This window comes from Xanthomarina sp. F2636L, assembly GCF_026410195.1.
Classification (GTDB): Bacteria; Bacteroidota; Bacteroidia; order Flavobacteriales; family Flavobacteriaceae; genus Xanthomarina.
On record NZ_JAPMLM010000069.1, the window covers coordinates 57,672 to 115,342 of the forward strand.

Genomic DNA, 57,671 nt, shown 5'->3' on the forward strand with positions numbered 1-57,671 from the left:
GATGGATAAGTAGGAGAAATAAATAAAAGGATGTGTTTTTTATCTTTACTCAATAAAAAGCCATTTTGCATTGTAAACTCATTGCCAAAACTTAGAAGTTGTAATTTTTTTAAGGCTAAAAAAGAAAGACTTAACGGATCTCTTAAAATGGTTTCTTTAGCTACCATTCCAGACGGCGAAATCAAGGTTTTGTAATTGGCAGTGGTAATGGCATCAATACTATCTTTTTGGAGTTTGTTTTCAATAATTTTATAATCTGAAGGGTCTAGAAAATGGGGTAAGTTGTTATAGACAAAATCTAAAGTATTAAGAATTTCTTCATCTTCAACTTTTCCTTGAATTTTAGTAAAATAGGTACTGGAAGTAGTATTGATACTATCGATAAACTGTGTGGCGTATTGTGTTAAATCGTTAATAGAGCCAGAAGATTCCTTTTTGATGTTTACAATAATCTTATCGGCAAAATTAACCGATTTTAAAACTTTCTGAAGATTGGAATTTTCTTCGTTAATAGGGATAAGCTTGGTAATATCTTCTTCAAACGTAATTTTTGAAGCTAGAAAACCTAGGCTTAAAACAAGAAGCCCTAAAGCAAAAAAGCCTAGAATTTTTCTTGAGGCTAAAAAGGTGTGTATGTTATAAAAAAGGTTAATCATTTTTTAATGCCATATTCTTCTTATCAAAAAAGCTAAAGAAAATATATCCAATTAGTCCAAAAACAATCGCTCCAATAACTGCTAAGGTAAAACTTCCAACAATATACGTTTTTAGATGTTCAATTGCTTCAAAATTATCCATCATTTCTTCAATGGAATAAGAGATTTTTTCACCTAAAACCCATTGACCTAATTCCAAACTCGCATAAATAATAAACGGAATAAAAGGAGGTAAACTCACATTGGAAAAGGCAAAAGATATGGCTTTATTTAATTTTAGAAAAATGGCGAGTGATAGAACTAAAAAGGTATGAAATCCCCAAAGAGGCGAAAAACCTATAAAGGTTCCTAGAGCAATAGATAGCGCCTTCTTTTTTGGTGAGTCGTTATGACCTAATAAATCTTCTACAAAAAATCGTTTAAGTCCTTTTTTTTTAATATTTCTAAAAAGTCGTCTAGGGAAGTAATAGATAGAAGTCAAAAATACAAGCCATGTATTTAAGATGCTAATTCTGGTGAAATCTTTAAAAGGTCTGAAATGTGATACACGTTCAGATTCGTCATATAACACTTGAATGGGCATGTTTATAACGTCCACATCTTTCCATGCCGTTTTTACTATAACTTCAATTTCAAACTCGAATTTATTGGTGTAAAATTTCAGGTCTTTGATTACATTTAACGGATACAATCTAAATCCAGATTGGGTGTCTTTAAGTTTAATACCAGTTTCTATCCAAAACCAAAAGTTTGAAAATTTATTTCCAAAACTACTTTTTCCAGGAACACCTTCTTGTTCCATATTTCTAGAACCAATAACCAATAGGTCTTTGCCCAAATTATTCTCTAGCTCCGCAATGAAATCTGGAATATCGCTAGGAAAATGCTGTCCATCAGAATCTATAGTAATAGCATGTTTATAACCTAAAGAAATGGCATGTTTAAAACCTTCTCTTAACGCTAAACCTTTTCCCTTGTTTTCTGAAAAATGAATTTGCTGAAGCTGCTGGTAATCCTTTAAAATAGTTGAAGTAGTATCTGTAGAACCATCGTTAACAACTATAATATTACTAGTTAGTTCTAGAACTCCATCTAAAACTCGATTTAGAGTACGATGGTTGTTGTATGTTGGAATGATGACACATACGTTTAAATTGGTAATTTTTTGTCTAATAAGCTCGTTATTCAATTCTATGAAGCATTGTTTTGTTATTGATCCGAAATTACTGATTTTTCTTCATCCGTAAAGACTTTAGATTGTAAAATATAGTCTTTTATATGTCCTTTTAAATTCTCTGAAGAAATGTGCTCAAATTGTTTCAATAGAAAGAGTTTATCCTCGTCAATATGGTCTTTATACTTTAAAATTTTTGGGGTATTTTCTTGAATACCTAATCTAATAAAGCGAGGCTCAATGGCATTTGGCTCTTTTTCTATGGCAAATTCTATGTATGAAACGCCTTCAATAAAACCATCTTTTTTATCTTTTAGAGTTTCAGAATATTTCGCTTTTAAAGCAATGGCAGCTCCTTTGTAGGCAACCAAAGACACATTATTTTCTTTGTTGACATCTTTAAGCATGTTGTAAAAAACCAACATGTTTTCCTTGTCCTGAGTCGCTTCTTTATAAGCCATACGAACTTCACTCAGATTTTGAGAAAGCGTAAAAAAACTTATAATGGATAAAAAAAGGGTTAGAAACTTCACAATAAAAATATTTTAGATGACTTTATAATTATTAGTCAATTTTAATGCCACAGTCTCGTCAAAAGTGGTACTGTTTTTTACTTTGTAGCCTGTATCTGTTTCACTAATGTCTAATTCTAATACTAAGTTTGGTGTTTTTTCAGGATTGATAATGGCCATAAACTTCACATTGCTAGACGATTCCATAAAAAGTTTTTTATCGACAATTTGCTCTGTGAGTTCTTTAATTATCTGCATCATACAAACGCCAGGAGTTATAGGATTACCAGGAAAATGACCTTTAAAAATGTCGTGATTTTTGTTGATGGTGATTTTGGCAGTAGTTATATTATCGACTACATTAAGCGCATTTATTTTATAAAAATCTTTTAGCAACATGACTAATCTTTTTTACTAGTGTTAAATTTATAAGCGAGACCAATTTGAAAAACAGAATTAAACTGGCTCCTATCTTGATATAATTCTGAGTCAAAATTATGAAAAGAGCCGGAATATACATCTATTAATCCTTGTTTATATCGTGCTTCTATAGCTAAACCATTTTTAAATTCGAAACCAAACCCAAAAGACATGCTAAAATCTATAAAAGTAGCTTGATTACCACTTCCTTCGCCTCTGTTTATTAGCCCGATTAATGTGTCGTCTATATCGAGATCTAAACCTGGTCTTGCCAACAGGTATAAGCCCAAACCTGGAGATAAAAAGAATTTATTTGTTACCCCAATAGTAATATATTCTACATAAATCAAACCTTCATTCTTTGTTTTTCCACCTTGATTAGAATAGCCTAATTCGGGTTGTAGTGCATAGAAATCTGAGATTCTTGTCTGATAAAATATTCCAAAATAGGCATTAGTTTTATGTTCTAAGCTGGCATTTGTTATTTTAGAAATATTGATACCTCCACGGAAACCAATCCCTTTTTTGGATTGAGAGAGGGAAATGCTTACAACAAAAATAAAACAGATAGATAGCAGTAAGTTTTTCATGTTTTTAAGAATAATCACAAATGTTCTTCAAAGACGAATTACATGCCAAATTTATAATAGATATTAAACTGAAACACAGAATTTAATTTGTTGTTTTCATAGTAATATTCGTCATTAAAATTGTAAAAGCTATCGCGAACATCAATGATTCCTTGTTTAAATCTAGCTTCAATTCCAAGTCCCATAGGGAATTCGTAACCAATACCTCCAAATAAAGATAGATCAACTGGTGTGACGTCGTAGTAAGAGTTGTTTGAAACATTAATCTCTAAAGTTGGGCCAACAATTAGATGTAGACCAAGGTTTGGCACAAAATAAAATTTATTTGCAATGGCTAAGCCCAAATAATGCGTATTCACATCCTGTTCTGAAGAAGAAAAATAAGGGTCATAAGGATCAACTACTCCAGAAAAACGTTCGGCTTTATATCCTTGATTGGAGTATGTTAATTCTGGTTGTAATTCGTAAAAACTAGCAAAATGGATGTTCACAAACATGGCTCCATTAAGTCCAAGGACTCTTTCGGAATTATGATGATTTGTTACTGTCGAAGCATTTAAACCCATACGTAATCCCGGACGCACTTTAACTTGAGAGTATGTTGATATGCTAACAGCAATAAATGCTATTGATAAAAGTAGGTTTTTCATTGGGTGATAGATTTTAATTTAATTTTTAGTTTAATATTTTGATGTTTTATTTCAATTTGGTTGGCAAGATGATTATTTATTTCTGAAAATAAAAACTGAACTTTTTCTTTTCCGTTTTTAGTTTTAATCACTTGATTTAACTGGTTGTTTTCAGTGAAATAATAATGTTTTTTATTGTAAATCAAGGTTTCAAAAACCTGATTATTTTCTTTAGAATAGCTATTAGAAATTAACGGGTTTTCTAAAATTAAGACTTTAAAATCCTTTTTTAATATGTTGATGAGCATCTTTTTGTTGAGTTCATCTAAAATGAAATTCACCTGAAAATTGTCTTCAGTAAAGGAGAAATCGAACATTTTGTTGCCCATCTCCGTAGTAAAAGCCACCCGATGTTCTTTGTCTGTAAGTTTTTTGATGATTAAAAGTCCACTAAAATTTCTGTCGTAAACATCAATAGATGCTTTATAGACATAGTCTATGCTAGGATCTGAAAAGTAAAGGTTTTCAATTTCTTGTGAAGTCGAATTTTCTGTTAGGAAGTTTTGCTTTTCAGGGTAACTTCCACAAGAAACCACAAAAAAACAAAGACTAATTAGTAAAAATCGCATCAGCAAGAGGTTTGTTTAATTCTTTGTTTGTGAAAACAATTTTAGTGAAATCTCCTGATGGTTCTATCATTTTTACTTCTAGAACATCGCCTTTTTCGTTGAATGTTATATGAAAAGCAGAAATAAATTTTGAAGATTTTTTATCCTTCGGAATAAAGTGTACTCGACTGTATTTATCCTTTTTAAAGTAACTAATTTCGAAGGCCTCGTCATCAAACATATCACCTTTAATACTGTTTATTATCAAACCGTTTAATTCTTTAAACAGCTTGTTAGAACCCATGTTTACTTGATTTTTTTTGCCTTCATCATTTATAAATAGAGTTTCATTTTTAAAAATTACAGCATAAATAAAGGGCTCAGTATATTCCCACTTTACAAGGTCAGGGGTTTTAAATGCAAGTTTTCCTTTACTAACAATGTCGTTGGATAAAAAGTCTAAATGTTTGTATTGGGTAAAATTACTAGAAATGGTTTTAGTAGTTAATGCTTGTTGTTTAACAAGGGTTTTTAAAGCCTCGGCTTCTGGAGCAGACATTTTTGTTTGTGCATGAACTGAAACGGATATAAACAGTAAAAGAATTAAAACACTACGCATAAGGCTCTATATTAAAAAGTTTATCGATTGTTACAGCTTGTAAATCTTTCTTCTGTAAAATTAACAATAACTGTTCCAAAACCCATAAAGATTTTTCACTTGAATCGTGTAATAAGATAACATCGCCTTTTTTTAAATTTTTTGAAGCACGTTTTAAAACATGTTCCTTGTTTAAACTGGTTGTGTCTAGAGAGCGTTTGTTCCATCCTATAGCCTGAAGTTTGGTAATTTCAAGAGCTTTTTTAATTCTTGGATTAGTTACTCCAAAAGCTGGTCTGTATAACTTGAGTTTTAAACCGGTTTTTTCCAGAACAAGGTCGTTGGTTTGTTTTAATTCATCTATTACTTGCTGGGTACTAAAAAACCCAAACATATTGTGGTGTGAATAGGTGTGGTTTCCAATAGTATGCCCTTCATTTATAATATTATTGATGAGCTTTGGATAGTTTTCTGTGTTTAGTCCAATACAAAAAAAGGTTGCTTTAGCTTGGTAAGATTTTAAGAGTTCTAAAACTCTAGGTGTAAATTCTGGATTAGGGCCATCGTCGAAAGTAATAGCAACTTGATTTTCTGAAATTAAAGAGTTGGAGTTAAGTGCTTTTAAATGGTAATTCCACCCAATCAACCCAGAACCTAAAGCCGTAATAGTAAACCATAAAAACCCTAATAAAACAAACCACCAAAGAGAAATACCAAGAAAAATGTAAGCGACTATTAAACTTATTAATAAAATAATTGCTAAGCTGTTTACATTTTTAAAGTTTAGCATGATTTAAGTAAGATGAAACTATGATTTTCTCCACGATACATATTATAAAGGAGTATATATTTAAAAGAAGAAGTTGCTAAATCGTTCTTTTTTAAAGCTCCGGGAACCGTTTGATTTTTTAATATTTTGGAGGCAACCCACAGTCCAAAAGGAGAGGCTGTATTAAATTCTCCAATAAGATGTTTGTAGCAGACTTGTTGAGTGTTCTTAAAAATACCTGAAGTTAATTGGTAGTAATGGCTATCAAATTCTACATCTCCATTATTTCCTAAAACAACAGTGTCTATATCTTCCACACTGAGATGGTTATCATTTAAAAAACTCAAAGCTATTTCGTTAAGTTCGGTATGATCTAAGGTGTTAAACAATTTTACTGAAAGAATCTCTGCGTAAGAAAAGGCTTGTTTTTTATTAGATAAGACGAAAAAATTGGCACCTTCACCAAAAACAGTTCCCTTTGTTTTAGAGTTTAAAATCTCCATAGAAGAGATTTTTTCATCTTTAATATGATGTATAATTTTGTTTAATTTGGTTGTATGATCTCCTAATTCGTCGACACCACCAACCAAAATGTTTTGAGCTTCATCTAATTCCAATTGCATTTTGGCATCCAATAATCCAGATTCAAAAGAATTACTTCCATGGACATAAGTAAAATTATAGCCTTTACATTGCAGCTCTAAGGCAACTTGTCCTCCAACAGTATTATGTGTAGATTGAATAAAAGATGTTGGTGTTAAAAACTGCTCGTTGTTATCTATTATGGCACTTAAAAACTTTTCAGAATCGCGTAAACAACCCATTCCAGTTCCTGTAATTATAGCATCTACTTGTTCCAAATTAGCCTCTTGTAAAGCCATTTTAGAAGCTACAACTCCCATTTTGATTCCTTTTGCCATACGTCTGGCAGCTGCTGGAGGAATATAATCTTTATAATTAGGTTCTACAGCAAAAACAACTTGATTTTCATGTATAATAAGCTTGTCTAAAAACTCTGAATTATCAAAGGTTTTTTGAGCTGTGATACTTGAGATGCTATTGATGTAGACTTTTTTCATAGTTAATATCAATTATTGCTCTTTTGAAAAAATAACTGTGGAACAATTTCCTCCAAACCCGAAGGAATTAGACATGACTGTTTTCAAGGTTTTTTCTTTAAGTTTCAATTGTGGTGTGATATTAAATTCTTTCATCTGAGTTTTAAAATTCAAATTCGGAAAAATCACATTATTTTGCAATGCTAAAATAGAATATACAGCTTCAATAGCTCCAGCTGCTGCTAAAGTATGACCTGTATAAGCTTTTGTGGAACTAAATTCAGGGATGTTTTCTTCTCCAAAAACACGAATTATGGCTCGGCCTTCAGATAAATCGTTGTTTCCAGTAGCCGTTCCATGAGCGTTTATATAATCAATGTCTTTAGCGCTGAAATCGGCAATCTTTAGTGCTTTTTCCATAGCCAAAGTAGCTCCATCTCCATGATCTGAAGAAGCTGTTTGATGAAAGGCATCATTCGCATTACCATAACCTTTTACATAGCCTAAAACGGTTTTGTTTTCAGCTTTTATAACAGTATCAGATTCTAAAACCAAGAAAGCAGCAGCTTCTCCCAGATTGAGACCTTTTCTATTCTCGTCGAAAGGTGTGTTGTATGTGTCTGAAAGTATCATCAAGGTTTTAAAACCGTTGATAGTAAATTTAGACATACAATCTGAGCCTCCAACAATAACACGATCCAATTGTCCCGATTTAATAAGCCTGGCTCCTAGCATTATGGCATTGGCGCCCGAGGAACAAGCCGTACTTATTGTAGTTACTAAACCTTTATCTATGCCTAATTGCTCTGCTATTTTTTGAGTGGAATCTCCAGCATGGTGACTAGCAATATACCTTCGGTTTGTATCACTTTCAAGATACTCGTAGTAATGCTGCTCGGTCATATCCATACCTCCAACACTAGTTGCAGAAACGATACCTGTTAGGTATTTATTAATATCTTTAATTCCAGCATTTTTAATAGCTTCTTTAGCGGCGATGGCACCAATTAAGCCAGTTCTGGAATAATTATTTTCTGGAGTTAAACCTAAAAGCTCTTCTAATTCTAGATTGGAATAAGCAATTTCACCCACCATAATATCATCTTTATGGATGGTATCTATTTTGGAAATTCTTGAAATTCCTTTTCTAGCTTCCACAAGCGACTGAAAATTTTCTGCAACATTGTTTCCAATGGCAGATATAATTCCCATTCCGGTAATTGCAACTCCTTTACTCATATATTTCAGATTCCTGCTTGTGCAGCAATTGCTTATTTAGATCTATGTTCGGTAATATAAGCAGCCATGGTATTGATGGATTCAAAAATAGTACGCCCTTCTTTCGGATCTGTTAATTTGATACCATAGTTTTTATCTAGCATTACAATTAATTCTAAAGCGTCAATTGAATCTAAGGCTAAACCATCTCCAAACAGCATATCATCGTCAGCAATGTCCTCTACAGACATGTCTTCAAGGTTTAATTGCTCGATAATGTTCTCTTTTAATTCTTGTTTTAAAGCTTCCATATTATGTATTATAAAGTGTTATTATATTCTGTTTATTGTGTTTAATTGTGCCTTCATTTGAAACCAAATATAAAAAGGCTTCGTAATTTTCACCTTCTAACTCCACCCATCCACAAAGCACTGATTTTGCTTTATTTGTTTCTAACAAACTGTTTGAGTAGGTCATTAAATTTTCGGCATTAAAACGTTCAAAGATAAAAAAACTATTCTCAGTATAGAGCTTATATTTAATACTTATCTCTCCTAAACAAATATTTGGTAGGGTGTATACAAAAACAGCTGGACTTGGAAAATAATTATCTTTATCTTGAATGGCTTTTTGGTGGGTTAAATCTGTATCTAAACTGGATGCACTATTAGAAAACACCAAAGCGATGTCATTCTCTTTTTCTGAATCTATTTGTTCATTTTTAAGTAAAATATCTGCCGCTAAAAATGCCAACTTACTTAAATTATCCATTTTGAAAAACTTAGGATACTTTGTATTCAGAGCTTTATAAGCAGCTTTAATAAACTCTGAAAATTCTAAGGATTCTTCACTAAATATAACAGATCCATTTAAAGACACTTGTTGATTCTTTATATGGCAATAAGATGATATGTTATAATTAGTATTCATTAGTAATTACTTTTTTTTACAAACTAGAATGGTGTGATATTCTCCAACAGCAATATCTTCTTTTAGCTCTAATCCTGCTAGATCTATAAGCTTCATGAATACTTTGGCTGGATACATTTTAGAGTTTCCATTTGCCATAACCGTAAAATAAAGTGAGGTTGCTTCAAGAATAAACTTAGCATTATCAAAACGTTGACGATCTGTAAATGTCTCCATAATAAGGATTTCACCATCATCATTTACTGCAGCTGCACAGGCTTTTAAAATGGTTAGAATTTCATCTTCTGAAAAGCAGTCTAAAAACTGACTCATCCAAATGGTATCTGCTCCTTTTGGCAATTTCGGGTTTTCAGATAGCCAATCTATTTCATGATGAGTAACTCTATCTGCAAAACCAGCTTCGGCTACATTTTCAAGTGCAATTTTTAATTGCCCTGGTAAATCGACCATTTTTATGGAAACAGAATCGTTGTGTTTACTTCCACTAATGGTGAATTTCCCTGTGTTTGCACCAACGTCGTAAATAGTTTTAGGATTGTTTCTAAAAACAGTTTCTAGAGCTTCTTGAAATACATCATCTGAATAATGATGATCAAATTCAAACCAAGATTTTTGCACTTCAGGTGTTAATTTTGATAGACCTTCGTAAATGGTATTCCAATCTCCCAATTCCTTCAAGCCTGAAGGTTTTCCAGTTTTAATTGCTTCTTCTAAATGAAACAAGCCCTTATAGCAAACTTCTTGTGTAAAGTTGATGTTGACATCTACGGTTTTATGAGAATTTAAATAATAACCAATAGTTGTTACTTCGTAAAGATTGCTTTCGTCTTTAGATACTATATTAGAGCTTTCAGCAATTTCTAATAAAACACCTACACCATAAACGCTAAGAGATAATTCTTTTGCGATATCTTCTATTGAGATACCTCCTTTTTTTCTTCTTTCGAAAATAAGATCGAAAATTCCAAGTTTTCGTAATGAAACAACGGCCTGAAATACAAAAGGAGCAAAAGCAATTTTTTGTGCTTCTTGAATGGCATCTATAGCTTTAATAGGGTTTTTAGACATAACTTTAATGTGTTAATTTTTTAAATATGATGGCAGTATTACAACCTCCAAAACCTGAGGCTGTTTTTAAAAAAGTATTTAATTCTTTTGATGTAGTTTTTTTAATCACATTGATAGGTTTAGAAACTCCTAAGGTTTCAAAGCCTTTCGACGCATAAAGTGTGTTGTTATTTAATGAATGCATTCCGATTATAGTTTCCAATAATCCGGAAGCTCCTAAGGTATGTCCGAAATAACCTTTTAAACTATTTAATGGGGTATCTTGTAAATCTAATCTATTGATTGCTATAGCTTCCATCTCGTCGTTAAACAAGGTAGCAGTACCATGAGCAGAAATAAAATCGACATCTCTTGCTGATAATTTTGCTTGCTCTAAAGCCGATTTTATACTTCTATACAAACCTTCGCCAGTTCGTGATGGTCCAGAAATATGATTGGCGTCGTTACAAGAACCTTCACCAAGGATTTCGACTGCTTCTTTTGAAAGATTTTCAGAATTATTAGTGATTAAAGCACTTGCAGCTACTTCGCCAATATTGATTCCTGTTCTGTTTTTATCGTAAGGCTTACAAGGTTTATGGCTTAAGGCTTGAAATGAATTGAAACCAGAAAGTATAAATTCGGTTACCACATCGCCACTTACAATAAATACATGATCGTACGTGTTTTGTTGAAGATATCTTTTTGCAATGGCCACTGCTAAAATGCCAGAAACGCAGGCATTTGAAACAACAATAGCCTCATTTTTAAATCCAAAAAATTCTTTGATGCTTTTTCCTAATTCACTTAAATGAGCACGTTCTTTAGAAAATAGATTGTTTTTATCTAAAGCATCAACATTGCCTTTGGTGGTTGAAATAATTAAACCAACACGTTTGTTTAATGGAATGTTTGATTTTTGAATGACTTCATTTAAAGAAGAAATCATCATTTTTTCTAAACGAGTATATTCTTTGTTTGGTTGAAGTTTTTGAAACTTATTTTCTAGTTCTTTAGAATCAATTAAAGCCGAATAAAAAGGTTCTGGAAGTACTTGAGGATTATCAATTAATTTTAAACCTGAAACTTCGTTGCGAATGTTTTCTACAACGGTTTCACTAGAAAAACCAAGTGATGAAACAATATTATTATATGACACGTAAGCGTTACTCATCCAATAAACCTACGTTTTTCTTCCAATCCTTAAAGAACGATGGAAGAGTTAGCCATAAATCGCCTTCCCCAATTTTATCTACAAATACTTGAATAGTTTCGCCCGTGCAAACCAATTGGTCGTTTTGGTTATAAATTTCATAACGAAATACCATCTTAGCAGCCAGACTATCTACATAAATAGTTTTAATAGTTGCAATATCTCCATAACGTAAAGGCAGCTTGTGATCTGTACTCGATTTTACAATGGGAGTAGCAAAGCCAAATTCTTTTTGATCTAAATAAGAAATTCCATGATGTCTGCCAAAAGCTTCTCGACCATCTTCAAAATACTGAATGTAGTTGCCATGCCAAACAATCCCTAATGGATCTGTTTCCACAAAGCGTACACGTACCTGACTTGTATGGGTGATTTCTTTTGGGTTAAACGGTGTTTTTCTTTTCATTATAAACTATGGCAATTAATGTGGTTGCAATAAAAAACAGGAATAATAAGCTGATTTCTGGTAATATATCTAATAATGAACCATGACGCAAAAATACATCGTAAAAAGCATTTAAGCCCCAATTCATTGGCGAAATATTGGAGAGTGTTTGCATAAATTTAGGCATGATAAAAACAGGAACCCAAACCCCACCAAGAGCAGCTAAAATAACAACAAAGGTAGCGCCAAAAGGAGCCGATTGTTCTTGAGTTTTTGCAATAGTGCCTAATAATAAACCTAAACCAATGGCTGCTAAGCCAGCAAAAATTGCAACTATAAAAAGTAAAGGTAATCTGCCTGAAATATCTAAAGTTGGCAAACCAATAGCAGGAAATAAATATACACCTATCATTAACATTAGAACAAATTGAATGAGGCAAACCACTAAATAAATAAGGGTTTTTCCTCCTAAAACAGTGGCGTAAGACACGGGATTAGTTCGTAATCTAACAAACGTGCCTTGACTTTTTTCTTTAACAATATTGATTGAAAGTGGTACAATTATAAAAAAGATGGCAAACAAAGTCCAGGCTGGTACATTGTGTTGAACCGAATTAGGAATAAGTTCTTTATTGTTTTCTTTAGGAAGAATTTCTTTGAAAGTGATAAAATTTTCGGTTTCAAAAATGGCTTCTGTTGGATCATCGGTTATTTGCTCTTGGAAGGCTTTGTAAATAGATTGTGTTTCTATTTTTGAAACCATTTTATCAATGCCATTTTTAACCGAACTTTTAAAGGTTATTTGCGTAGCTGGATCAAAATATAATTTGACTTCTTTACTTTGTATAATAGTGTTAGAAGAAGAATCTGTTTCTTCCTCTAAGCCAAATTTAGCAATAATTCCATCGACGTTTTGAGATACTTTTTGTTCTAATCCAGAAGTTAGATTTTCAGGAATAATAATGGCTAATTGATATTCCCCTTTAAAGACAAGATCTTTGGCTATCTCTTCTGTGTCTTTTAGAATAATTTCAAATGTGTTAGAATCTTTTAACCCATTTAATATGGTTTCAGAGACATTTCCATGATCATTATTTACTATTAAGATAGGTATCTTAGCGTCGCTAATAGTTTTAAAGGTGCTATCTTGAATTAATGTAATAGTAACTATAAGCACCAGTGGCATGATAAAAAGTATGGCAATACCTCCAATATCGCGAATGAGCAATAAAAATTCTTTATATGCTGAAGCCATTAATTTATGCATGATCTCTTAAGGCTTTTCCGGTTAAACTTATAAATACATCTTCTAAATTGTGAGAACCTTCACTTTGGTCAATTAATTCTTGTGGTTTTCCTTTTATAATCAGTTTTCCGTGATCAATAATGGCAACTCTAGAGCAAAAAGTTTCGGCTTCGTTTAGGTGATGCGAGGTATAAATAATGGTGGTGCCATTTTTATTTAACTCCTGAAGGAATTCGATAATCACGTTTTTTGATTGTACATCTACCCCAACCGTTGGTTCGTCTAAAAATAAGACTTTTGGATTATGAAGGATACTTGCAATTAAATTAACACGACGCTTCATACCTCCGGAAAATGTGTCGATTTTTTTATGTGCGAAAGCTAAAAGTCCTAAATGTTCCAAATGCTTATGGATGTCGTTTTCTAAGGATTTTCCTTTTAAACCATACATGCTGCCGAAGTATTTTAAATTCTCAAAAGCTGTTAACGACGGGTATAAAGCATATTCCTGAGGAACTATTCCAATAAGCTGTTTAAGTTGGTTCTTGTTTTTTTGATACGTTAAGTTAGCTATAGAAAAAGAGCCAGACGTAGGTTTAATTAGAGAACATAAAATTGAAATAAGTGTGGTTTTTCCTGCACCATTTGGGCCTAATAAACCAAAAATTTCTTTTTCATGAATGAGCAGGTTTAAGTCAGACAAGGAATAATTATCTGCATTTTTATATTTTTTAGAAATGTGCTCAATGTTAATCATCTTATTTTATAGCTTTCTTTAATTTTTTAAAGAATACTTCTTCTTTATCTGCAATAACTTCTAATTGTGTGGCCACGTTATTATATGCATCTTCTTTGGCACTTCTGTTTTTATAAATTCTAGAAGCATCTACGGCAAAATCTCGCCATAAATCGCCAATAGCAGTCATTTCTTTAGAGAGTTCAGAAAGGGCAGGTTTATTTATAATTGTACTAGACTCTTGTAAGAAAGCAGCAAAAATATATCTAAAACCACCTCCGCCAGTTCCAATCTCTTCCTGCATTCTAACAATTTGTCCTAAATAATGATTGGCTTTTTTAATACCTTTCTTTTTGGGCCATTTTCTAATAAGTCTGGCTGTATGTCTAATTCCTTTTACACCTAAAACAGGAATTGGAGCCAACATATCTTTGCAGGTGTGTTTAATGCCTTTTACAATGGCTTTCTCTAAATCTAATTCTTTAGGAAAGTGAACGGGATAATATATATGTCCTTTTGGCGCAAAAGCTCCTTTTGCAAAACGTACTTTTTCTAATTGTTTATCGTTTAGCGTTGTTACAGTTTCCATAACAGGATCGCTAATTAAATAGGTGTCGTCTTCTTTTCCGTAAACCACTAAATTATGCGCATTAAAATGAAATCGATATTCATCTGGGAAATAAACTAAATTATAAACACCAACTTGAAGTCCAACGGGGTTACTATTCTTTAAGTTTTCGTCTAATCTTAGTTTTGCCTGTTGTGGATTTTTAAACTTTTCACGCTTAATTTTTATGCCAACACGTTTGGCAAAACGCTTAAAGATTATTCCAGGTAATGCTCTATACGTAAAAGCAGGAGCATGGTTGACCATTAAAAATGGAATGTAGCAAAATAGTAAACCAGAACCAATACCAAAAGCCAAGGGTTCGCTTATATTATAGCCATGATGCTTCATTAAATTAGAAATCACACCGTTTTCGCAATGTGCAGATTGATGATGTGTAAATTCAATTTTCATGAAGGGTGATATTTTTTAATTGTTCGAGACTTATGTCGAACGTATCCGCATATTTCTGTAAGATATTGTTGGATAATGTATTGAATACTCTTGGTTTGAAATGCCTTTTTACTCGCCATTTCCATAGTCCGACGTAACTAGCTAAAATTGCAAGATCCATTTTATGCAGCTCCATATAATATTCAATAGGACTTGTTTGATTACTTAGAACACGCTTTTTAGCATCTTCAACCCGTTCGTTAATATCTTCAATAGCTTTGTTTAGGGCAATGGTTTTTGGATCCCAACCAGAACTATTAACGGTTGTATATTCGCCATTTTCATCTACAGCATAGCACAATTCTTTAAAATTGGCAGTCTCTAAATTACTTTTATCTTGTGGGACTTCATCTTTTTTCATGTCGAATTTATTTCAGTTCCTGAATCACCAAATTTATTTCACAAGATAATAATTCTTTACCGTTTTCAGAGATAAAACAATCAATAGCACACATGGTAAATTGGTCTGTATTAAGACGTGATTTTATATAGGCTTTAGTTGTTATGGTCGCTCCAACTTCTGCACAAGAATTAATTGTTATTTTTTTAATAGCGCTAATAAAACCAATTAGTTTTGTAGATGTACCCTCTAAATCTCCTTCGTCGAAATAACTTTTTCCAACTATAGACGAACAGGTTTGTGCAGCATTTTCTATCATTCCAGCTTCGTTAAAAACACCTTGATCGTTAAAAATACATTCAGGTTTTATGGTGAAGGAAGTTGAAACATGTTCATCGTCAATAGTCAATACATGATCCACCATTAAAAAAGGAGGTCTATGAGGCAGAAATTTCTTTATGTCTAATTCGTGAAAATTCATTAGTTAGCAATAACAGTTTTCATTTCGCCAGAGGCTATTTCTTCATTAGATGCATTAAATACTTTTACAGCAACCATGGTAACGCCATTAAACTCATGTAAAATATCTACTTTGGTCGTAATGATATCGTTTAGTTTAGGTAGTTTTAAAATTTCAACCTTTTTTATAGAACCAATATAACCTGTCGGAGGGATTTCATTTTTAAGAAAAAAATCGTAACCTGTGTGTAAAGCCACAGTTTGTGCCATGTTTTCTATAAGCCCAGATTCTAATAAGGTATTGTTTTTTAAAAGCAGATTGTTTTCTGATACCTTAAATGAAGATACTACTTTGTTTTCAGAGAAATCTAATAAACAATCTACCATTACAAAAGGTGATTTTTGTGGAATGAGATGAGAAATATCTGTAATTGGCAACTGTTGTTGTATCATTTTAACAAACGGTTAAAAGCGAATATGAATATGCAAAACGCGCACTTTCAGGAACAGAAAGTAAGATTTTATCTCCTTTTTTTAGTTTTCCTGACTCTTTTAATTCTTCTAACATGATGTAGATAGAAGCTGCTCCAACATTTCCAACATTGGTTAAATTTATAAACCAGTTTTCCCAAGGAATTTCTACGCCTTGTTTTACCATTTCTTCATATAGTTTTTCTTTAAAGTAATATGAGGAAATATGAGGCAAATAATAGTTTATGTCTTCAGGTTTTACTCCGTGTTTTTCGATGGCCATTTTTAAGCTATCAACACCTTTTACAAGTATATTTTCGCCTAAAAGTTTAACATCTTGTTTCATGGCGAAAAGTGATTTTTTACTCCATTCTTCTGATGGGTATTCGCTCCATGGTTTTAAAAAGCCAGAGTCTAATTTGTCTGCTCCGGCGTACATACAAGCGTCTAATTCGTAAGCATAAGAGTAGCCTTCCATCCATTCAATCTTAAGAGGAAGATCTCCGTTAGGTTTGTTTTCTAGTAAGAAAGCTCCAGCCCCATCCGAAAGCATCCAACGTAAAAAGTCTTTATTAAAAGCTAATATTGGATTGTCTTCAAGAGTATTTAAGTGTTTTAACTCGTCTTCAAATGTATCCGATTTCATCCAGGAAGACGTACGTTCAGAACCTGTGCAAACAGCATTATTTGTTTGTCCAGATTTGACGGCTAAGAATCCGTATTTTAAAGCGTTCATTCCAGAACAACACGCTCCAGAAGGTGAATTTATTTCAGTATTTCCATTTTTTAAGAAACCATGAACCATGGCTGCATGAGATGGCAGGATTTGATCTGGACTTGATGTTCCACATGATAATAACTCAATATCATCTGGTTTTAAGTTGTCGTCGTATAGTTTTACAACGGCTTCTTTTGTTAATTGTGCATTGTTATGAGTAATGTTACCATCATCATCAATAGCATAATATCTAGTTTTTATTTGATTATTGCGTAAAACGATACGTCTTCCCTTTGAGGCTTTCCCATCGATTATTCCTAATTTATCCTCCATTTCGTCGTTACTAATAGGACGATTAGGTAAAAACTTTGATATTTTAGTAATATAAACTTCCTTCATTTTTTACACCTTCTATTTTAATGCCACAGATGAATAATATGCTTTTTGCTTTTTCAGTCTTCCGTACATGGGCAAATAAGTCAACAAAAATAAGATAAATACAATTGGAGCCATAACCCATATAGCAAATAAAAGATAATAATTAAACATATTAACGAATAACTGTCGTTTTGTGCTATTTTTTTCGCCTTTAGAACGAATTAGACTTGCCCATTTTGAGAATATAATATTAGCACGTTTATCTACCGTTATTAAAAACGGTTTTATTTTTAAGGCATTTGCTGCTAATAAATCTTGTTGTAAGGTAGTGTAATTATTTATTAAAAGATGCTTTTTTATGATTGGACCAAACCTTACGGAGGCATCAATATCTTTTTGGGCAATTCCTGGTTTAGGGAAGATACCTAAAAAACGTTCTTTTTTTCCAGAGAACATCCATTGGGCAATGGTTATTACGCTAATATGATTGATATGTCTATCTGCCAATACAATGTTTCCAACTAAATTAGCTTGGAGTTCCTGAAGTCTTTTCTTCATTTTTTCCTGAGCCATAATCCACATATTTCTGCAACCAATTACTGTTACTACAGGAGTGTTGGCAAACAGTTTTTTTGCATCAGGAGAATGTAAAAAAGAAGTGGTTGGCAAAGATGGGGTTAAGTACCATATTGAAAAACCAAATATTATTAAGTCGTATTTTTTATTGAGAGTGTTTTTAGGAACAGGTTTAGTTTTTTCTGGAATTTGAAGGAATGTTTCAGGAAATACGCCGTAAAACTGTTTTTTATTCCAAGGAAAAGGAAAGGGGGTTTCCATTTCAATATTAAGAAATGTCAGGTTTGTTTCGTCCGTTTTAAATGGCGAGACGATGTTATTTATAATGTCTGTTAATTGTCCAGATTGAGAGTAATGTATAACTAAAACTTCTTTCATTTGATGTTATTATTTTAGGGCATTCCAAAAATCGAAATAATTAAACCATTGTAAAGGGTGTTTCTTAAGCATCCAAGTAACACTCTCTGTATATTCTTTTAATAAACCTTGAGCATCTCGATGTTTTGCTTCAGATTTTCTAGCATATAAATGATAATGCTTATTAGTTTCTTTCATAACATAAACAAACAATACAGGTACATTAAGTCTGGAAGCTAGCATAAAAGGACCTGCTGGAAATTTGGCTTCCTTACCTAGAAGTTCTTCGGTTAAGAACTTGGAACCTTTAAAATAGCGATCTCCTGTTATACAAACAATTTCGTTTCTTGCTAAAGCGGCATTGACTTCAAAAATATGCGAAAGATCATCTTTTATAATTATTAAGTTGATATTAGATTTCTTTTTTACACTATCTAGATACGCTTTAATGTTGGTATGTTCTATGTCTGTGGTAAGAAGGCTGATGGATGCATTTTCTTCAAGTTCGCCAAAAAAATATTCAGAAATTTCAAAATTCCCAACATGAGCACTTATTAAAATGCCTCCTTTTTTTTGCTTTAGAGTGTCAGTTATTAAATGAACCCCATCTGACTCGTATGTGAATTTATGACTTAGGTTTGAAGAAATAGCAATTTTATCTAGAATGGTTTGTCCAAAAACATAATAGCTTTTAAAGATATTAATAAGACTTTTAGTTTTAGAATACTTTAAACGATGTCTTAAATAGTAATAAATGGATTTGTTACTATCTTTAGAAAACAAGCAGAAATAAGTAGCTACAAAATACAATATAAAATAGGCAGCATCCATTCCAACCTTCTTCATAAAAAACACGAAGATTTTATATCCTAGAACGGTTCCTTTGGATTTACCTTGCCATTCTGCAGCCATATATTGTAAGGTCTAGTATTTAGACCAATTTATTCTCAATAAGCGTATAGAAATCACTTAAGGATTTTACATTTACAAAATCTTCACCCACTAATTTAACCCCAAAATTAGATTCTACTGCAACCACAAGATCTACAAAATCTAAACTATCTAACTCTAGCGTTTCTTTTAAATTAGCTTCTGGCGATATATCTTCACTTTCAACTTCAAACTCGTCGATAAGAAAGTCGTTTATTTTTTCAATAATAACCTCTTTATTCATTACCACACTATTATTTTTTAATTATTAAGGCTGAATTTGTCCCTCCAAATCCAAATGAATTCGACAAAAATACATCAAATTTTTTATTTAACGTTTTGTTAACTAAATTTAATTTTGATGCTGCCTCATCTGGAGCTTCTAAATTAATATTTGGTGCAATAAAATTGTTTTGCATCATAAGAACGGAGTATAAAACTTCGCTTGCGCCAGCCATCCAACACTCATGTCCAGTCATGGATTTGGTAGAGCTTACATAAGGTCCGTTTTCTCCAAAAACCTCAAAAATAGCTTTGGCTTCATTGGCGTCTCCAACAGGTGTGGAAGTAGCATGAGCATTAACATATTCTATATCGGAAGCATTTAGTTCGGCTTGTTTAATTGCCATTTTCATAGCTCTTGCAGGACCATCTACATTAGGTGTTGAAATATGGTCTCCATTAGAAGAAAACCCATAACCCAAAACTTCTCCATAAATAGTTGCGCCTCTTGCCACAGCAGACTCATAAGTTTCAAGAATTAGAGTGGCTGCTCCGCCACTTGGTACCAAACCATCTCTATTTATATCGAAAGGGCGTGAAGCTTGATGCGGATTTTCAATATTTGTAGAAAATACACCTAAGCCATCAAAACTTCCCATGGCTAATTTGTTTATTTCTTGAGCTCCTCCACATATTACATAATCTTGTAATCCACTTTTAATTAACTGGTAAGCCATTCCAATAGAATGAGATCCACTAGCACAGGCAGCGCTTATAGTAAAATTGATGCCTTTTAATTTAAAAATGGTTGAAAGATTCATGGTAACTGAAGAATTCATGCCTCTAAAAATTGCTCCGGAACCAACCAAAGTAGTATCTTTTTTATCTCTAATAATATCGTTAGATTCTATGATAGATTTAGCTGTACTATCATTTCCATATAAGATTCCAAACTCGTGAGTGTCTAAAAATTCCTGAGAAATATTAGCATTCTTTAGAGCTTCTAATGTGGCGATGTAGGCATATTCACCTTCTTCTCCAAGACTAATACGTTGTCTTCTAGAAAGTAATTTTTTTAAATTAGGCGATTTAACAATACCTGTTAAAGGTGAACGGTAACCGTATTCTACACGCTCGGGATCTATAGCTATACCTGATTTGCCTTTGTATAAAGATTCTTTTACTTCTTCTAAATTTTCTCCAATACAAGAATAAATTCCCATTCCTGATATCACAACTCTCCTCATCCTCTAATGTAATTTACGAATAAATTCCTCCATTGATATTAATAACTTCGCCGGTAATATATGAAGCTTTTTTTGAAGCTAAAAACGACACAGCATAAGCTACTTCTTCTGGTTCCCCAAATCTGTTGATTGGGATTAAGTTTTTTAATTCGGCTTCATTTAGCTCGGCAGTCATATCCGATTTAATAAAACCTGGTGCTACGGCGTTAACCGTTATTTTACGTTTTGCAACCTCTTGAGCTAAAGCTTTTGTTGCAGCAACCAAAGCGCCTTTTGCAGCTGAATAATTTGTTTGACCTGCTGTCCCTTTTACACCAGAAACTGAAGCCACATTTATGATACGACCATATCTGTTACGTAACATCTTTTGAATAAGATGGTTGGTAACGTTGAAAAATCCATTTAATGATGTATTAATAACGTCCTGCCAATCGCTTTGAGGCATCCACATAAATAGACCATCCTTGGTAATTCCAGCATTATTTACAATTACTTCAATGGTGGCATCTTTGTTATTATCTTGCCAAGTATCAAGTACTGATTTAACTTGATCGGCATCTGAAACATTAAATTGAAGAATGTCTCCTGTGTTTCCTTCAGCTTTAACATCTTCTAATGTTTCAAGAGCTGCAGCTTTGTTATTGTTATAATTTATTAATATATGGTAGTCTGTATCTTTGGCTAGTTGTTTGCAAATAGCTTTCCCAATCCCTCTAGAACCACCTGTTATTAGGGCACATTTCATGCGTTTATTTTTTTATGTTAATCTAGATATTAATTAAATAATTCTAAATTATCGAACCACAAGTCTTTAAGAGCTTCGCCTTTGGTATTAATATAAGTCCAAGACTTCTTTTCTTTCACTCTTGCTAAACCATCTTTAAATCCTTTAAGATTATTTTTTTGAAAGATTGAAAATCCTCCAGCAGTTATGTCGTATTTTTCTTCGATAACCAATTGTCCTTCGGTATTTATGAAACCCCATGATTTTGAAGATTTTACAGGCGCTAACCCATCTTCGCTAAATATTTCAGCATCTTTATACTGAAACATTATTATAACGTCTCCTTTGGTATTAATATAACCCCATTTTTTATCTTTCATTACAGGAGCTAATCCATTAATAAAAGCCCGAGCTTTATCGTAAGTAGGTTCTATAATCCATTCTCCATTTTTATTGATATAGCCCATTTTGTCTCCTTTCTTGGCATAAGTATATTCAGAATTATTAGAAAAATCCCAAATCTTTTCTGCTCCAGAAACAATTTTAAACTCCTTGTTAATAATAAGGCCATGGCTATCACCAAGTTGTGCGACTATATTTCCATCGTAATAATTACTAACTCCGTCGTATTCTGTTTTTACTAAATAGTTTCCAGAAGGATCGATTAATCCCCATTTTTCATTCTCCAGAACTTTGGCATAACCATTTTCAAAGTTGAAAACTTTTTTAAATTTTGTTGGAACAACAACTTCACCTTTAGTATTAATAAAACCAACTTGATCTTCTTGTCTTATTATGGCAAAGCCATTCTTAAAATCGTATAATTTTTCCGTTGAAACATTTGTAAGAGTAGGCTCTCCTTTGGTATTAATATAAAACCACTCTTTGTCTTTTAAAACAACAGCAATACCAGAGTTAAATTCTTTGGTTTTATCGAAAGCAGGTTGAATGACCCATTCGCCTTTACGGTTTATAAAACCCCAGGTTTTTCCATCGTTAGAAGCTTCAGCTAAATCTTCCGAGAAATTTTTAGCTACTTTAAATTTGGGTTCTATTTGCCAGTCTCCTGTTTTAGTTATATATCCGTATTTACCACTTTGATTAGCAAGAGCTAATTCCTGAGCGTGAATATTTATGCTTAAAAAAAGCAGTCCGAATAATAGTAATTTAGTTTTCATAATTTATAATTTGATTTTATGTTTTATTGTTAATGATATAATCTTTAACAAGGTTAACATAAGGATACATAATAACGTCTTCTGTAAAGATAGGAACTAAATTTCTAATTTCATCGTACATTTTTTTAGTTTTTGAAGAGACTTTGTCTTGAACTTGAAGATACTCAATTGCTTGTACAATGGTGATTAGTTCAATAGCCAAAACTTCATAGGCATTTTCAATGACTTTTTTAGTAATCAGGGCAGCATTTGTTCCCATACTAACAATATCTTGATTGTCGTTATTGTTAGGAATACTGTGTATATACATTGGGTTGGAAAGTGTCTGATTTTCAGCAGTTGTAGAAGTAGCCGTAAATTGAACGCCTTGCATTCCAAAGTTTAAACCTAATTTCCCAAGGTTAACAAATGGTGGAAGCATATTGTTAAGGCTTGAATTAAGTAAGTAGTTAAGTTGTCTTTCAGAAAGCATACTTAATTTGGTAACAACTATTTTAAGTTTGTCCATTTCTAAAGAGACATAATCTCCATGAAAATTTCCTCCATGATAGACGTGTTTTTTTTCTACATTAACTATCGGGTTGTCGTTGGCAGAATTTACTTCTTCAATTAAAATATTCTCAACGTTGTTAAGGGTGTCTATTACAGGGCCTAAAATTTGTGGCACACAACGCAAAGAATAATATTCTTGAACTTTGTCTTCAAAAATAGAAACGTTATCGTTTTTAGAGTATAAATGATGCTCTCTTTTTCTGGTAAGTTGACTGTCTTTTAAATGTTCACGCATGGCTTCGGCAATGTTGCGTTGTCCAGCATGTCTTTTAGATTGATTTAATTCGTAGGAAAGATGGTCGTCGTATGCTTTTACAATTTCGTTTATGGCGGCCGATGCAGAAGTCATCCAACCCAATAATTGTCTTGAGTAAATAGCGTTTACTATTCCAATCCCTGTCATAACTGAAGTGCCATTCATTAAAGCTAAACCTTCACGTAATTCTACAGAAATAGGTTTTAAGTCTAAGGTTTTAAACACCTCTTGTGTAGCTTTTCTTTCACCTTTATAAAAAACTTCACCTTCACCAATTAATACTAGTGCCAAATGCGCTAATTGTACTAAATCTCCACTAGCACCTACACCACCATGTTCGTATATTAATGGGGTTATATCTTTATTTATTAGTTCTGTCATTAATTCGATAACAGAAACATGGACTCCAGAATTTCCTAAAGACAAGGTGTTTAACCTTGCAAGCATAGCTGCTTTCACATACATAGGAGCAATGGGTTGCCCGGTTCCAGAAGCGTGACTTCTAATTAAATTATATTGCAATTGAATACGTTCAGAATCTTTAATTTTATATTGTGCCATGGGTCCAAAACCTGTGTTAACACCATATATTACTTTATCTTCTGAGAATTTTTTTAGGAAATTAAAACTATTTTCTACAGTTTTATATACCTGATTATCAATTTGTATTTGGCTACCTTCAAAAATAACTTTATAAAAATCTTCTATTCCTAATGTCCCGTTAAATGTTAGCATCTATAATTTATTCAGTAATTTTATAATTAAAATTTTAATAACTTAAACTAAAGTAGTTATTTTGGATTGCAAATTTATAATAATTAATGAATTAATACTACAAAGACCATGAACGATATGCATGTTGATGTTTTAATCATAGGCGCAGGGCCATCTGGCTGTGTTGCAGCAGCTTACTTGAATAAACAAGGCTATAATATTAAGGTTGTTGAAAAAAGCGTGTTTCCTAGATTTGTAATAGGGGAAAGTTTATTACCCAGATGTATGGATCATTTTGATGAGGTTGACCTTTTGGACTGCTTAAAAGCTGCTAATTTTGAATTGAAACCAGGCGCTCGTTTTTTAAGAGGAGACATTGTTTGTAATTTCGATTTTGGTGATAAACATACGGAAGGTTGGGATTGGACATGGCAAGTGCCAAGAGCCGATTTTGATGATATTTTGGCCAAAGAAATAATTAAAAATGGTGTGGATGTGTCTTTCAACCATGAAGTAATTGATGTTGACATTGCTGCAGATGGTACTTCTAGAACAACGGTAAAAGATGAACATGGAAACTCTTATGCTATTCGTGCCAAGTATATTATAGATTCTAGTGGTTACGGACGTGTATTGCCAAGGTTATTAGATTTAGATAAACCTTCGGCTTTGCCAGACCATTCGTCACTTTTCACTCATGTAAAAGATGTGAACAGAGCAGAAGGTGAAGAAGGCACGCTAATTACTTTTGATGTTCTGGATAAAGATACTTGGTTTTGGGTTATTCCGTTTTCTAATGGAAATACCAGTTTGGGTTTTGTTAGTAAAACAAAATACATGGATACTTTTAAAGGTAGCACGACCGAAAGAATGCAAGAAATGTTAAAACTGTCTGATTATTATTATGATAGATTTAAAGATGTCGATTTTTTATTCGAACCAATTAATATAAAAAACTATTCAAAATCTGTAAAACATTTATATGGAAAAGGTTTTGCTTTAACAGGAAACAGTGCCGAGTTTTTAGACCCAGTATTTTCTTCGGGAGTTACTTTTGCTACAGAATCTGCTCTGCTATCTGCTAAATTGATTTCTAGGGAATTAAAAGGCGAAAAAGTGGATTGGGAAACAGATTATTCTGATTATATAAAATCTGGAGTGGCCGTTTTTGCGACCTATGTTAAGGAATGGTACACAGGAAATTTACAAACCTTGTTTTTTCACAGACCAGAAAACTTAGAAGTTAAAAGACAAATTTGTGCTGTTTTGGCTGGGTATGTTTGGGATCAAACTAATCCGTTTGTAAAAAAACACGACAGAATAGTTAAGACTTTAGCTCATTTAATAGAAATGGGAAATGAAAAAAGCGAGTCCAATTAGGCTCGCTTTTTTTAAATTTTAATGTGCTAATTACTTAGCTCTTTTGCTTATGTCTTTAGCTAGAGTTTTTGCTAATTTAGCATAAGCTTCTGAGATTCTGTAGCCAGAATCATAATCGTAACCCATGGCACCACTACCTTCAGCTTTTGTGTATTTTACCGAAAATATAACTGTGTCTGGATTGTCGTTTTTGTAAACTGAAATAACTGCATCTATTTTAGAATTTTGTCTTTTTATACCAACATTATATCCAGCATACATAAAAGTGGTATGAATTTTCATGGTGTATTCAGCGTCAGCTAAATCCTTATCCACTTTAACTTCGTCATCGTCAAAACGCTTATTAAAAGACTCAATAAACTTTGGTTCGTAACGGTCTGCTCTGTCTGCAAACCAAGATGCTTTAAACTGTTCTCCAGTTCCAGGCTCTTTTTCGTCACGTTTAGCCATTTTGTCTTTTAAAAATTCTTCTTCAGAATCGTATTTAGGAATTTCAAGGTTTGAGTAATCAAACTCTAAATTGTAAGCAGAAATGTCTTTTAAGTTTTTCCAATCTCCTTCTTCAACCTTAGATTTTTGAGAAAATACAATAGTACTGGAAAGTAAGAATGCAATAAATAATATTTTGTTCATGATTATAGTTTTAAATAATTATATGGCTAATGTAGTATAACTTAAGTTGTAATAACATACGTAGAATTACGTATTTGTATATTATTTTATTTTACACTTATTTTAACAAGAACATCCTCTTTTTTCTTTTTGTATACTTCAACGATAAATGCCGAATCGGATATTTTTATTACTCGATTTGTGGAAAATTGATGTGCATTAAAATCTTCAGTTAAATTTCGTGTGTCAAATACGCTACCTTTAGTTACTTCGCCACTAACATCATTTATTTTATAAGATGTAAAATAACCACCTTTTCCATCGCTGTGTTTATGTGGGAATTCATTTTTAGGTAATTCCATGTTTTTTACGTTGTCTAAAAACAAAAGATAATGATAGCTTGAAGTGCTTAAATAGGTATAAGACATGCCTCCTATACCTTTTTTTCCAATTTGTTTTTTAGGGATTTTATTCATCCAAGCCAAAGTCCCATCCGGATTAATTTTTGTTATTAAAATATTGTAGTAATGGTATGTATAATAAACAGATTTTTGTGTGCGATGCTCAACCATAAAATATTGTTCGCCTACCATTGTTAGACTTCCATCGTTATGGATAATTAAGTCTCTCAAGACCATGTTTTGTAATTCTGCTTCGCCTTCTTCCTCCTTGTCTTTGTTTTTTTCTTTAGCTCTATCGCTTATGTACATGTTTATTACTTCTAGAGGAATTTCTTGAGTATAGGTTTTTAAAACCTCACCTTCTTTGGATAGCTTAAAAATTACAATCCCATCAGCACTGCTTTTATTATGCTTTTTACTAATAAAATTTCCTTTTAATAATCCTTTATTATAATAGCTTGCACAAAATAATTGATTGTTTTTAGATTCAAAAAGACTTATTCCGTTTATAAAAATACCATCCAATTCTATTTTTGTTTTGGCTATGTCGCTCTGACCTTGTAATAATCTAAAAAGTTCAATATGATAGTTAGCTTGTTCGTCTCTTTTTTTCTTTTTATCTTCATTACTATCATCCTTAAAAACTTTAGAAAGTATATAACCTCTGCCCTCATTATCTACAGCAAAGTCTAATAAATCCATTCTTCTTTCTGTATAGGGCATTTTAAATTCTTTGTTCCAAATTGGAGTCATATCAGAATTATATACATTTACGCCAATAATATCATGACTTTTAGTGTCTCTTTTTACTTCAGGTTTTTTTCGGTATTGAATTAATATTTTAGTTGAATCTTCTGAAGTTAAAATATCAAATTTATCAACGGTTGCCATAGAAAAGGGGATTCCCATAACAGATACAAGCGTTAAAAAGGAACCAGCAAGTTTGCCTTCTACATCGGCAACTTGTACTGGTTCGCCAATAATTTTAGCCGTATTTACATCTATAGTTAAATAATATAAGCGTTCACGTTGCGTTTTTCTTCCTGACCAAGACGAATAAAAAAAGTAAATTTTATTCTGAAGTTGTTTCATCCCTTCTGGATGATAATTATCTGGAAGAATATCTTTCTCATCGTATTCTTTTCTAATCAATTCTTTGAGCGATTTTGTATCAAATTGTTGAATGTAGATAGATTTCTTTCTCATTTTTATGGAGACCATTTTGTCTTGATGTACAAAGTATTTTTTATAACCATCGATAACTTCGTAAGGCTCACTTACTTCATAAGAATAATCTTCTGAAGCTGTGATTTGAGAATAAGAATTAAAAGAAAAAGCTATTAAGAATAATAGAAATAAGTAATTTTTTTTCATGGGGATTTTGGTTTATTAGGGGATATGTTGGGTCTAAAAATATATAATTAGAATCATATAAATTTAAAATAAAGCACTTTTCTAAGATTGCTTATTAGGACTTGGTAAAGATGTTTAACAAAAAAAGCGAACTCAAATAAGCTCGCTAGTACGATTGTTGTTTTGTTTCTTTCTGGTTATAAGAAACTTATGTTAATTTCTTTTTTTGTGAACCACAAATATGTTCTAGTCTAAAAGCTACAATATTAAATTGCTTATAGATTAAAGGTCTAATTTTTTTGAAGTACCTTTTTTTCAAGATTGGTAAGCATTTCAGAAGTAATATCATCTAAAGAAAAGCTGTGTTCCCAATTCCAGTCCACACGAGCTTTAGAATCGTCTATGCTGTTTGGCCAAGTATCAGCAATTTTTTGTCTAAAATCTGGATTATAAGTTATTGTAAACTCTGGAAGGTGTTTTTGTATAGATTGAGTTATGTCTTTAGGAGTAAAACTTAATGCTGACAGGTTGTAGGATGATCTAATTTTTATGTTTTCAGGTTTGGCATCCATAATATCTATAGTTGCTTTAATGGCATCGTCCATAAACATCATTGGAAGCTCTGTGTCTTCAGATAAAAAACACTCGTATGTTTTTTCAGCTATGGCTTTATGGTAAATTTCAACAGCGTAATCTGTAGTGCCTCCACCAGGCATTGTTTTCCAACTTATTATTCCTGGGTAACGAATACTTCTTACGTCTACGCCGTACTGTTTATTATAATATTCGCACCAACGTTCTCCAACTTGTTTGGTCATTCCGTAGACTGTAGAAGGTTCCATAATGGTGTATTGTGGGGTCTGTTCTTTGGGTGTTGTGGGTCCAAAAACAGCAATACTTGAAGGCCAAAATAATTTTTTAATAAAACCTTCTTTGGCTAAATTTAAAACGTGAAACAAAGACTCCATATTTAAATCCCAAGCTTTCATAGGATATTTTTCTCCAGTTGCGCTCAACATGGCTGCCATTAAATATACTGTATTTATCTCGTGTTTATCTATACAAACTTTTACAGATGTGTAATCTTGAGCGTCTAAAATCTCGAAAGTTCCAGAATTTACTATATCTAGATTAGTATAACTTATATCGCTGGCAATTACATTATCTTTTCCGTGGATGCTTCTTAACTTATGTGTTAATTCGGATCCTATTTGGCCACAAGCACCAATAATTAATATTTTAGGAGTCATATTATTGAAGGTTTTATAATATTCAAAAATAACAAGATTTTTGCTGAAGACTTATAAAATTAACTTAAAAAAGCACCTTATTTATTAAACAATTGCTAAACAATAGGATGTGAAAACATGAAATCTATATATTTGCTATTCAATATAAAATTATATGAAATTAGTATTTAATTTTTTCTTGATAACTTGTTTGTTTTCATGCGGAATGGGTAATGAAGAAACAAAAGAACAAGAAGTGCCTTTGCCAACACTTTCCAAACAAGAGATTAAGAAGTTAAACTACACAGAATACTTGTTAGATTCTAAGGTTAAAGTATTAACAAAAAACTGGATTAAATATAATGAGTTAAACGGGGTTATTTTAAATATAAAACAAGCCGATTTAACGTATTTTAAAGACAATCATGAAATTCTAGAAGCTTTAATAAACGATTTAAAGCAATCCATTCCAGACAAAGTAAATTCTCCAGCCACAATGTCTAGGCTTATTGCTTTAGAAACAAAATTGTACAAACTAGAAAGTGTAGTAAATCTTTCGAACGAAAGTCCAGAAAATATCATGCTTACCATCAAAGAGGTCTTAGTCTCTTTTTCTAATTTAAATCTTCAAATGAATAAAAAGATAGAAAGAGAATCCCAAAAAATTACAAAACCTTAATTCTTAAGGTTTTGTTAATCTTTAATTCACCTAAATATATTACTCTTAATTATTAGTAAATTTCACACTTAAAAATTCAACCTAAACCCTATGAACAGAAAATTTTTAAAGCTATCGCTATATAGTGTTGTAGCTTTTGCAGGCATTGTCGCTTGTAAAGATGATTCAAAAAAAGACATGGCACAAGTAGAAGTAGAGAAAGTACCTGGAATTAATGTGGATTTCATGGATACTTCAGTGGCACCAAGTCAAGATTTTTTTAATTACGTCAATGGAACCTGGCTAAAGACAACTGAAATTCCAGATGATCAATCAGTCTGGGGAAGTTTTAATGAACTTCGTAAAAAAACAGATGCTGATGCTTTAAGTATTCTTGAAGCAGCAATGTCTGATAATAAGGATATTTCTAAAATACAGGTTTTACCTGGTTCAGACCAAGAAAAAGCTGTTTTCCTTTACCAAACAATCATGGATACTATTGGTCGTGATAAGCAAGGTATGGATCCTATAAAACCTACTTTAGCTAAGATTGATGCTATAAAAAACATTGACGACTTACAAGCCTATATGATAGAAATGGAACCTCAAGGAGGAGGTGGCCTATATGGTTTTGGAGTAGGTTCAGATCCAAAAGACTCTAATCGTAATGTCGCTTATTTAGGAGGAGGTAGTACAGGTTTGCCAGATCGTGATTACTATGTAAAAGATGATGCTGATTCTAAAGAAAAGCGTGAAAAGTACGTTAATTATATTACTGGAATGCTACAGTATTTGGGTGAAACAGAAGCTGATGCTAGTGCTGAAGCTAAACAAATTTTAGCTTTTGAAACGCGTTTAGCTGAAGCTAAAATGGATAAAGTAGATAGACGTGACGCAAGAAAACGTTATAACCCAAGATCTATAGAAGAGGTGCAGAAAATGGTGCCAGCAGTAAATTGGAGAAATTATATTGAAGGCATAGGTGTTAAAGAATTGGATACAGTTATTGTAGGCGATTTAAATTATTTCAATCGTTTGCAAGAAGTATTGGCAGACGGTGATGTAGACGACTGGAAAGCTTATTTACGTTGGAATGCTTTTAATGGCGCAGCCGGAAAACTAAGCACAGATTTAGAAACAGCAAGCTGGGAGTTTTATGGTCGTGAATTAAACGGAGCAAAAGCACAGCGTCCAAGAGATGAACGTGCCTTAGGAGCTCTAAACGGAACTATTGGTGAAGCTTTAGGGAAGCTTTATGTAGATAAAATGTTCCCACCTGAAGCAAAAGTTAAAGCCGAAAAAATGATTAGAAATGTTATTTTAGCTTTTGAACACCGTATTAATGATTTAGAATGGATGAGCCCAGAAACAAAGCAAAAAGCCATTGAAAAATTACAAGCTACATCTATAAAAATAGCGTATCCAGATAAATGGAAAGACTATTCGGATTTAGAGATCGAAAGTGTTGAAAACGGTGGGTCTTATCTTCAAAACTCATTAAATGCTCGTGCATGGAATTTTAATAAAGATATTGAAAAATTAGGCAAACCAGTTGATAAAAGCGAGTGGTATATGGCACCTCAAACAGTCAATGCTTATTTTAATCCTTCATATAATGAAATTGTATTCCCTGCAGCAATTTTACAACCCCCATTCTATAATTACCAAGCAGATGATGCTGTTAATTATGGTGGAATTGGAGCTGTAATTGGACATGAAATTTCTCATAGTTTTGACGATTCTGGCTCACGTTTCGATAAAGATGGAAACTTAAACAATTGGTGGACAGATAAAGATTTAGAGCAATTTGAAGCTTTAGGGGCACAATTAGCAGATCAATATAGTGCTATTGAAGTGTTGCCAGATGTATATATTAATGGGAAGTTTACTTTAGGAGAAAATATTGGAGATTTAGGTGGAGTACTTGCAGCGTACGATGCTTTACAATTAGACTTTAAAGAAAATGGAAGACCTGAAGACATTGATGGGTTTACTGCTGAACAACGATTTTTTATGAGTTGGGCAACTGTTTGGAGAATAAAAATGCGTGATGACGCTTTGAAAACCAGAATAAAAACAGATCCACATTCTCCTGGAATGAATCGTGCTGTACAACCTTTATTAAATGTTGATGCGTTCTATGAAGCATTTAATATTAAAGAAGGTGATAGTATGTATATCGCTCCTGAAAATAGAGTTAGAATTTGGTAACTTCCTCAGGAAGTTTTTAGAATTAAAAAGCCAACAATTATGTTGGCTTTTTTTTTGGTTTTAACTAAGAGACTTATCTATTTTATTTTAGATTAATATGGCTTTCAAGATATAGAAGTTCCTGCAGAAGATATGCTTATTTGTTTTTTTATAAAAGCTTAATCTATAAGGGTTTAGTTGCTTTATAATATATTTTGTTATCCAGTAAAAATTGTCTATTTTCATAAACGCTTTTAATTACTTTTTACTTTACAAAACATCTATTTTCGAGTGTCGAGATAGATGATTTTTTCTTTTAAATTATAATAAACTACAAACAATAAATTAATCTTTTTTCACTGGTTGCTCTTTTTGTCCTAATAAAGCAGATCTACTTACATAAGCCAAATTGAAGTTAGGAGCTATGGTAAGCGCTTGCTCAAGATATGAGACAGCGGCATCAATATTTGTTTCTTTGCTTTGGTTAAACGTGATTAAACCTTTAAGATATAAAAAACCAGCTCTTAAAGGTACTTGATAAGGTTGTTGAGATTCGTAGTAGGTTTTTTGCATGTTGTCTTCTACGTGTAATAAACCATATTCAACTTGTTTAGCAGCTTCAATTAAATTTTGATTTTGGATGTAAAGCTCTGCTAACTCATAGGTAAGTGTTACATTTTGAGTTCTCTTAAAGAGCTCTTCAAATTGTTTTATAGCCAATTTTGGTTGGCCTAAGGATTTTAAAGAAACGGCTTTAATTTCTACAGCCATGTCTGTATCAGATTCTTTAACATCAACTCCAATGGTATTTAAAGCTTGTACAAATTTACCATCATTCATGTACAAATAAGCTAAAGTGTCTTGTCTTTCAGTAGAAGGCATAAGAATATTTAAATGTGTTAATCCATTAATAATACCTTGCATGTCTCCTTGAGCCTTCATTTGTTTATAGTAAGCTTCATAATGCTTTAATAATTCTTGAGTGTTTTGTGCATTTAAGCTAAAACTCATAGCTATACATGCTAATATGATGATTTTTTTCATGTGATTATACGTGTTGTGTTTTTTTTTAGACTGCCAAAACTATAAAAAATAATGAGTTAATGTCTTAAAAACATGCTAATTGTTTACAAAAAGATTAATCAAGAACAATCGTTTTTTTAAGCATAACGGCATCATTTAAAACAAAAGGCTTCGGAATCATATTTTTCGGTCTTTCAGGAACTCTAAATAATTCGTTGTTTAAAATATCAAATGAAGATTCGTAATAAGTTAAAGAGGTTTTTTGGTTTTTAGGAACCGTAAAATTCAATACTAAGAATTTTTCATCTACCACATAATATTCAAATAATCTATTGAAATCCCTATTAGAAAACACAATACCATCTTGATTTTTTTCAATTTCAAGTCCATTCACATTAAAGGAAGTAAAGACATTTGAAGAATCGGCATAAATGTCCATTCTATGAACATGACGTTGAGGTGAAATAAATAATTTAAGATGTCTGTCTTCTCCAATTATAGTATCTTTTTGAACATCAACATAGGGTTTGTTTATAGGCTTTATATGTGCTTTTTTACTAAAATTAAAACGTGTATTGTATTTACTGCCAAAAGTGGTTTGTGAAATAGCATGGTCTGTGTCTGGAGTTTTAGTAAGATAAGCTTCGGTCCATGGGTCTAAGATGTTATCATAAGTTGCCCAAACAGCTTCATTAATATCTGTATCAAAATAATAAACAAGGCTATTTGGCTTTGGATGTTCATCATTAAAACTTGAATTTAAATGCGCCGAAATAAAGACGCTAATGGTTATTAAAAACAAGACATAAGACCATCTGTTTTTGTGCCTAAAAGATCCAAATACGGTAAGTAATAATCCAAAAATTAAAGTTACCAATACCGATGAAGCCAATAGGAGCTTTAAGCCTAACCCAACTGGGAACATTTTTATAAATGGAGACATGATGGTTAAAACCGGAAATGTTAATAACACCATTAATAGAAAATTTGGTTGTTTCTGTCTCACCAAAACAAATAAACTAATTAATCCAAAGAATACTGGAATAATGAAAAAACTCGCACCAGGAAGTTCAAATGCCACTAAGACACATATAATAATCCAAATAAAAATAGGACCAACTAATAAGCTAGCCGTGTTTTCTGGCTTATAAATTTTATGATACAGCCAAAAACAAATCCCTAAGGATAATACAGAAAACATCCAAATATAAGTGTGTCCATTATAGGTAAAACCATGAAGTATCTCAGTGTAATCTGGATAAATAGTAAGTAAAAATTTCCATCCATAAAAGCCGATAATACCATTAGTTATTAAGGCTGCAAGAAACATCAGAGTTCCTTTTCCCATCTCTTTAGCATGCAAGGTTCTTTTGCTTAATCCATAAAAAATAAGGCCTATAAAAATTAAAAAAGCTAATATTAACATGGGTGTAATCCAAGAAAATGGATAACTAATTGTTTTAAATAGTGGGACATTAAAATAGATGTTGTCTTCGTTGCTATTTAAATTGCTTAGGTCTGCATCAGAAAAATAATTCAATAAAGGCATCAAATAACTGCCTTGATGTTCTAAGGTGTTTCTGTCTAATCTTTCGTAAGAATCTAAAGCAGTATGGTAGTCGAAATGATCGTCAATAAAAGCAAAATTAAAACCATCTATATTACCATCTTCTCTAAACCGGGTTAAATCAGTGTCGTTAGGTAGCTTTTTATAAACACTGTATGCCAAAGAGTTTGCTACAGGATATTCTGGATTGGCAGCTATAAAATTTGAAATTAGTTCTTTGTTTCCGCCATTGGTTTCCATGAGCATATAACTCGGGCCTCCACTTCCACGAGCTTCAAAGTTTAAAACCAAGCCAATATCTTTTGCCCATGGATGCTTATTAACAAATAAAGAAGCACCATTTAACCCTAGTTCTTCAGCATCTGAAAATAGAATTATTAAATCGTTTTTAGGAGTTCTATTTTCATGTAAATATGCTCTTAAACCTTCAATAATAGTAACTACACCAGAACCAGCATCGCTTGCACCTAGAGATGTATGCGATTTGCTATCATAATGGGAAAGCAATAGTAATGCTTTCGAATTATCTGAACCTTTAATTCTAGCAAGAATATTTTTGGGTTTCGTAATTGTTCCCCAATCTGTTAAAATATATCCTTCCTGAATTTCAGTTTCTAAGCCTAAATTTTCTAGAGCAGTTACTAAATAATTTCTAACCCGTTCATGATCTGGACTTCCTACATAATGTGGTTTTTTTGAAATTTCCTTTAAATGAATTAACGCTCGTTGTGTAGAAAATGAATTATCTGGCGCATCGATAGTAGAAATTTTACTAGGTAATAATGCTGAAAAACTCCAATAAATAGCAGCAATAATTAGTATGATGGAAATGGCTTTTTTAAACATGGTTTATGTGATTAGTTAGTTTTTATAAAAATATAAAAATTATCTCACTTATTTTTTTTAGGATAACTCGCTAAAAACAAGTATATTTAAGATTCACTTTTAAACTAAAAACCATGGCAATAAAGAGTTTTCAAGGAGCTAGAAAGCAACAGCAAGATACATCTCAAGAGTTTCCTTTTAAGGTAAGCGATATTATGACTAAAGACCTAATTACGTTTAAACCAGAGCAATCTGTAGAGGATGTAATAGATGCTTTAATTAAATATAAAATTTCTGGAGGCCCTGTAGTTAATGATAACAATGAATTGATTGGTATGATTTCTGAAGGAGACTGTTTAAAACAAATAAGTGAAAGTAGATATTACAATATGCCTGAAGAAATTGATAATGTAGACAAACGTATGGTAAGAAACGTGGAAACCATAGATGGGAATATGAATGTACTAGATGCTGCTAATAAATTTTTAGACTCCAGAAGAAGACGTTTTCCAATTGTTGAAAATGGCAAATTAGTTGGGCAGATTAGTCAGAAAGATATTTTAAAAGCAGCCATGGACTTAAAGGGACACACCTGGAAATAAGTCTATAAATTATCTACATTAAAATATCCCCCTTTATTTTCTTTTCTTTTTAAAGATTGGCCAATAATTAAATGGGCTACATTCACCATGTTTCTTAATTCGCAAAGCGTGGTAGTAACTTTAGAAGTTTTGTAAAGTGTTTCAACTTCATTGTAAATAACATCTAAATGCAATATAGCCTTATTTAAACGGTCGTTACTTCTTACAATACCAACATAATCACGCATTAGAGCTTGCAATTCCTTTAAATTATGTTGGATTAAAACATGTTCTTTTGGAATGCTTGTACCTTCATCGTTCCAATCTGGAAGCTCTCGATTTACTTTTGAAATAGGGTTTTCGCAGTGATACTTGTAGATGTTATGTGCATAAACCAATGCTTCTAACAAAGAATTTGAAGCCAATCTGTTGGCGCCATGAAGTCCCGTTCTGCTACACTCTCCACAAGCAAATAAATTTGTAATAGATGTTTTTCCATGGGAGTCCACTTCAATACCACCACATAAATAATGTGAAGCAGGTACTACTGGAATCCAATCTTTCGCAATGTCGATGTTGTTTTCTAAACACGTTTGATAAATATTTGGAAAATGATTTTTAAAGGCTTCTACATCCAAATGCCTACAATCTAAATACACACAAGAATCGCCAGATATTTTCAGTTCGCTATCAATACTTTGCGACACAATATCTCTGGAAGCTAGTTCAGCACGTGCATCGTAATTTGGCATAAACCGTGTGCCAGATTTGGTTCTTAAATAGGCTCCAAAGCCTCTAACGGCTTCCGAAATTAAAAAAGCAGAACCTTCTTGGTTTGTATATAAAGCCGTTGGATGAAATTGAACAAATTCCATATCCTTAATTATCGCTTTAGCTCTATATGCCATAGCAATCCCATCACCTGTGGCAATCATTGGATTGGTTGTATGTCCATAGACACGACCAATGCCGCCAGCTGCCAAAACGGTACTATCTGCCTGAAGGGTTAAAATCTCTCCACTTTTCTGATTTAAAATATAAGCTCCAAAACAAGTTGTGTTTTCTGTGGTTTGATTTAATTGATGCTCCGTGATTAGATCTATGGCAAAATGATGCTCTAAAAGTGTGATGTTTTCAAGTTGATGAACACGAGCCAATAAAGCTCTCTCAATTTCATAACCTGTAATATCTTTATAATGCACCACACGATATTCGCTGTGGCCACCTTCTCTTCCTAAATCGAGATTTCCAGTTGGGTCTAGGTCAAATTGAGCACCCCAAAGCATGAGTTCTCTTAAGCGTTTGGGACCTTCGGTAATAACCATATCTACAATGGCCTTGTCACATAAACCATCACCAGAAATTAAAGTGTCTTTTATGTGTTTTTGAAAGGAATCGGTTTTATCATCCAAGACAACAGCCACGCCACCTTGAGCATATTTGGTATTGGATTCGTCTTCATTACCTTTTGTAACAATGATGACGTTTTTTTTGGGAAAAGCTTCGGCATACTTTATTGCTAAAGTTAAGCCAGCAACACCGGAACCAATAATGAGTAATTGGGTTTTCATGTTTTATTTCGACAGTTCCAACATGCGTTCAATTGGAATTAAAGCTTGTTTTCTAATAGCTTCCGGCACGTCAATTTGTGGACTTTCATTCAATAAACAATCGTATAGTTTTTGTAAGGTGTTCATTTTCATAAAAGCACATTCGCTACAGGCACAAGTGTTGTCTTCTTGTGCAGGAGCAGGAATTAAAAGAGTATTTGGGACTTCTTGTTGCATTTTATAAAGGATACCAGCTTCAGTAGCTACAATAAATTTTTCACGTGGATTTTCTTTTACATAATTAATCATTCCAGCTGTGGAACCTATATAATTGGCAGCATCTAAAATATGAGCTTCAGACTCCGGATGAGCGATAATTTTTGAGCCAGGATGTTCTTTATATAAATTTAAAAGTTTGTCTATGGAAAATGCTTCGTGTACAATACAAGCGCCTTCCCAAAGCACTAAATCACGACCAGAAACCTTGCTGATATAATGTCCTAAATTCTTATCTGGCGCAAAAATAATTGGAACTTCTTTTGGAACTGATTCTACAATTTTCAAGGCATTAGACGAGGTGCAAACAATATCACTCATTGCTTTAATTTCTGCAGAACAGTTGATATAAGTAATCACTACATGGTTTGGATGTTGTTCTTTAAAAATTTGAAATGCGTCTGGCGGACAAGAATCGGCCAAAGAACAACCAGCTTTTAAATCTGGTAAAACAACCGTTTTAGTTGGGTTTAATATTTTAGCTGTTTCAGCCATAAAATGTACCCCAGCAAATACAATGATATCGGCATCAGTTTCAGCTGCTTTCTGTGATAAGCCTAAGCTGTCACCTACATAATCTGCTACGTCTTGAATTTCTGGCACCTGATAATAGTGTGCTAAAACAACAGCATTCTTTTCTTTTTTTAAACGTAGGATCTCTTTTTTTAAGTCCAAGGTGTATAACTATTTACGAATTTAACAAGAGACGAATTTAAGATTAGTCAGCATTATAATTTATGATATTAATCATAAATTAAGTTATTGTTAAATAATATAGGATAAAAGTATCTTTTTATATCTTTGAAAAAAAATAAGATGTTATCTAATGCCTGTCAATACGCCATTCGATCTATTCTTTACTTAGGAATGTGCTCGGATGAAAAACATAAAATTGGTGTAAAATTTATCTCCGAAGAATTAGAAGTACCTCAACCTTTTTTAGCTAAATTACTCCAGCAGTTAAATAAAAGTCACCTAGTAACTTCTACTAAAGGGCCTTATGGCGGATTTTATTTAAGTGAAGAAAACAAAGAAAAAACCGTTTGGGATATTATCCTTGTTATAGACGGTACCGATAAATTCAATCAGTGTTTTTTAGGACTTTCAAAATGTGGGGATGATAATCCTTGTCCTGTTCATTTTACCGTTTCTGCTTTTAAAAATAAGATATTTAAAGATTTTAAAGATAAAACCGTAGCCCAATTTGTGGAGGAAATTAAAGAGAAAGGACGTTACATTTCTTTAAAAAAGTTTGATATTCTTGGAGCTGATTCAGATTAAATAATTAAGACCAAACCAATAAAAATAGTTAAACAGCCAATTAAAAGTACTTTCCAAAAAGTGTTAGCATGGCGTAATTCCATAAAATAAAAAGCGACTGCTAAAAATTTTAAGGCCGAAAGTAGCATGATATATTGAGGCCCATTTCCAATACCTGAATTGGAAACAAGTGCAGATAACACAGTTAGAATTACCAATATAATTAAGACGATTAAGAAAGGTAGTTTCTTCATTTTTAAAAAATTAAATAAATTACAGGAAACAATAGGAGCCAAACAAGGTCACACATATGCCAAAACGTTGCACTAGCTTCAACATCTTCTATAATGAGATTTTCTGGTTTTTTAACCATAGTTCTTAAAACCGAAGCTAAGATGACCAAACCTACTATAACGTGAATTACGTGAAACAAGGTCAACATCCAATAAAATGAGAAAAAGGTGTTGTAACCCATGGTTAAACCTGCATCAATTTTATCTGAATATTCTAGGGTTTTCAGTCCTAAAAACAAAAGGCCACCAAGCATGGTTAGTTTCAAATACAGTTTTGACTTGCTTATGTTTTGAGTTTTTAAACTACCAACTGTTAGCGCCATAAAAAAACCACTAACTAATAAGAACAAGGTGTTTATAGCGCCAAAGCTGGTATTTAATAATAATCTAGATTCGTGAAACAGCTGAGGTTCGTCTTTGCTATACCAAACCATGGCAACCAAAACAGCGCCAAAAGTGATTAGTTCTAAGTAAATAATAATCCACATTAAAATGCCTCCAGGTGGATAGTAAAGCGATGATTTTGTTGTTGCTTGATTCATAATGTATGATTTAGTCCCAATCTAAAAGTCTTTTTTGTCCTTCTAATTTTTGAATTTCGGTGATATCTTGCGACATTTCAATAACGCCTTTATAAACTTTATTTTGGTCTCTGACAGCAAAATATCTGATGTAAATGATTTGTCCTTTAAAATTGAACCAGAATTCAGCCGTATGTTTATTGCCAGCTTTAAATTCTTCTAAAATTCTTAAAACCATATCCACACTTTTAGGGGGATGACAAAAACGCACTTCTCTTCCAATAATTCCTTTACTTCGTGCAAATACGCGATCTTCACCTCGGTTGTAAAAAATAACCTTATCGTTTTCGTCCACATAAGTAATATCTACGGGTAAAAATTTCAATAGTAAATTCACCTGTTCAGGAGTCATATAACCTTCATCATAATGAGATGTGTTTTCTAAAGAGAAGCTTTGGGTACGTTTTGTATGATCTTCACTTGGATGAATGTATTCTGGTTCTTTAGCTGGAAAAGGAGCCGGCTTTTCTTTAAGCATCCACCCAATTTCCTCATCGCCTTGATAAAACTCTTCCCAATCCTCCTTGGTTAATAAACGCATGGCATTCGGAAATAATTTCTGATCTTCAATTAGCATGAGTCGCTTAATTCCTTCCAATAAATAAGGGAGATTTTCAGTGATTTTTTCTAAATCTCTCGTCTCATTATGTGCGTTTAATAATCGGATTTGCTCTCTTAGAACATCATGAAACGACCACATACCTTGACTAGGTCCATTCCAATGATGTTTCTCTAAATAAGGGAAAAGCTGATTTTCCTTGCGTTTAAAGCGTTTTTCAATGGTTGTTAATTTATTGAAAATATTGAAATATTTTTGAAAGTCTTCTGAAACTTTCACATCATATAATTCTAATATCAAATCTTGAATCAAGGCACTTTCTTGATAATAAATTTGCAAAGGATGTCCTTGGTCCAACTTTTCTATCTCTGGTAAATAGGAATTCATTTTAACTTTGATGTTTAATTTTCTCGTAGAGTTTTACTAAAGATTGCAGTAATTCTACAGGAGTTGTTAATATTTGATAATGGTTTTGCCCAAACATTTGTGGCAAATAATATTTTGCTTGAGCTTCAATGGCTAAAGCATAAGAATTGATGTTACGTTGATTTAATTCTCGAAGGGCTTGTTTTACATCGTTGATGCCATATTTTCCTTCGTATTTATCGTAGTCGTTGGGTTTTCCATCCGAAATTAAAATGACCCATTTATTCTTAGTATCTCGTTTGTCTAGTAAAGCGCCTGAATGACGCAATGCAGCTCCAATTCTTGTATATCCACTTGGTTCTACAGCTCCAATTTTGTATTTGGCTTGATCCCACGTATCATCAAAACTTTTTAAAGCTAAATAGGTGGCGTAGTTTCTAGTTTTTGAATAAAAACTGTTGATGGAGAAATCGACGTTGAATTCATTTAAAATTTCACCAAAAATAATGGAGACTTGTTTTTCTACATCTATAACTTTATTTCCTGCAGCATAACCATCGCTGGAAAGACTGATATCCAATAAGATTAAAATGGATAAATCTTTTTCTTTTTTACGTTTTGAGAGATAAATGTTTTCTGAAGGTGTATGTCTTGAATGCACATCCACAAACAAATCTGTTAACGCATCTAAATCGAAATCCTCTCCTTGGTTTTGTCTGCGTTGTTGCTGGTATTTATTGTTAACCGAAGTCAGCATTTTACGTAAACCAGCCAGAGTTGACGCATTTTTTTGAAGCGTGCTTTTATAATATGCAGAATCGGTTTCTTGTTGAATTTTTGGATAGACCTTACAAAATTCAGGTTTGTATTCACGTTTGGTATAATCCCATTCGTCGTAAGCAATATGTGGAGCTTCGGTATCCAATTCGGCACTTTCCGATATAGTAGTGTTTTCAATAAATTCTGCTTGATAAATGGAGTGAACAGGGTCGTCCACACGGACCGTATGTTTCATGTTAAGGTCTTCTAAGGCATTTTCATGATCATCCAAATCGTCGTCGCCATCAAAATCTCTCCAACCACCTTCCCATTCTTCGGCGGTTTCAGCTTTTTCAAAATTATGTGTCATGACATAATCTTCCTGCTGCTTTTTATCTATTTCTAAGGTGCTAATTTCTTCAACTGCATTGGCTTTTAAAATGGTGTTTATTTCGTGATCTATGGCTTGTTTTACCTGTTCTGAAATATTCTTTAAAACAGACTTTTTTAAGGTTTCCGGATCATTTCGCATCCATTTTCCATAGATAAAAGTTAAATCTTCAGGTGTTTTTTCGGTAGCTAATTTGAAATAATACGAAATTAATTCCTGATGAATTCTTTTAGTTATAGGGAATTGCTGAAACATGTCATTTAAAACTAATGTTGAAGTTTCAAAAGCTTTTTCTCGGGCAGATTCTAAAGTAAATTCGTCTTCAGTAGTGAAATTTAAACCTAGATTCTTTTGTACAGAGAGATAAACCACTCTAAAAATATAGAATTTGATATTTTTTTCGATACTTTGAAATTCAGAAAAACGAGTAGGTAAGAAGAAGCTGTTATTTTTATAGCCACCTTCGCGTTCGGCTTCAAAAATTTCGATAGCTTGACCCGTTATAGCTCTAGAGAAAATGGTAAGTCTTTGTTTGATATCCTCTAACTTAACAGCATGTTCCAGTGTTTCTTGAGCATTCTTTTTACGACGCTTCAAAAAAGAGGCTACTTTGGAAAAGATGAATTCATCTGGTTCGAACATGATTCTTTATTTAGACAAGAATTTCAGTTATATCATTAAATCACATAGATCTGCTAAAGCATCTGTAATTTCTGTATCGTCTGTCAAAGGTTCTACCACAGCCACACGCACAGCTAAGCGCTTTCCTAAACCAGAATGGATTAATTTGGCAGCATCTACTAATAAGCGTGTGGAAACGGTTTCGGTTAAACCTAATTCCGTTAGATTTCTAATTTTATTGGCTATAGAAACTAATTTTTTTGCTGTAGATATATCGATTTGAGTTTCGTTGATTAGAATTTCAGCTTCATCCTTTTCATTCGGGTAATTAAAAGCCAAAGCAATAAAACGTTGTCTGGTCGAAGGCTTCAATTCTTTAAACCCTTTCTGATATCCAGGATTAAATGAAGCAACCAACATAAAGTCTGGATGTGCTTTGATGGTTTCGCCTAGCTTATCGATATACAACTCTTTTCTATGATCGGTTAAGGAATGAATGGCTACAATAACATCTGGTCTGGCTTCGGCAATTTCATCTAAATAGATAATGTTACCAGCTTTTACGGCTTTTGTAAGTGGTCCGTCTATCCAAACTGTTTCGGCACCTTTAATAATATAACGTCCAATTAAATCTGTAGAAGATGTTTCTTCGTGGCAGGAAATAGTAATTAAATTTTTCTCTAACTGATGGGTCATAAACTCCACAAAACGTGTTTTTCCAGTTCCAGTTGGGCCTTTTAGTAACACAGGGATTTTGTTTTTGTAGGCCTGCTCAAATACTTCGACCTCTTTGGCTATTGGTTTATAGAAAGGGATGTTGGTATCTGTATGTTGGGTTTCTGTTTTCAAAATATTTGGTTTTAAATCGGATGTTACTAATGTTTCGTTCATGAGTAATAAAATTTAAAAAGGCCCTTTAGTTAAAGATGTTTGAAGTGGGGTAATTGTCAGGTATGAGCAAATTGAACTTCATTGTCTATATACAACCAAAAGACCTTTTTTATTTTAAGTGTTATAAATCGGATTCTAAATCTAAGGCTTCATCTGTGGGTTTTCCGTGTTTATAGAAATCCCAGATATACATAACAATTCCAGTGGCAAACATAGTGGCGCATAAAATAAGAACCACAAAATGAATACTCACTTCATTTTGAACTTCCATAAAGTCCATTTTATATTTTCGTTCCAAATATACTTGTGCTACTCCAGCAACTCCAAAAGCAACGGTCATTCCAACCATTCCAATATTAGATAACCAGAATGCTGCTCGTCCTACGCTACTGTCATAGAGTTTTCTTCCAGTCATATTTGGAAGTGAGTAACTAATAATGGCTAGGACAATCATGGCATAAGCTCCCCAAAATGCTAGATGGGCATGCATAGCAGTTACTAAAGTTCCATGGGTGTATAAGTTTGTTTGTGGTAAGGTATGTGCAAATCCTAATAAACCTGCACCTACAAAAGAAACAATGGCAGAACCAATGGTCCAGAATAAAGCAATTTTATTTGGATGTTTCTTTTCACCTTTTCTATACATATTTACAGCAAATAAGGCCATAGCTAAGAAAGCTAAAGGTTCTAGAGCTGAGAAAATACCTCCAACAACTAACCAGATTTTATTTACACCAATATAATAGTAGTGGTGACCTGTACCTAAAATTCCTGAGAGGAAGGTTAAACCAACAATCACATAGAGCCATTTTTCGATAACTTCTCTGTCTACTCCAGTAAGTTTAATTAATAGGAAGGCTAAAATACCACCCATAATTAATTCCCATACACCTTCAACCCATAAGTGAACTACCCACCATCTAAAAAAGGAATCGGTTACCTGACTGTCGAAAGGCAACATTCCCGGAATGTATAGTAAGGCAGCAAATACAAGCCCCATGGTAAGTACCATGGCTGTTGTGGTTTTTCGTTTTCCCTTATAAAGTGTGGCTAAGATAAGTCCTAAGAATAAGAGGACGTTGGCAACTACCAAGTAGTCTAATTGTCTTGGGATTTCTAAAAACTTTCTTCCTTCCCACCAATTAAAGTGATATCCTACTACAGCAGCAACGCCTACAGCAGCTAGGGAGATTAATTGTACATAAGCCCATTTAACACCTACTAATTCGCGTTGAGCTTCTTCAGGAATAATATAATAAGCGGCTCCCATAAAACCAGAGAGCAACCAAACTACCAAAAGATTGGTATGAACGGCTCTTGCCGTATTAAAAGGAATAAATTCATGCAGTCCATCCATTCCAATACGGGCAAAACCCATAATGAAACCATAGACAAGTTGTAATACGAGTAGTAGCATAGAAAAGGCAAAAAACCAATAGGCTACTTTTTGAGATTTATATTTCATCTGTTAGTTGGTTATTTAGTTTGTCTTTCAATTTTGTCTTTGGCTAAAGGAGATACAATATGGTCGAAGCCATTAAGATCAATGCCTCCAATCCAATCAAAGAATGCTATTAAATCGTCGGATTCTTCTTTGGTAAATCCGTAAGCTACCATTTTTCTTCCATTGGGATTCCATGAAATTGGCGACATTAAGACGGCTTTGATATAGCCTTCGCCTCTTCTGTCTAATACTTTAGTAAGTTCTGGGGCGTAGTAGCCACCTTCCCCTAAAAGTGTGTGGCAACCCATACAGTTGTTTTCTTCCCATAAGATTTTCCCTCGAACAACTGCCTCGGTAATGCCCTCATGGTTAGTTTGATCTTGACTTTTACTAAGAGAGAAGATGGTTAGTCCTATAAAAATAAGAAAGGTTACCACAGTCCCTCCCAGGAAAAACGCGCGTGCTTGTTTTTTTGATAACATATGATTATTGGTTAATTAGTTTAAAAGACCTTTTTATCTTTTATACAAAAATATGTGGGTAGGTTTTATTAAAACATGATATAAATCATGTAATTGAAAAAAGTTAAGGAAAACTTAAAAGTGAGTGAGGGTGAGTGTCAACTGATGTTAGAAAATTATTTGGGTGTTTATTGGTTCTGTTAGGATAGAAAAGAACGGGACTACTGGATCTATTTTAGACTCATAATTAGGTTTTCAATCAAAACAAAAAAGCCATCAAATTTAATGTTTGATGGCTTTTTCTATATATTTAAAAACTTATTTTTTAATAAGTTTTTTGGTAATGGTACTATTTTTAGTGCTAATTTTTAAAATGTAAATCTTAGCAGAAATATGTCCAGGATGGATGGTATTTGTTGTTTTTACTTTAAACGAGCTATCACCTTCTTAAGTTTTCCCTCAACGTCTTTTGCTACTTGGCCTAAGTTTTTGTTTTCAACAGACCCCATGGATGCAATAGGGTCGACAGCAGATACTTCAAACGTCTTATGTCTGACTTGTTTTACAATGACATTGCAAGGTAAAAAGACACCAATATTTGGTTCAGATTTTATAGCTTCATAAGCGTGTTTTGGACTACAGGCACCTAAAATTATATATGGGTCTAAGTCTACATCTAATTTGTTTTTGAGAGTATCTTTTATATTTATTTCAGATAATACACCAAACCCCTCTTCTTTTAATGCCGCTTTTGTTTTAGTAATTGCTTCTTCAAAGGTTATGTTTTCTAAAATTGTTGAAAAGAAATAAGTCATGATTCAATGGTTTTTTTGATTTCTTTTAAAAATATAAAAAATCTATCAAAAATAACCTATAAGGAGATGTTAGAACTTAAGTAATTGGTAGAAGTTAAATCACTTTTAACTTTCACGTTTTACTAAAGCGTAATAATCTCCTTCCAGAGGTAGATATCCTTGGTCGTAAACAAAGTAATAAACCGTTCCGGCTTTAGTGGTGTAAATGCTGGTGAAATAATTAAAATCAAAACCTTTTTCTATTAGTTTAGCTCTAGAACTTTTGGTTTTTTGATCTGGATTGAGTTCTTCTAGAATACGGTAGTTTTTTCGTAATCGGTTGTTGGTATTTCTTATCAGGTTTTTAGAATCTTTATTCACCCGATTGTTATAAGAATTTCTACAGGCATCACTACAGAATTTCTTATCTATTCTCCCAACTATTTTGTCACCACATTCTGGGCATTGCTTTTGCATGTTACTGACGTATGTAATTAAATTTCACTTCTTCCTTTTGTCCTTGATCTGAGATAACCACATAGAGATTCATTTCATTTTCAGAAATTTTTTCAAAAGTAAATTGATCAAAATAGATTTTGTTCTTTTCTATTTTTACCAATTTAAAATCGATAGTTTCATCTTTTTCCTCCCAGCCTTTAAAATCGTTTCCAAAATGTTTTAATTGTAATAATAAGGTTTCACCAACTTGTCTAATGCCACCTATTTCATAAAATACCACCTTATTATCAACCACAAGTTTAAAGCTAAACATCATGGAATCTCCAAGGGGAGGACTCCAAAACTCTTCGGTTATTCCACCAAAAGCTTCTCCAAGCCAATAGCCTTGAATCCAAGAAACCTCGTCTAAGTTAGCTTTTGGAGACGTGCTATTCTCTAAAAATTTTATGGTTTGACCTTGGCTAAAACCAAGATATGCGATTAGTGAAAAAATGACACCAGCTAAAATAGATTTCATAAGCTCAGGAATTTGGACTTAATTATAAAGATATACATTATTCATATAAAACGTATAAAGAGATTTTTGAGATTTGGAATGAAATAGATTCCTCAAGCACCTGTCCAGAATCTATTTTCTTTTAAATTTTATCGCTAGATGTAAGAATGTTATCAATTTTTAATTATCGATTTTGCATGGCTTTTCGATATTTAGAGAGACTGTAAAAAGCAAAAATTAGAAACCCAATGGCTTGAAACGATTCTCTTACCTCATTGATTCTATTTGCTTCATCCATATGCGAATGAAAAATATAAAGAGTTGCATATAGGCTAAAATAATTTACAAGAAAAAAACCACCAATCCATAAAGGGACTATAGGAATTCCTATATAGTTAACAAGTTTCTTTATTTGTACAGAAATTGAACAGGCAATAGGAATCAACACACAGTAAAGCATCCAAAAAATTGTATAAAGTCTGCCTGCATTTAAAAATAGTTCCATAAACGATTTAGAGGATCCATCGCTATTGTAAGACTGGAATAACCATAAATTATGAAAATTTGTTTCTTGTTGGGCATTCATTTCCATTAAAGATTCTGGAGTACTCCATCCAAAAATGCGTTGTCCCCAACTAATTTCTTCGCCACATGAGATTAAAAATAGTATAGCAAGTAAAATATAGAATATGTTCCTTTTTGTTTTTATCCCAAAAAACAAATTCTCTAAATGTTTTGATTGAATGAATAAATAGGTAAAAATTATAAAAGCAAGAAAGAATGCAATGGCTCCTGCATTTTCAAATAATCCATCTTCTTGAGTTAAATTAAATTGGGTTTCTGGACTAGTTTTTATTAAAGCTATGTATATTAAAATAACCGACAGATATAATAATATTTTTTTAAGTAATCCCATTGGTTTCAAAAAGTTAGTGTAATTAAAAATAAATATACAGATAATTTTATAACTAAGGATGATGCCAAGAAACAATAACGATGTAAGGTAAAATATATCTATAAAGGTCTTGTTATAACAATTGTATTGGTATTATTCACCTTCTCAAAAACGCTTACTTTGTAAACATGAGTTTTTAAATAATCGATAATAGTTTTCAATTCTGTATTCATCGAATTCTCTAAAGAAGCATTAAATAAAATAACTCCATTTGTAGATTTCCGTTGCAGGATATTTTCCCAGAACGGAAGATCAAGGAATTGTTTAGGAACCTGTGTGTCTATAAATAAATCGATAATTATCAGGTCGAAAGTAGATTTATTTTCTTCAATATATTGGAGCGCATCAGCACAAATAATCTCTAATTGTTGATTGTTCTGAAGTTGAAATTCGTCTTTAGCAATGTTGATAATTGTTGGGTCAATTTCAATGGCGGTTATATTTTTTTTATAATTGAAATCTTTTCTGAGTGTTTGTATAACACTACCACCCCCAAGACCAAGCAGTAAAACAGAATTTACGTTTGAAAGTTCTATTTTTTCTAATCCAAACTTTAAAATCCGTTGTAAAGAGCCATAAGAATAGTTAGCATTTTTAGTGTTTAAATGCTTCTTTCCATTATACCAGGTAATTTCTAAGGTTCCGTTAATATCCGATTCAATTTTTTTAGTAATGGGATAAAAATAACTTATAAGTCTTGCCATTACTGTTAAAGGTATGAATTAAAGTTGAATAAAAAATCGTTTACAAACGACTACAAACATTTACAAACGAGTTTAATTAGTTAATAACCGACTAATATTTGGAAGTGATTGCATATTTGTACCGTTGAATTGACCGAACGATATTCAATAGTATTAACTGTTTAACCCGCTTGTTTTCGGACAGGCATTAAAATTTAAAATTATGAAAACGCTTAGAAACAAAGTACAGTTGATTGGAAGATTAGGACAAGATCCTGAAATAATCAATTTCGAAGATGGTAACAAAATGGCTAAATTCTCAATGGCTACAGACGATAGCTACAAAGACAAAAATGGTCAAAAAATAGAACGTGCATACTGGCATAATGTGGTAGTAAGAGGAGGCTTGGTAAAAGTTGTAGAAGAGTATGTTTCCAAAGGAAAGGAGATTGCCGTAGAAGGCAAATTAACAAACCGCTCTTGGGAAGATAAAGATGGTAATAAACGATACATAACAGAGGTTCTGTGTGACGAATTACTGATGTTAAGTAAATAAAACATTAAAATACTTGATTAAAAGCGACTTAGGTCGCTTTTTTTTATTTATTTTAGTAAAAATTATCTTCCTTTCTAGTTTAATAGCAATCGTATAAATCTTTAAATTTTAATAGATATGCTAGGAGACACATTAAAAATTGCCTTGGGCGAACTCGGCCAAAAAGAAATCCATGGAGAAAAGCACAACGAACGTATTTTAGAATATCAAGAAACCACAGGCTTAAATTTTGGTAACGATGAAGTTGCTTGGTGTAGTATTTTTGCAAATTGGGTAGCTATGCAAGCTAATTTACCAAGATCGAATAAACCAAATGCCAGAAGTTGGTTGCAAGTAGGTAAAAAAACCAAATGGCCTCAACCAGGAGATATTGTTGTTTTTTGGAGAGGGAGTAAAGATGATTGGAGAGGACATGTGGGGTTCTTTATGGGTTATACCAAGAGTGGAAAATCTATTTATTGTCTCGGTGGTAATCAAGACGATGAGGTAAATATTCAAACCTATCCTTTAGATCGAATTTTAGACTTTATAAGCTTAACAGATCATGATAATAGCGACCTACAAATTCCAACAGGTTATCTAAGACAAGGCGATAGTAATAATCACGTAAAACAATTACAACAACTTTTAAAACAATTAGATTTTTTAAGTGGAAGTGCGGATGGCGTTTTTGGCCCTAAAACAGAAGCAGCACTTAGAGCTTTTCAAAAAAAGTATGAAATAACTGTTGATGGTATTTATGGTAGTGAATCTAGAGCTGTTCTGGAAAAATTAGTATAGAACAACTCTAGACTTTAATTTTTTATTTCAAAATTTAGAAATTAGATATGTTTTAAAACACGTTTTTTTACTGATTTCGTTGTAGACTGAAAAGCTGATAATATTTGCTTTTCGTAAAAAGTAATCCGAATTCCAAAAAGTAATACAAAACCACCAAAAACCATTTGTAGAGAAATAGCTTCGTCTATTAATAACCATGCTAAAATAGAAGCTAAAATACCTTGCCCCAACAAACTAACTGAAACTCTGGTAGCGCGCATATGCTGTGTTGCATAGCTAATTAATAACCAGGCTGCAAGCTGACAAACAGCAGCTTGAATAACTAATACCAACCAACCAGCATTTGAAAAACCGGAAAAGGGTTCGTTTATAGCGTAGCTTAAACCTCCTAAGTATATAGATGAAGCTGCCAAACTTATAGTCATAAAAGTAATAACATTCATTTTCTTCAAAACCTCTTTACTTAGTAGCATATAGACAGAGTATAGAACTCCTGATAGGATACCAAAACTAAACGCTAAGTCGAAATCAAGCGTTTTAAATACGGTAAAACCAACAAGCATCATCATCCCAAAAACAGCAACCATGGTACCAATCCAAAAGTTAGTTTTTGGTTTATCCTTTAAAAAGAACAAAGCTAAAACACCCACCCAAACTGGAGAGAGGTTCGTTAATAAAGATGCCTGAGTAGCGGTAGACTCTTGAATAGCAATATTCCAAACTGCGACATCGCTACCAAAAACAACCCCGCAAATAATGGCTAAAATTGCCATTTTAAGACTGGGTACCTTAAATTGTTTAGATATTAAAACATAAGGTAATAACAACAACAAGGAAAACAACATTCTATAAAATGCTGATATCACTCCTGGAGTTAGGTTTAATTTAACCAAAATAGGGAATATAGAAATACAAACTATTCCAATAAACAACGCGATTCTTGCCTTTTTCATCTGAAAACTATTTAGCTTCTTAATTTGAAGCTGCAAATGTACGTCCTATTTCCAGATTTTGATGAGACTAAATTAACCAAGTATGATAAAATATTATCCAGTTTTATTAAAATATGTTGTCACCAATCAATAAAAAGTATTATGGATATAGTTTCAATTGACAATATCTTTGTTTTTATATGAGGCTTTAGTCACAATTGAGAGTTTAGACTGGGTTTAATTTTTAGGATATATAATAATACGTAATTAAACAGGTCTATATTCTATGCTTTATAAGTTCCGAAAGCTTTCGGAACGATCTTAATCCTTTTACTTATGAAGCTTTAATTGAATGCGTTTTCGTGCTACATCTACTTCTAACACCTTAACAATTACTTGTTGATGTAGGCTTATATGCTCGTTTACATCGCTCACAAAACGGTCTGCCAGATTAGAAATATGAATCAAGCCACTTTCTTTAATTCCTATATCTACAAAAGCACCAAAGTTGGTAACATTGTTTACAATACCAGGAAGAAGTTGCCCTTCTTTTAAATCGGTTATTGATTTTATATTTTGATTAAAAGTAAAGACTTTAGCCTGCTCACGAATATCTAATCCAGGTTTTTCTAATTCCTTTATAATATCCTGAAGTGTTGGTAAACCCACAGAATCTGTACAGTATTTTTTTAAGTCTAACTTTTGAAGTAGTGTAGAATTACCAATTAATTCTGAAATAGGCTTGTCTAAATCTTTAGCCATTTTTTCAACAATAACATAGCTTTCTGGGTGTACAGCAGAATCGTCTAACGGATTTTTAGCCTCTTTAATTCTCAAAAATGCAGCACCCTGTTCAAAAGCTTTTTCTCCAAGACGAGGTACTTTTTTAATAGCATTTCTAGATTTAAACACGCCGTTTTCGGTTCTGTAATTAAAAATATTTTCTGCTAGTTTTGGTCCAATTCCAGAAACATAACTCATTAGACTTGTGCTCGCTGTGTTAATGTTTACGCCTACTGCATTTACACAACTTACTACAACGGTATCTAATTCGCTTTTAAGTTTTGTTTGGTCCACATCGTGCTGGTATTGTCCAACGCCAATAGATTTAGCCTCTATTTTAACTAATTCGGCTAACGGATCTTGTAAACGTCGTCCAATAGAAACAGCACCACGAACAGTTACATCATAATTTGGGAATTCGTCTCTAGCAATTTTTGAAGCCGAATAAATACTAGCTCCTGCTTCGCTGACTACAAATACCTGAATATCATTTTTAAAATGAATTTTTCTAATAAGCGCTTCGGTTTCTCTCGAGGCTGTTCCGTTTCCAATAGCAATGGCTTCAATTTGATAGGCTTCAGAAAGTGAACTTATTTTTTTCATGGCACCAAGGGAATCACTTTTTGGCGGATGCGGATAGATGGTTTCGTTGTGTTTTAAATTTCCTTGGGCATCTAAACACACAATTTTACAGCCAGTTCTAAATCCAGGATCAATGGCTAAAACACGTTTTTCACCTAAAGGGGATCCTAATAATAATTGTTTAAGGTTTTTAGCAAAGACATTTATGGCAGAAGCATCGGCTTTTTCTTTGGCATTCTGCAACGCCTCATTAGATAAGGATGGAAATAACAAACGCTTATAGGCATCTTGAATGGCTATTTCAATTTGTTTGGAACAGGCATTATTAGATCGAATAATCCTATCTTCAATTTTTGTCAAAGCCTTCTCCTGGTCTATCTCAATTTTCACTTTTATAAAGCCTTCTTTTTCAGCTCTTAAAATGGCTAATAATCTATGAGAAGGAATTCTATTTAAAGACTCTTCCCATTCAAAATAATCTCGAAATTTTTGTGCATCTTCAGTCTCTTTTTTGGATTTAACTACTTTAGAAGAAATCATGGCGAAACGTTCTAATTGCTTACGAATATTATTTCTAACATCTGTACGTTCATTTACCCATTCGGAAATAATATGGCGCGCACCTTCCAAAGCATCTTCAACAGAAGCAATTTCTCCTTTTACGTATTTATAAGCAATAGATTCTAGATCTGAAGCATTTTGGCTCATAATGATTTTAGCCAAAGGTTCCAAACCATTTTTTCTAGCAGTTTCAGCTTTGGTTTTTCTACTTTTTTTGAAGGGTAAATAAAGGTCTTCAAGTGTGGTTAAATCTTGAGTAGTTTCAATTTTTATTTTTAAGTCGTCTGTTAAAACTTCTTGTTCCTCCAGAGCCTTTAAAACACTTGCTTTTCGTTTTTCTAGGGTTTCAAATTGTTCTTTGTATTTAACGATGTCTCCAATTTGAACTTCATCCAGATTACCTGTTCGTTCTTTTCGGTAACGTGAAATAAACGGAACCGTACAGGCTTCATTTAATAATTCTACCGTGTTTTTTACAGAAACGTCCGAAAGTTGTGTTTGGGAAATGATATAGGAAATCATCGACATGCTTAATATAATCTATAGGTTGAGCTACAAATATATGAAGATATTTGCGGTAAGACCTGTGATTTTTCTTGTGAATTGCGTAAAAGAATAAACCCCTTTTTTAGCTAAAAGGGGTTTGATGTTTTTATAAGGTTTCTTTTAACCATTTAAAGAATTCTGTTTGCCAGACAATGGCGTTTTGTGGCTGTAGAATCCAATGGTTTTCATCTGGAAAATAAAGTAATTTACTTTTTATATCTAAGAGTTGTGCTGCTTGAAATGCACTTAAACCTTGCTCGATTGGCACGCGATAATCTTTTCCTCCCTGTATAATTAATATGGGAGTATCCCATTTAGAAACTCTAGATATTGGGTTGAATTCATTATACGCTTTTTGAGCTGTTTTATTGTCTTTATCCCAATAGTTCCCACCCCAATCGTTGTTTACAAAAAACAATTCTTCGGTGGTGCCATACATTGTTCGGGTATCGAAAACGCCATCGTGAGAGATAAAAGTTTTAAAGCGTTTCTCATGGATTCCAGCTAAATAAAACACCGAATATCCTCCAAAACTTGCACCAATAGCACCAAGTCTATCGTTGTCTACATAAGGTTCTTTGGCAAGATTGTCAATAGCACTTAGGTAGTCGTCCATAACTTGTCCGCCCCAATCTTTACTTATATCTGCATTCCATTTAACGCCGTGTCCAGGCATACCTCTTCGGTTTGGAGCTACTATAATATATCCTTGCGAGGCCATAACTTGGAAGTTCCATCGATACGAATAAAATTGCGATAATGGCGATTGTGGACCACCTTGAGCGTATAATAACGTTGGATATTTTTTAGAAGCATCGAAGTTTGGAGGAAGGATAACCCAAACTAACATTTGTTTGTTATCTGTAGTGGTTACATAGCGTTTTTCAATTTTTGGCATATCGATTTTACTATAAAAATCGGTATTAACGTTTGTAATCTGCTCAAAATCTTTCTTCTTTAAATCGAAACGAAACACTTCGGCAGCATGATTCATATCAGTACGTGTAACAAGTAGGCTATTGTTTAATTCTGCAACAATACTAGTCACATCAAAAGGACCTTCAGATAATTGAGTCACTAATGGCGCAATACGTTTTTTTCCAGGGTAATTAACCTCAAACAATTGAATAGTACCATCTACAGGAGCCGTAAAGTAAATTTTCTTTCCATCTTTACTCCATTTATAACTTCTTACGGTGCCATCCCAACGTGCAGTTAGGTTTTGTTCGATACCATTTTCTAGAACAATCAGATCGTTTTTATCACTTTCGTTACCTTCGGTTTTCATTTGTAACCATGCTAGAGCGCCTAAACTTGAAAATTCTGGGCTCATATCGTAACCACGATTTTTTTCTGTAATATTGGTAGTAGTTTTTGTGGCTAAATTGTACTTATAAATATCTGTATTGGTGCTGGTAGCGTAAGCTTTTCCTTTTAATTTTTTACTTACATAGTAAATACTCTTACTATCCGGAGCCCAGATATAATCTTCGTCGCCACCAAAAGGACGTTGCGGACTATAATATGGCTCGTTAGGCATAATGTCTATAGCATCTGTATCTTCAGCATTGATTGCCTTATAGAAAACATGGTTGAATTTTCCGTCGTACCAAGTGTCCCAATGTCTGTTATCTAAATCTGTAAAAATATAGGCATCCGATTTTTCTAAAGACTTATACACATCTTTACTATGAATAGCTTCTATAGCAACTGCTTTATCGAACATTTTAAAACGACCATCAGGCGAGATGTTTTTATCAGCAACCGCAACATCATCTTTGGTTATTTCTACGGGAGTTCCTCCATTTACAGGAATTTTGTAGAATTTGGAGTCAAATCCGTTAGTTTCCATATTTGGAGTGGATACGCGATAAAAAAGTTGATTTCCTTGACTGTCTAGACCTAAAGCACTAAGGCGCTTTACTTGCCAAAGTAGTTCTGGAGTCATTTGTTGTTGACTTTGAGCAACGTGGACACTTAAGAAAAGGCTCAGAAAAAATGCAATTGTTCTCATGGATTTTAATTTAAATGAAAGACTTGTTTAAAAATTTTCTAATTGCAGAAAATTATCAATTCTCAAAGATAGGCATATATACTAATTTAGGATTGAGTTACTTTGAAAAATGACCTTGTTTAGAGCGAAAGTAAGATTTAAGAAGTTATTGTAGTAATATGTATTTTAAAGGGTCTAGTTATTACATAAAAAACCCAAGTAAAAATACTTGGGTTTTTAAATATGGATTAATTTAAATAATGTTTATTCTTCGGCTTCAAAAACAGCTAAAGGAGCCATTTTTGCTTTATTAAGTGTCATGGTATTTCCGTTTAAAGAGAAGTTATCAGCTGTATTAAGTACTTCCATAAATTGGGATTCAACTGTCATGTCTGGACAAGCTTTCATGGTTGTAGCTACATTAGAAAGTTCTAACTGACTTCCGTTTTCTATTTTAAAAGAACCAGTAAAGGTATTACATCCTGCATCTCCAAAAACTCTATTTTCATCTGTTGCGAAAGAAATAAAAGCTTCAGAATCTGTAATGTCTTTCCCCATTAATTTGACTAATTTCCACTTGGTGTCTGTAAATTCTGAAGTGTTAGTAGAATTATTTTGTAGTTTTTTCAGAATATAAAAATCTGCTAACTCTCCAGTAACTTTATTTCCAGATTTATCTAATTGTGTTAAGGTGTTCTCACCTACAAAAAAACTAGTTTCATTTTCATCTGATAATAAAATTGTTTGTCCGTCTTCTAACCATTTAAAATAACCACGGCTATCAAAATCTCCATCTTTCTTACCTAAATATATATCTCTTGCAACATAAGTTTGATCATTGTTAAGCTTAATAGTTTTCTCTATGCCTTCACAATCAGCACATGGAAGTGTCCCTGTGTAGGTGCCTTCCCAATCTAATGCATTTTCGCTGGTATGCATATCTACTAATTCATCATTTTGTTTTGTTGTTTCTGCTTCGACTTCTTGTTGCTTTTTATTATTCGAATTACAACTTGTAATTAAAAGCAGTGCAAATACACAAATTCCTAATAATCTATTTTTCATGTTTTATTTATTTTAATTGTTTGCTTGATTTTGTGCGTCGTCTATCATTTGCTTACTTGGTAAGATAGCAATATTAACACGTCTGTTTTTTGCACGGCCTTCAGCTGTGGAATTATCGTGCATAGGCTGTGTTTCTCCAAACCAGTTTGTAGTAAATCTACCATTACTTACTCCTGTAGAAATTAAGTAATTTGTTACAGAATAAGCTCTGTTTTTAGAAAGTGTCATATTATAAGCTTCAGCACCAACACTATCTGTATGTCCTACCACCAAAATATTTGTGTCTGGATATTCTTTAAACACATTTGCTAATTTATTTAAAGTTGTTTGAGAAGCACTATTAATATTGAATTTATCTGTAGCAAAGTATACGCCACTATTTTCATCGAAGGTAACTACAATTCCGTCGTCTACACGTTCTACCTGAGCTCCTGGAATTTCTTCTTCAATTTCTTGGGCTTGTTTGTCCATTTTATTTCCAATTAAAACGCCAGCACCACCACCAACAACACCACCAATAACAGCGCCAAGTTCGCCATTACCACCTTTTCCAATGTTATTTCCTAAAATTGCCCCTAAAACAGCGCCTCCAGCAGCACCTATAACGGCGCCTTTTTGTTTATTATTTGCATTATCTACAGACTTACAGCTAGTAAAACTTATTAAAAAGATACTTGCAAGTACTATTATTTTATATGTATTTATATTTAAAGTCTTCATATTATTATTTTGTAAAGTTCATATTTATAGTAAAAGGCTTATTGTCTACCATTACGGTTTGCTGCCACTGCATATTAGTGTCTGACAAAGCACTTAATCTTAGTCTAAATCCCTGATTGGTTTCCGATTTTCCCTTTTTATTTGTTGGTTTTAAGAGGAAGTCATACAAGCCAGTTGTTTCATCTATTTCTTGAATGGTAAAAACAAAATAGCGTTCTCCCATTGTACAATCTAGATTATTAATTGTGTATAAACCCGTGTTGTTGTTTGGAATAAATTGCCACGTACTGCCTTCAAAGCAGGTTTTAGATTCATCGTTAAAAAGTGTTGTATTATAAGTGCCAGCTTCGCTATAGCTTATAGAATTTAAAGTCCATTCGCCTTTAATAACCTTTTTGGAATCTCGAACGGTTTTAGATCCTCCACATGAAAGTAGACAGACACTAAAAACTAATAGAATTAAATGTTTCATAAATTAATGGTTTTGTGTTTGATTCAAAATTAAAGAACAAGGTGTTAGTAGA

63 protein-coding genes (1 of these 63 only partly in view) are annotated in these 57,671 nt (G+C 32.8%); 7 read left to right on the plus strand and 56 right to left on the minus strand.

Annotation, left to right across the window (positions count from 1 at the left end; all coding sequences use genetic code 11):
• The 30 genes in view from OS191_RS11425 to flxA are tightly spaced (at most 38 nt apart) and all read right to left on the minus strand, a layout consistent with a single transcriptional unit that may run on beyond the window.
• Positions 1-656, minus strand: the 5' end (the start) of a protein-coding gene (locus OS191_RS11425) for an MMPL family transporter (RefSeq protein ID WP_267155840.1). 3,037 nt of this gene lie to the left of the window's left edge; the window shows 656 of its 3,693 coding nt (coding positions 1-656); its start codon is at positions 654-656; the stop codon falls past the left edge of the window.
• Positions 649-1,845 carry a DUF2062 domain-containing protein gene (locus OS191_RS11430; protein ID WP_267155841.1) on the minus strand — a complete coding sequence of 399 codons (1,197 nt, stop codon included), beginning with the start codon at positions 1,843-1,845 and terminating at the stop codon, positions 649-651. Before OS191_RS11430 ends, OS191_RS11425 begins: the two co-directional genes overlap by 8 nt.
• A gap of 20 nt (positions 1,846-1,865) precedes the next feature.
• Complete coding sequence (locus OS191_RS11435; protein WP_267155842.1) at positions 1,866-2,363, minus strand: hypothetical protein; 498 nt, start codon at positions 2,361-2,363, stop codon at positions 1,866-1,868.
• A gap of 12 nt (positions 2,364-2,375) precedes the next feature.
• Positions 2,376-2,741, minus strand: a complete 366-nt coding sequence (locus tag OS191_RS11440) for an ApeI family dehydratase (RefSeq protein ID WP_267155843.1) — start codon at positions 2,739-2,741, stop codon at positions 2,376-2,378.
• A 2-nt stretch (positions 2,742-2,743) separates the two neighbouring features.
• On the minus strand, positions 2,744-3,352 hold the full coding sequence (locus OS191_RS11445; RefSeq protein WP_267155844.1) for an outer membrane beta-barrel protein: 609 nt from the start codon (positions 3,350-3,352) through the stop codon (positions 2,744-2,746).
• Between the two features lie 38 nt (positions 3,353-3,390).
• Positions 3,391-4,002: a porin family protein gene (locus OS191_RS11450; protein WP_267155845.1), complete on the minus strand. Its 612-nt coding sequence runs from the start codon at positions 4,000-4,002 to the stop codon at positions 3,391-3,393.
• Positions 3,999-4,610 carry a flexirubin biosynthesis protein LolB2 gene (gene lolB2, locus OS191_RS11455; protein ID WP_267155846.1) on the minus strand — a complete coding sequence of 204 codons (612 nt, stop codon included), beginning with the start codon at positions 4,608-4,610 and terminating at the stop codon, positions 3,999-4,001. Before lolB2 ends, OS191_RS11450 begins: the two co-directional genes overlap by 4 nt.
• Positions 4,591-5,208, minus strand: a complete 618-nt coding sequence (lolA2, locus tag OS191_RS11460; RefSeq protein ID WP_267155847.1) for a flexirubin biosynthesis/transport protein LolA2 — start codon at positions 5,206-5,208, stop codon at positions 4,591-4,593. The genes lolB2 and lolA2 overlap by 20 nt, the downstream gene beginning before the upstream one ends.
• Complete coding sequence (locus tag OS191_RS11465; RefSeq protein WP_267155848.1) at positions 5,201-5,977, minus strand: polysaccharide deacetylase family protein; 777 nt, start codon at positions 5,975-5,977, stop codon at positions 5,201-5,203. The genes lolA2 and OS191_RS11465 overlap by 8 nt, the downstream gene beginning before the upstream one ends.
• Entirely contained in the window at positions 5,971-7,035 is a 1,065-nt protein-coding gene (locus OS191_RS11470) for a beta-ketoacyl synthase N-terminal-like domain-containing protein (RefSeq protein WP_267155849.1), read from the minus strand. Before OS191_RS11470 ends, OS191_RS11465 begins: the two co-directional genes overlap by 7 nt.
• Before the next feature lie 12 nt (positions 7,036-7,047).
• Complete coding sequence (locus tag OS191_RS11475; RefSeq protein WP_267155850.1) at positions 7,048-8,253, minus strand: beta-ketoacyl-[acyl-carrier-protein] synthase family protein; 1,206 nt, start codon at positions 8,251-8,253, stop codon at positions 7,048-7,050.
• A 32-nt stretch (positions 8,254-8,285) separates the two neighbouring features.
• Positions 8,286-8,543, minus strand: a complete 258-nt coding sequence (apeE, locus tag OS191_RS11480) for an ApeE family acyl carrier protein (protein ID WP_267155851.1) — start codon at positions 8,541-8,543, stop codon at positions 8,286-8,288.
• Between the two features lies 1 nt (position 8,544).
• A complete protein-coding gene (locus tag OS191_RS11485; protein WP_267155852.1) occupies positions 8,545-9,162 on the minus strand; it encodes a 3-oxoacyl-ACP synthase in 618 nt (205 codons plus the stop codon).
• Positions 9,163-9,168: 6 nt separating this feature from the next.
• The gene (locus OS191_RS11490) at positions 9,169-10,230 is read right to left on the minus strand and encodes a methyltransferase (RefSeq protein WP_267155853.1); all 1,062 of its coding nucleotides are present in this window, start codon (positions 10,228-10,230) and stop codon (positions 9,169-9,171) included.
• A 4-nt stretch (positions 10,231-10,234) separates the two neighbouring features.
• Positions 10,235-11,383 (minus strand): beta-ketoacyl-[acyl-carrier-protein] synthase family protein, encoded by a 1,149-nt coding sequence (locus OS191_RS11495; protein ID WP_267155854.1) that lies wholly within the window; start codon positions 11,381-11,383, stop codon positions 10,235-10,237.
• Positions 11,376-11,828, minus strand: coding sequence for an acyl-CoA thioesterase (locus tag OS191_RS11500; protein WP_267155855.1), 453 nt, complete (start codon positions 11,826-11,828; stop codon positions 11,376-11,378). Before OS191_RS11500 ends, OS191_RS11495 begins: the two co-directional genes overlap by 8 nt.
• Positions 11,806-13,074 carry an ABC transporter permease gene (locus OS191_RS11505; RefSeq protein WP_267155856.1) on the minus strand — a complete coding sequence of 423 codons (1,269 nt, stop codon included), beginning with the start codon at positions 13,072-13,074 and terminating at the stop codon, positions 11,806-11,808. The genes OS191_RS11500 and OS191_RS11505 overlap by 23 nt, the downstream gene beginning before the upstream one ends.
• Positions 13,067-13,810: an ABC transporter ATP-binding protein gene (locus tag OS191_RS11510; RefSeq protein ID WP_267155857.1), complete on the minus strand. Its 744-nt coding sequence runs from the start codon at positions 13,808-13,810 to the stop codon at positions 13,067-13,069. The genes OS191_RS11505 and OS191_RS11510 overlap by 8 nt, the downstream gene beginning before the upstream one ends.
• 1 nt (position 13,811) lies before the next feature.
• Complete coding sequence (gene darH / locus OS191_RS11515) at positions 13,812-14,810, minus strand: BtrH-related acyltransferase DarH (RefSeq protein ID WP_267155858.1); 999 nt, start codon at positions 14,808-14,810, stop codon at positions 13,812-13,814.
• Complete coding sequence (darG, locus tag OS191_RS11520; RefSeq protein ID WP_267155859.1) at positions 14,800-15,210, minus strand: flexirubin biosynthesis protein DarG; 411 nt, start codon at positions 15,208-15,210, stop codon at positions 14,800-14,802. Before darG ends, darH begins: the two co-directional genes overlap by 11 nt.
• Positions 15,211-15,217: 7 nt before the next feature.
• A complete protein-coding gene (locus OS191_RS11525; protein WP_267155860.1) occupies positions 15,218-15,670 on the minus strand; it encodes a hotdog family protein in 453 nt (150 codons plus the stop codon).
• Positions 15,670-16,101, minus strand: coding sequence for a hotdog family protein (locus OS191_RS11530; RefSeq protein ID WP_267155861.1), 432 nt, complete (start codon positions 16,099-16,101; stop codon positions 15,670-15,672). The genes OS191_RS11525 and OS191_RS11530 overlap by 1 nt, the downstream gene beginning before the upstream one ends.
• A gap of 1 nt (position 16,102) precedes the next feature.
• The gene (darB, locus tag OS191_RS11535; protein WP_267155862.1) at positions 16,103-17,236 is read right to left on the minus strand and encodes a dialkylresorcinol biosynthesis protein DarB; all 1,134 of its coding nucleotides are present in this window, start codon (positions 17,234-17,236) and stop codon (positions 16,103-16,105) included.
• Between the two features lie 12 nt (positions 17,237-17,248).
• A complete protein-coding gene (locus OS191_RS11540; RefSeq protein WP_267155863.1) occupies positions 17,249-18,169 on the minus strand; it encodes a dialkylrecorsinol condensing enzyme DarA in 921 nt (306 codons plus the stop codon).
• A gap of 9 nt (positions 18,170-18,178) precedes the next feature.
• Positions 18,179-19,060 carry a lysophospholipid acyltransferase family protein gene (locus tag OS191_RS11545; protein ID WP_267155864.1) on the minus strand — a complete coding sequence of 294 codons (882 nt, stop codon included), beginning with the start codon at positions 19,058-19,060 and terminating at the stop codon, positions 18,179-18,181.
• Positions 19,061-19,079: 19 nt separating this feature from the next.
• A complete protein-coding gene (locus OS191_RS11550; protein WP_267155865.1) occupies positions 19,080-19,322 on the minus strand; it encodes an acyl carrier protein in 243 nt (80 codons plus the stop codon).
• 10 nt (positions 19,323-19,332) lie between these two features.
• Entirely contained in the window at positions 19,333-20,547 is a 1,215-nt protein-coding gene (locus OS191_RS11555) for a beta-ketoacyl-[acyl-carrier-protein] synthase family protein (RefSeq protein ID WP_267155866.1), read from the minus strand.
• 13 nt (positions 20,548-20,560) lie between these two features.
• A complete protein-coding gene (gene flxB, locus OS191_RS11560; protein ID WP_267155867.1) occupies positions 20,561-21,292 on the minus strand; it encodes a flexirubin biosynthesis SDR family reductase FlxB in 732 nt (243 codons plus the stop codon).
• 29 nt (positions 21,293-21,321) lie between these two features.
• The gene (locus OS191_RS11565; RefSeq protein ID WP_267155868.1) at positions 21,322-22,449 is read right to left on the minus strand and encodes a WG repeat-containing protein; all 1,128 of its coding nucleotides are present in this window, start codon (positions 22,447-22,449) and stop codon (positions 21,322-21,324) included.
• Between the two features lie 16 nt (positions 22,450-22,465).
• A complete protein-coding gene (gene flxA, locus OS191_RS11570) occupies positions 22,466-23,992 on the minus strand; it encodes a flexirubin biosynthesis tyrosine ammonia-lyase FlxA (protein WP_267155869.1) in 1,527 nt (508 codons plus the stop codon).
• Between the two features lie 108 nt (positions 23,993-24,100).
• Here flxA and OS191_RS11575 point away from each other — a divergent pair, with 108 nt between their 5' ends.
• Positions 24,101-25,351 carry an NAD(P)/FAD-dependent oxidoreductase gene (locus tag OS191_RS11575; RefSeq protein WP_267155870.1) on the plus strand — a complete coding sequence of 417 codons (1,251 nt, stop codon included), beginning with the start codon at positions 24,101-24,103 and terminating at the stop codon, positions 25,349-25,351.
• A 30-nt stretch (positions 25,352-25,381) separates the two neighbouring features.
• Here the strand turns inward: OS191_RS11575 and OS191_RS11580 are convergent, their stop codons facing one another.
• The 3 genes from OS191_RS11580 to OS191_RS11590 form a co-directional block, all read right to left on the minus strand.
• Positions 25,382-25,984 carry a hypothetical protein gene (locus OS191_RS11580; protein ID WP_267155871.1) on the minus strand — a complete coding sequence of 201 codons (603 nt, stop codon included), beginning with the start codon at positions 25,982-25,984 and terminating at the stop codon, positions 25,382-25,384.
• Between the two features lie 86 nt (positions 25,985-26,070).
• Positions 26,071-27,738 (minus strand): hypothetical protein, encoded by a 1,668-nt coding sequence (locus OS191_RS11585; protein WP_267155872.1) that lies wholly within the window; start codon positions 27,736-27,738, stop codon positions 26,071-26,073.
• 269 nt (positions 27,739-28,007) lie between these two features.
• Complete coding sequence (locus OS191_RS11590) at positions 28,008-28,967, minus strand: NAD-dependent epimerase/dehydratase family protein (protein ID WP_267155873.1); 960 nt, start codon at positions 28,965-28,967, stop codon at positions 28,008-28,010.
• 154 nt (positions 28,968-29,121) lie between these two features.
• Between OS191_RS11590 and OS191_RS11595 the strand changes: the two genes are divergently transcribed.
• Both OS191_RS11595 and OS191_RS11600 read left to right on the plus strand, forming a co-directional pair.
• A complete protein-coding gene (locus tag OS191_RS11595) occupies positions 29,122-29,625 on the plus strand; it encodes a hypothetical protein (RefSeq protein WP_267155874.1) in 504 nt (167 codons plus the stop codon).
• Between the two features lie 90 nt (positions 29,626-29,715).
• Entirely contained in the window at positions 29,716-31,815 is a 2,100-nt protein-coding gene (locus OS191_RS11600; protein ID WP_267155875.1) for a M13 family metallopeptidase, read from the plus strand.
• Positions 31,816-32,139: 324 nt separating this feature from the next.
• On the opposite strand, the gene OS191_RS11605 is transcribed toward OS191_RS11600, so the two are convergent.
• Together OS191_RS11605 and OS191_RS11610 are read right to left on the minus strand one after the other, a co-directional pair.
• A complete protein-coding gene (locus tag OS191_RS11605; RefSeq protein WP_267155876.1) occupies positions 32,140-32,838 on the minus strand; it encodes a tetratricopeptide repeat protein in 699 nt (232 codons plus the stop codon).
• 94 nt (positions 32,839-32,932) lie between these two features.
• Positions 32,933-35,230, minus strand: a complete 2,298-nt coding sequence (locus tag OS191_RS11610) for a M28 family peptidase (protein WP_267155877.1) — start codon at positions 35,228-35,230, stop codon at positions 32,933-32,935.
• A gap of 113 nt (positions 35,231-35,343) precedes the next feature.
• On the opposite strand from OS191_RS11610, the gene OS191_RS11615 reads away from it, so the two are divergent.
• Complete coding sequence (locus tag OS191_RS11615; RefSeq protein WP_267155878.1) at positions 35,344-35,811, plus strand: CBS domain-containing protein; 468 nt, start codon at positions 35,344-35,346, stop codon at positions 35,809-35,811.
• Positions 35,812-35,813: 2 nt separating this feature from the next.
• Here OS191_RS11615 and nadB read toward each other — a convergent pair whose 3' ends face one another.
• Positions 35,814-37,361 carry an L-aspartate oxidase gene (gene nadB / locus OS191_RS11620; protein ID WP_267155879.1) on the minus strand — a complete coding sequence of 516 codons (1,548 nt, stop codon included), beginning with the start codon at positions 37,359-37,361 and terminating at the stop codon, positions 35,814-35,816.
• A 3-nt stretch (positions 37,362-37,364) separates the two neighbouring features.
• A complete protein-coding gene (gene nadA, locus OS191_RS11625) occupies positions 37,365-38,291 on the minus strand; it encodes a quinolinate synthase NadA (protein ID WP_267155880.1) in 927 nt (308 codons plus the stop codon).
• A 141-nt stretch (positions 38,292-38,432) separates the two neighbouring features.
• Between nadA and OS191_RS11630 the strand changes: the two genes are divergently transcribed.
• On the plus strand, positions 38,433-38,897 hold the full coding sequence (locus tag OS191_RS11630) for an RrF2 family transcriptional regulator (protein WP_267155881.1): 465 nt from the start codon (positions 38,433-38,435) through the stop codon (positions 38,895-38,897).
• On the opposite strand, the gene OS191_RS11635 is transcribed toward OS191_RS11630, so the two are convergent.
• The 13 genes from OS191_RS11635 to OS191_RS11690 form a co-directional block, all read right to left on the minus strand.
• Positions 38,894-39,130 (minus strand): cytochrome C oxidase subunit IV family protein, encoded by a 237-nt coding sequence (locus tag OS191_RS11635; protein ID WP_267155882.1) that lies wholly within the window; start codon positions 39,128-39,130, stop codon positions 38,894-38,896. The genes OS191_RS11630 and OS191_RS11635 overlap by 4 nt on opposite strands.
• Before the next feature lie 2 nt (positions 39,131-39,132).
• On the minus strand, positions 39,133-39,711 hold the full coding sequence (locus OS191_RS11640) for a cytochrome c oxidase subunit 3 (RefSeq protein WP_267155883.1): 579 nt from the start codon (positions 39,709-39,711) through the stop codon (positions 39,133-39,135).
• Positions 39,712-39,721: 10 nt separating this feature from the next.
• A complete protein-coding gene (locus tag OS191_RS11645; RefSeq protein WP_267155884.1) occupies positions 39,722-40,696 on the minus strand; it encodes a DUF438 domain-containing protein in 975 nt (324 codons plus the stop codon).
• 1 nt (position 40,697) lies between these two features.
• Positions 40,698-42,467, minus strand: a complete 1,770-nt coding sequence (locus OS191_RS11650) for a nitric oxide reductase activation protein NorD (RefSeq protein ID WP_267155885.1) — start codon at positions 42,465-42,467, stop codon at positions 40,698-40,700.
• Positions 42,468-42,494: 27 nt separating this feature from the next.
• Entirely contained in the window at positions 42,495-43,337 is an 843-nt protein-coding gene (locus tag OS191_RS11655; protein WP_267155886.1) for a CbbQ/NirQ/NorQ/GpvN family protein, read from the minus strand.
• A gap of 121 nt (positions 43,338-43,458) precedes the next feature.
• Positions 43,459-44,802, minus strand: coding sequence for a cbb3-type cytochrome c oxidase subunit I (locus tag OS191_RS11660; protein ID WP_267155887.1), 1,344 nt, complete (start codon positions 44,800-44,802; stop codon positions 43,459-43,461).
• An 11-nt stretch (positions 44,803-44,813) separates the two neighbouring features.
• Positions 44,814-45,263, minus strand: a complete 450-nt coding sequence (locus tag OS191_RS11665; RefSeq protein WP_267155888.1) for a c-type cytochrome — start codon at positions 45,261-45,263, stop codon at positions 44,814-44,816.
• A gap of 297 nt (positions 45,264-45,560) precedes the next feature.
• Positions 45,561-45,650 (minus strand): hypothetical protein, encoded by a 90-nt coding sequence (locus OS191_RS15585; RefSeq protein ID WP_416236425.1) that lies wholly within the window; start codon positions 45,648-45,650, stop codon positions 45,561-45,563.
• Positions 45,651-45,664: 14 nt separating this feature from the next.
• Positions 45,665-46,057 carry a DUF302 domain-containing protein gene (locus tag OS191_RS11670; protein ID WP_267155889.1) on the minus strand — a complete coding sequence of 131 codons (393 nt, stop codon included), beginning with the start codon at positions 46,055-46,057 and terminating at the stop codon, positions 45,665-45,667.
• A 105-nt stretch (positions 46,058-46,162) separates the two neighbouring features.
• Positions 46,163-46,513 carry a hypothetical protein gene (locus OS191_RS11675; RefSeq protein WP_267155890.1) on the minus strand — a complete coding sequence of 117 codons (351 nt, stop codon included), beginning with the start codon at positions 46,511-46,513 and terminating at the stop codon, positions 46,163-46,165.
• Position 46,514: 1 nt separating this feature from the next.
• Positions 46,515-47,012, minus strand: a complete 498-nt coding sequence (locus OS191_RS11680) for a DUF6265 family protein (protein ID WP_267155891.1) — start codon at positions 47,010-47,012, stop codon at positions 46,515-46,517.
• 163 nt (positions 47,013-47,175) lie between these two features.
• The gene (locus OS191_RS11685; RefSeq protein ID WP_267155892.1) at positions 47,176-47,907 is read right to left on the minus strand and encodes a hypothetical protein; all 732 of its coding nucleotides are present in this window, start codon (positions 47,905-47,907) and stop codon (positions 47,176-47,178) included.
• Between the two features lie 98 nt (positions 47,908-48,005).
• Complete coding sequence (locus OS191_RS11690) at positions 48,006-48,650, minus strand: spermidine synthase (protein ID WP_267155893.1); 645 nt, start codon at positions 48,648-48,650, stop codon at positions 48,006-48,008.
• 202 nt (positions 48,651-48,852) lie between these two features.
• Here OS191_RS11690 and OS191_RS11695 point away from each other — a divergent pair, with 202 nt between their 5' ends.
• Both OS191_RS11695 and OS191_RS11700 read left to right on the plus strand, forming a co-directional pair.
• Positions 48,853-49,185, plus strand: a complete 333-nt coding sequence (locus OS191_RS11695) for a single-stranded DNA-binding protein (protein ID WP_267155894.1) — start codon at positions 48,853-48,855, stop codon at positions 49,183-49,185.
• A 117-nt stretch (positions 49,186-49,302) separates the two neighbouring features.
• Positions 49,303-49,965, plus strand: a complete 663-nt coding sequence (locus OS191_RS11700; RefSeq protein ID WP_267155895.1) for a C40 family peptidase — start codon at positions 49,303-49,305, stop codon at positions 49,963-49,965.
• A 41-nt stretch (positions 49,966-50,006) separates the two neighbouring features.
• On the opposite strand, the gene OS191_RS11705 is transcribed toward OS191_RS11700, so the two are convergent.
• The 6 genes from OS191_RS11705 to OS191_RS11730 all read right to left on the minus strand — a co-directional run bounded on the left by OS191_RS11705 (position 50,007) and on the right by OS191_RS11730 (position 57,619).
• Positions 50,007-50,918: a DMT family transporter gene (locus tag OS191_RS11705; RefSeq protein WP_267155896.1), complete on the minus strand. Its 912-nt coding sequence runs from the start codon at positions 50,916-50,918 to the stop codon at positions 50,007-50,009.
• A gap of 309 nt (positions 50,919-51,227) precedes the next feature.
• Positions 51,228-53,351, minus strand: coding sequence for a Tex family protein (locus OS191_RS11710; RefSeq protein WP_267155897.1), 2,124 nt, complete (start codon positions 53,349-53,351; stop codon positions 51,228-51,230).
• 124 nt (positions 53,352-53,475) lie between these two features.
• Positions 53,476-55,383 (minus strand): S9 family peptidase, encoded by a 1,908-nt coding sequence (locus OS191_RS11715; RefSeq protein WP_267155898.1) that lies wholly within the window; start codon positions 55,381-55,383, stop codon positions 53,476-53,478.
• A gap of 243 nt (positions 55,384-55,626) precedes the next feature.
• Positions 55,627-56,427, minus strand: coding sequence for a copper resistance protein NlpE N-terminal domain-containing protein (locus OS191_RS11720; protein WP_267155899.1), 801 nt, complete (start codon positions 56,425-56,427; stop codon positions 55,627-55,629).
• A gap of 12 nt (positions 56,428-56,439) precedes the next feature.
• Positions 56,440-57,147 carry a YiaD family glycine zipper/OmpA-like lipoprotein gene (locus tag OS191_RS11725; protein ID WP_267155900.1) on the minus strand — a complete coding sequence of 236 codons (708 nt, stop codon included), beginning with the start codon at positions 57,145-57,147 and terminating at the stop codon, positions 56,440-56,442.
• Positions 57,148-57,151: 4 nt separating this feature from the next.
• Positions 57,152-57,619 carry a lipocalin family protein gene (locus tag OS191_RS11730; protein ID WP_267155901.1) on the minus strand — a complete coding sequence of 156 codons (468 nt, stop codon included), beginning with the start codon at positions 57,617-57,619 and terminating at the stop codon, positions 57,152-57,154.
• Between the last annotated feature and the right edge of the window lie 52 nt (positions 57,620-57,671).

Bases quoted from the DNA above. Each gene is read 5' to 3' on its own strand.
- OS191_RS11440 (WP_267155843.1), bottom strand. From the start codon at position 2,741: ATGTTGCTAAAAGATTTTTATAAAATAAATGCGCTTAATGTAGTCGAT.
- OS191_RS11445 (WP_267155844.1), bottom strand. From the start codon at position 3,352: ATGAAAAACTTACTGCTATCTATCTGTTTTATTTTTGTTGTAAGCATT.
- OS191_RS11450 (WP_267155845.1), bottom strand. From the start codon at position 4,002: ATGAAAAACCTACTTTTATCAATAGCATTTATTGCTGTTAGCATATCA.
- lolB2 (WP_267155846.1), bottom strand. From the start codon at position 4,610: ATGCGATTTTTACTAATTAGTCTTTGTTTTTTTGTGGTTTCTTGTGGA.
- lolA2 (WP_267155847.1), bottom strand. From the start codon at position 5,208: ATGCGTAGTGTTTTAATTCTTTTACTGTTTATATCCGTTTCAGTTCAT.
- OS191_RS11465 (WP_267155848.1), bottom strand. From the start codon at position 5,977: ATGCTAAACTTTAAAAATGTAAACAGCTTAGCAATTATTTTATTAATA.
- OS191_RS11470 (WP_267155849.1), bottom strand. From the start codon at position 7,035: ATGAAAAAAGTCTACATCAATAGCATCTCAAGTATCACAGCTCAAAAA.
- OS191_RS11475 (WP_267155850.1), bottom strand. From the start codon at position 8,253: ATGAGTAAAGGAGTTGCAATTACCGGAATGGGAATTATATCTGCCATT.
- apeE (WP_267155851.1), bottom strand. From the start codon at position 8,543: ATGGAAGCTTTAAAACAAGAATTAAAAGAGAACATTATCGAGCAATTA.
- OS191_RS11485 (WP_267155852.1), bottom strand. From the start codon at position 9,162: ATGAATACTAATTATAACATATCATCTTATTGCCATATAAAGAATCAA.
- OS191_RS11490 (WP_267155853.1), bottom strand. From the start codon at position 10,230: ATGTCTAAAAACCCTATTAAAGCTATAGATGCCATTCAAGAAGCACAA.
- OS191_RS11495 (WP_267155854.1), bottom strand. From the start codon at position 11,383: ATGAGTAACGCTTACGTGTCATATAATAATATTGTTTCATCACTTGGT.
- OS191_RS11500 (WP_267155855.1), bottom strand. From the start codon at position 11,828: ATGAAAAGAAAAACACCGTTTAACCCAAAAGAAATCACCCATACAAGT.
- OS191_RS11505 (WP_267155856.1), bottom strand. From the start codon at position 13,074: ATGCATAAATTAATGGCTTCAGCATATAAAGAATTTTTATTGCTCATT.
- OS191_RS11510 (WP_267155857.1), bottom strand. From the start codon at position 13,810: ATGATTAACATTGAGCACATTTCTAAAAAATATAAAAATGCAGATAAT.
- darH (WP_267155858.1), bottom strand. From the start codon at position 14,810: ATGAAAATTGAATTTACACATCATCAATCTGCACATTGCGAAAACGGT.
- darG (WP_267155859.1), bottom strand. From the start codon at position 15,210: ATGAAAAAAGATGAAGTCCCACAAGATAAAAGTAATTTAGAGACTGCC.
- OS191_RS11525 (WP_267155860.1), bottom strand. From the start codon at position 15,670: ATGAATTTTCACGAATTAGACATAAAGAAATTTCTGCCTCATAGACCT.
- OS191_RS11530 (WP_267155861.1), bottom strand. From the start codon at position 16,101: ATGATACAACAACAGTTGCCAATTACAGATATTTCTCATCTCATTCCA.
- darB (WP_267155862.1), bottom strand. From the start codon at position 17,236: ATGAAGGAAGTTTATATTACTAAAATATCAAAGTTTTTACCTAATCGT.
- OS191_RS11540 (WP_267155863.1), bottom strand. From the start codon at position 18,169: ATGAAAGAAGTTTTAGTTATACATTACTCTCAATCTGGACAATTAACA.
- OS191_RS11545 (WP_267155864.1), bottom strand. From the start codon at position 19,060: ATGGCTGCAGAATGGCAAGGTAAATCCAAAGGAACCGTTCTAGGATAT.
- OS191_RS11550 (WP_267155865.1), bottom strand. From the start codon at position 19,322: ATGAATAAAGAGGTTATTATTGAAAAAATAAACGACTTTCTTATCGAC.
- OS191_RS11555 (WP_267155866.1), bottom strand. From the start codon at position 20,547: ATGAGGAGAGTTGTGATATCAGGAATGGGAATTTATTCTTGTATTGGA.
- flxB (WP_267155867.1), bottom strand. From the start codon at position 21,292: ATGAAATGTGCCCTAATAACAGGTGGTTCTAGAGGGATTGGGAAAGCT.
- OS191_RS11565 (WP_267155868.1), bottom strand. From the start codon at position 22,449: ATGAAAACTAAATTACTATTATTCGGACTGCTTTTTTTAAGCATAAAT.
- flxA (WP_267155869.1), bottom strand. From the start codon at position 23,992: ATGCTAACATTTAACGGGACATTAGGAATAGAAGATTTTTATAAAGTT.
- OS191_RS11575 (WP_267155870.1), top strand. From the start codon at position 24,101: ATGAACGATATGCATGTTGATGTTTTAATCATAGGCGCAGGGCCATCT.
- OS191_RS11580 (WP_267155871.1), bottom strand. From the start codon at position 25,984: ATGAACAAAATATTATTTATTGCATTCTTACTTTCCAGTACTATTGTA.
- OS191_RS11585 (WP_267155872.1), bottom strand. From the start codon at position 27,738: ATGAAAAAAAATTACTTATTTCTATTATTCTTAATAGCTTTTTCTTTT.
- OS191_RS11590 (WP_267155873.1), bottom strand. From the start codon at position 28,967: ATGACTCCTAAAATATTAATTATTGGTGCTTGTGGCCAAATAGGATCC.
- OS191_RS11595 (WP_267155874.1), top strand. From the start codon at position 29,122: ATGAAATTAGTATTTAATTTTTTCTTGATAACTTGTTTGTTTTCATGC.
- OS191_RS11600 (WP_267155875.1), top strand. From the start codon at position 29,716: ATGAACAGAAAATTTTTAAAGCTATCGCTATATAGTGTTGTAGCTTTT.
- OS191_RS11605 (WP_267155876.1), bottom strand. From the start codon at position 32,838: ATGAAAAAAATCATCATATTAGCATGTATAGCTATGAGTTTTAGCTTA.
- OS191_RS11610 (WP_267155877.1), bottom strand. From the start codon at position 35,230: ATGTTTAAAAAAGCCATTTCCATCATACTAATTATTGCTGCTATTTAT.
- OS191_RS11615 (WP_267155878.1), top strand. From the start codon at position 35,344: ATGGCAATAAAGAGTTTTCAAGGAGCTAGAAAGCAACAGCAAGATACA.
- nadB (WP_267155879.1), bottom strand. From the start codon at position 37,361: ATGAAAACCCAATTACTCATTATTGGTTCCGGTGTTGCTGGCTTAACT.
- OS191_RS11630 (WP_267155881.1), top strand. From the start codon at position 38,433: ATGTTATCTAATGCCTGTCAATACGCCATTCGATCTATTCTTTACTTA.
- OS191_RS11635 (WP_267155882.1), bottom strand. From the start codon at position 39,130: ATGAAGAAACTACCTTTCTTAATCGTCTTAATTATATTGGTAATTCTA.
- OS191_RS11640 (WP_267155883.1), bottom strand. From the start codon at position 39,711: ATGAATCAAGCAACAACAAAATCATCGCTTTACTATCCACCTGGAGGC.
- OS191_RS11645 (WP_267155884.1), bottom strand. From the start codon at position 40,696: ATGAATTCCTATTTACCAGAGATAGAAAAGTTGGACCAAGGACATCCT.
- OS191_RS11650 (WP_267155885.1), bottom strand. From the start codon at position 42,467: ATGTTCGAACCAGATGAATTCATCTTTTCCAAAGTAGCCTCTTTTTTG.
- OS191_RS11655 (WP_267155886.1), bottom strand. From the start codon at position 43,337: ATGAACGAAACATTAGTAACATCCGATTTAAAACCAAATATTTTGAAA.
- OS191_RS11660 (WP_267155887.1), bottom strand. From the start codon at position 44,802: ATGAAATATAAATCTCAAAAAGTAGCCTATTGGTTTTTTGCCTTTTCT.
- OS191_RS11665 (WP_267155888.1), bottom strand. From the start codon at position 45,263: ATGTTATCAAAAAAACAAGCACGCGCGTTTTTCCTGGGAGGGACTGTG.
- OS191_RS11670 (WP_267155889.1), bottom strand. From the start codon at position 46,057: ATGACTTATTTCTTTTCAACAATTTTAGAAAACATAACCTTTGAAGAA.
- OS191_RS11675 (WP_267155890.1), bottom strand. From the start codon at position 46,513: ATGCAAAAGCAATGCCCAGAATGTGGTGACAAAATAGTTGGGAGAATA.
- OS191_RS11680 (WP_267155891.1), bottom strand. From the start codon at position 47,012: ATGAAATCTATTTTAGCTGGTGTCATTTTTTCACTAATCGCATATCTT.
- OS191_RS11685 (WP_267155892.1), bottom strand. From the start codon at position 47,907: ATGGGATTACTTAAAAAAATATTATTATATCTGTCGGTTATTTTAATA.
- OS191_RS11690 (WP_267155893.1), bottom strand. From the start codon at position 48,650: ATGGCAAGACTTATAAGTTATTTTTATCCCATTACTAAAAAAATTGAA.
- OS191_RS11695 (WP_267155894.1), top strand. From the start codon at position 48,853: ATGAAAACGCTTAGAAACAAAGTACAGTTGATTGGAAGATTAGGACAA.
- OS191_RS11700 (WP_267155895.1), top strand. From the start codon at position 49,303: ATGCTAGGAGACACATTAAAAATTGCCTTGGGCGAACTCGGCCAAAAA.
- OS191_RS11705 (WP_267155896.1), bottom strand. From the start codon at position 50,918: ATGAAAAAGGCAAGAATCGCGTTGTTTATTGGAATAGTTTGTATTTCT.
- OS191_RS11710 (WP_267155897.1), bottom strand. From the start codon at position 53,351: ATGTCGATGATTTCCTATATCATTTCCCAAACACAACTTTCGGACGTT.
- OS191_RS11715 (WP_267155898.1), bottom strand. From the start codon at position 55,383: ATGAGAACAATTGCATTTTTTCTGAGCCTTTTCTTAAGTGTCCACGTT.
- OS191_RS11720 (WP_267155899.1), bottom strand. From the start codon at position 56,427: ATGAAAAATAGATTATTAGGAATTTGTGTATTTGCACTGCTTTTAATT.
- OS191_RS11725 (WP_267155900.1), bottom strand. From the start codon at position 57,147: ATGAAGACTTTAAATATAAATACATATAAAATAATAGTACTTGCAAGT.
- OS191_RS11730 (WP_267155901.1), bottom strand. From the start codon at position 57,619: ATGAAACATTTAATTCTATTAGTTTTTAGTGTCTGTCTACTTTCATGT.